We start from the raw sequence: 56,681 nt of genomic DNA, 5'->3' as shown, positions 1-56,681 counted from the left end.
ATTCTCTGCTCTGGCTCTGGCCGCAGTTCTGGCTACCGGTTGCAGCAGCGTATCCAAAGAAACCGAAGCTCGTCTGACTGCGACTGAAGACGCAGCAGCTCGCGCTCAAGCTCGTGCTGACGAAGCCTACCGTAAGGCTGACGACGCAATGGCAGCCGCTCAGAAGGCTCAGCAGACCGCTGACGAAGCCAACGAGCGCGCCCTGCGTATGCTGGACAAAGCCAGCCGCAAGTAATAATCCTCACGGATTGTTAAGAAGCCGACCCACTTGTGGGTCGGCTTTTTTATTGCCTTTGAAACCGGCAAACGCGGTCAGCAGGTACGAAAAGGCCTGCACTAAGGGCAGGCCTGGGTACGCCGAAATTACCTTACTGCAGTTCGGGCGGAATGCTCGTCACCATCGGTGCGGCCCCCTGGTTTTCCACCGGCACGGCAATTTCTACCGGCATACCATCTTCTGCAGCCACCACGTCACGCACCATGTCCCAGTTCATGCGTAGGTTATTGGCCAGGTCTTCGCGCTTGAGCAAGGCATTGATAACTGCGGTGTGTTTGTCGACAACCGACGGGTTACCCTGGTCATCCAGCGGCGTGTGCGCCTCAAGATAGACCTTGCCAGCGCTGATACCGAACTTGTAAGGCTCGTTGATGATGCGCACCGGAGTCCCCACCGGCACCATCTTCGACAGTTCAAGCACGTTGTTGTTGAACATGCGGAAGCAACCGTGACTGGTGCGCATGCCAATGCCGAACTTCTTGTTCGAACCATGGATCAGGTAGCCTGGTACGCCCAAGGTGAACTTGAACGGCCCCAGCGGGTTGTCCGGGCCAGCCGGCACCACAGTCGGCAGGATGTCACCGTCCTCGGCGTGCTCTTTGCGAATCGAAGCGGGCGGCGTCCAGGTCGGGTTGGGCGTCTTGGCGGTGATCCGGGTGTTGGCGATCGGCGACCCCCACCCCTCGCGACCAATGCCCAGCGGGAAGGTGTACACCACGCTCTCCCCCTTGGGGAAGTAGTACATGCGGTACTCGGCCAGGTTGATGACGATGCCTTCGCGCGGGCCCGGCGGCAGGACGAAACGGGTCGGCAGGATGATCTCGGTGCCGGCGCCCGGCAGCCAAGGGTCCACGCCGGGGTTGGCGGCAATCATTTCCAGGTAGCCGAGGTCGTTCGCGGTGCCGATATCGGCGAACGTGTCCTCGTACTTTGCCTTGATCACATGCACTTGGCCGACGATGTCTTCACCGGGCGGTGGCAGTGGCAGCTCCAGCGCAGCAGCGGGGCCCGCTACCAACAGGGCGGCCAGGGACAGGCTACGGGTGACGGCAGGAAAGCGCGGCAACATCCGGTAAATCCTTCGAAAGGTGGGTCAAGAGGGTCGATTGTACACCCGTGCCGATGCAAGCGGGAGGCATTGGCACGTTGCAAGCGTTTCAGATGATGAAAGGTGCTTTTCGTTCAGCTGCCGTGCAGCTCTGGCCACACCGGACGCATGCCACGTCGCTGGGCATCGAGGATGGCACGGCACAGCTCACACAGGCGACCATCGCGGTAGATCGATCGCGGCACCCCCGACCAACGCGGCTGGGCTGGCAGCAGGCCGCCACACAAAGTACGGTCGACCGGCACGCCCAGCTCGAGCTGACGGGCCACGAGGTGGACGCGGCTTTCCTGGCAGGCGAACAGGTCGAGCTGCTCGTCGGGCTCGATCAGTTGATAGGCATACAGGGACCAGGCAGGGCGCGGCATTTGGAGCACTCGAAACGGGGGGCGCAACATTAGCCCAAAGGCGGCCCCGTTTAAAGCTTCACAGCAAGGGTTTTATCGCTGGCCAGGCATTTTCCAGCAGGCGCTGCTGAGCCCCCTGGGCCGGATGGATGCCATCAGCCTGCATCAGTTCAGGCACTCCCCCTACCCCTTCGAGGAAAAACGGCACCAAAGGAACCTGTTTGTCCGCTGCCAGCTGTTCATACACCTTGGCAAAGGCGGTGGTGTAACGCACACCATAATTGGGCGGCAGGCGCATGCCCAATAGCAGCACCTTGGCCCCTGCCTGACGCGAATGCTCGATCATCGAGGCAAGATTTTGTTGCAATTGTGCAGGCGACTGCCCGCGCAGGCCATCGTTGCCGCCCAGCTCCAGCACCACCAGGCTCGGTTTATGTGCTGCAAGCAGCGCCGGCAGCCGCGCCTGGCCACCTGCGCTGGTGTCACCACTGATCGAAGCATTGACCACTTTGTCGTCAAAACCTTCGTCCCTGAGGCGGGCCTGCAAGAGAGACACCCAGCCCTGACGGCTATCCAGGCCAAAACCGGCGCTGATACTATCGCCAACAACCAGCAGTGTTCCTGCCGCTGCGCTCTGGGCCAGGCAATACAGGGCCAGACCGGCACTCAACCACCACACTCGCATCGGATTCTCCATGAGCCCCAGCATTCTCGTTGCGCAGAACCTTAGCAAAGTGGTCCCCAGCGCGGAAGGTGACCTTACCATCCTCCACGCACTGTCTCTCGACCTGGCCCAAGGCGACAGCCTGGCCATCGTCGGCGCCTCGGGCTCTGGCAAGTCGACCCTACTCGGTTTGCTCGCCGGCCTCGACCGGCCCAGCGCTGGCAGCGTCATGCTCGCCGGCCACGACCTGGGGCCACTGGATGAAGACCAGCGTGCCCGTGTGCGCGCCGAACATGTGGGTTTCGTGTTCCAGTCGTTCCAGCTGCTCGACAGCCTCAATGCACTGGAAAACGTCATGCTGCCACTGGAACTGGACGGCCGCCGCGATGCCCGCGAACAGGCCCGCACTTTGCTGGAGCGGGTCGGTCTGGGCAAGCGCCTGAGCCACACACCTCGGCAGCTCTCGGGCGGCGAGCAGCAGCGCGTGGCAATCGCCCGCGCCTTCGCCGCGCAGCCTGCGGTGCTGTTCGCCGATGAGCCCACCGGTAACCTCGACAGCCACACCGGCGAGCGCATCAGCGATCTGTTGTTCGAGCTGAACAAGGAGCGCGGCACTACCCTGGTGCTGGTCACCCATGACGAACGCCTGGCCCGCCGCTGCCGGCGCCAGATCCGCCTGGACGCGGGCCGCCTTGTGGCGCCGATGGAGGTCTGGTGAGTCATATGCCGCTGTCCCGTCTGTGTGGCCTGGCACTGCGCCAGTTGCTGCGCGATGTTCGCGCCAGTGAAGTGCGCGTGCTGTTCTTTGCCCTGTTGGTGGCGGTAGCCGCCAGCACCGCCATCGGCTATTTCGGCGCCCGCCTCAACGGCGCCATGCAGCTGCGCGCCAGCGAGTTCCTGGGCGCCGATCTGGTACTGCAGGGCAGCGCCCCGGCCCGCGAGCAACAACTCGATGCCGGCAAGGCACTGGGCTTGCGCCACGCACACGTGGTCGAGTTCACCAGCGTGGTCGGCGGCGACAATGGCATCCAGCTGTCCAGCGTAAAGGCCGCCGACGGCGCCTACCCGTTGCGCGGGCAAGTACGCAGCGCTCTGGCACCCTATGCCGAAGAAACACCCGGCGGCGGCCCTGCCCCTGGCGAAGTGTGGGTCGAACCGCGCCTGTTGGCGGCACTGGGGCTGGCGATCGGCGACAGCATCGACGTGGGCATGAAAACCCTGCGCATGAGCCGCGTGCTTACCTATGAACCGGACCGCGCCAACAACTTCTACAGCCTTACCCCACGCGTGATGATGAACCTGGCCGACCTGGAAGCCACCGGCGTGATCCAGCCGGGCAGCCGGGTCACCTACCGTGACCTGTGGCGCGGCGATGCCGAGGCGCTGGCGCAGTACCGTCAGGCCGTGGAAAAAGACCTGGCCGCCAACCAGCGCCTGCGTGACACCCGCGATGGCAACCAACAGATCGGCGGCGCGCTGGGCAAAGCCGAACGCTACCTGAACATGGCCAGCCTGGTAGCTGTGCTGCTGGCAGGCGTGGCCGTGGCACTGTCGGCCAGTCGCTATGCTGCACGCCGACTGGACGCCAGCGCCCTGCTGCGCTGCCTGGGCCTGTCGCGCCACCAGGCATTGGGCTTGTATTGCTTGCAACTGACCATGCTCGGCCTGGTCGCTGCCCTGGCCGGCGCCTTGCTCGGCTGGCTGGCTCAGCTGGGCCTGTTCCGCCTGCTGCACGGCTTGCTGCCGAGCGTGGTGCCCGCTGGCGGCATCGTTCCCGCGCTGGCAGGTATCGGTACCGGGCTGGTGGCACTGGCTGGCTTTGCCCTGCCGCCGATTGCGGCGCTGGGCCAGGTGCCGCCACTGCGCGTGCTGCGCCGTGACCTGCTGCCGATACCTGCGAGCAGTTGGCTGGTGTACGGCGCCGCCCTGCTCGCCCTGGGCCTGATCATGTGGCGCCTGAGCCTCGATCTGCTGCTCACCTTCGCCCTGCTCGGTGGCGGCCTGGTCGCCGCACTTCTGCTCGGCGGCCTGCTGTTGCTCGGTTTACGCAGCCTGCGCCAGCTGCTGGCCGGTGCGCCACTCACCTGGCGTCTGGGGCTGGGCCAGCTATTGCGCCACCCCATGGCGGCAGCAGGCCAGGCCCTGGCATTCGGCCTGATACTGTTGGCCATGGCCTTGGTCGCCCTGCTGCGCGCAGAGCTGCTCGATACCTGGCAAGCACAGCTACCCAAGGATGCGCCTAACCACTTCGCCCTGAACATCCTGCCAGATGACCGTGAGCCGTTCATTCAACACCTGCACCAGGTCAATGCCGCTTCAGCGCCGCTGTACCCGGTAACGCCCGGGCGCCTGGTGCAAATCAATGAAAAACCGGTACAGCAGGTGGTCAGCAAGGACTCGGCAGGCGAGCGCGCCGTGCAGCGCGACCTCAGCCTGACCTGGGCCGCCGAGTTGCCCGAAGGCAACGTGCTGACCGCCGGCAACTGGTGGCAAGCCTTGCCAGCCGACAACGACATCCCCGGGGTTTCAGTGGAGGCGGAGCTGGCCAGCAGCCTGAAACTGCAGATGGGCGACCTGCTGACGTTCGATATTGGCGGCCAGCAGCGCCAGGCCCGCGTGAGCAGCCTGCGCAACGTGCATTGGGACAGCTTCCAGCCGAACTTCTACATGATATTCCAGCCTGGCACGCTGCAGGGGCTGCCGACCACTTACCTGACCAGCTTCTACCTGGCACCGGGGCATGACCTGGATGTCGTCGCGCTGTCACGGGCGTTTCCGGCGGTGACCATCCTGCAGGTGGATGCCTTGCTCGACCAGCTGCGCAGCATTCTCGCCCAGGTAACCCTGGCGGTGGAGTATGTGTTGCTGTTCGTGCTGGCCGCCGGGCTGGCAGTGCTGTTCGCCGGCTTGCAGGCCACGCTGGACGAGCGTATTCGCCAAGGCGCACTGTTGCGCGCACTGGGCGCGGCGCGGCCGTTGCTGGTCAAGGCCCGGCGAATCGAGTTCGGCCTGCTGGGTGCGGCCAGCGGGCTATTGGCGGCCGTGGGCTGCGAACTGATTACCTGGGTGCTGTACCGCTATGCCTTCGATTTGCAGTGGACCCCCCACCCGTGGCTGCTGGTGTTGCCGCTGACGGGGGCACTGCTGGTGGGTGGTGCTGGGGTGCTGGGAACACGGCGGGCGTTGAATGCCAGCCCGCTGGCGGTGTTGCGCGAGGCTTGAGGCCTGGCTGTCAGCGCTTCTGCCGGGACAGCACATGCCTCAAGCTGACGCAAGACGGGCCAGTCAGTCCGTCGAGACGCCCTGGCCGTAACGGATGCTGCTCACATACCAGGTCGCTTCACCGGTAGGTGTATGCACCACCACCTCATCACCCTCCTCCTTCTTCAGCAAGGCACGGGCCATGGGCGAATCGATCGAGATGTAATCGTTGCGCCCGTAGATCTCGTCGTAGCCGACAATGCGAAACTTCATGGTCTCGCCCTCGTCGTTCTCGATCTCAACCCAGGCACCGAAAAACACTTTGCCTTCCTGCTCGGGCGAGTACGCCACCACTTTCACATCTTCAAGCCGCTTGCGCAGGTATCGCACCCTGCGGTCGATTTCGCGCAGCAGCTTCTTGTTGTACTGGTAGTCCGCGTTCTCGCTGCGGTCACCCAACGAAGCCGCCCAGGCAACCTTTTGGGTGATTTCCGGACGATACACCCGCCACAGGTGGTCCAGCTCTTTCTTCAGCGCCTCATGGCCTTCTGTGGTGATGATATTGGTGCTCAATAGCGCATTCCTCAGCGGCGGGTAATCAGGCCTTGACGCGCGATGCGGGTGAGATGGCCGATGACTTCGGCGGCTTCGTCCGGTGCCGGCGCCTGGATCACAGCCAGGTCGAAACGGTCATTGCCATACTGCGCGAGGTGACAGTCGCTATCGGCGAACTGGATCAGAAAGGCACGCGCCTGTCCCTTGCGCCGTGACAGGCCTTCAAGATGACGCAAAAGGGTGGGCTGATGCCGGCCGCCGAGCAGGATGCGCGGTGTGCGGGACGCCTGGTTGGCAGGCAAAGGGCTCAAACAGACACTGGTACGTGGGCAACTCATGGAGCTTCTCTCCGCCTCGCGAATCCCGCTGGGCAGCGGTGGGAGGCGTCACCGAACCAGCGCTTTAGCGGTATTTCGGACGGCCCGGAGGTGGGGCTTTCCTGCGCCCCGCAAGTAGCTGTTTAAATCGGCGCAGGCGGTATGCTAGAGCGATGAGCCCCAAGTTGCAAGCGACAAGCCGCAAGCAAGAACAAGCCGAGTATTGGCCCGCGCTTGCCTGCGTCTCGTAGCTCAGAGCGTGCAGCTGGTTACCGGGCGATCAGGCGGTCGAGCGAGAAGCGGCCAGCGCCTTCGATCATGACTGCAACGGTGCCGGCCAACAGCGCCAGGGCGAACTCATAGCCGTTGTTGGACATGAACAGGCCGTTGCCGATGTGCACCGAAACGATGGCCACTATCAAGGTCACCGTCAGCGCCAGGGCCGCCGGGCGAGCCAGCAGGCCGACCACCAAGGCCAGGCCGCCGAAGAATTCGGCACTACCGGACAATAGGGCCATCAGGTAACCCGGCGCCAGGCCGATGCTTTCCATCCATTGGCCGGTGCCTTCCAGGCCGTAGCCACCGAACAGGCCGAAGAGTTTTTGCGCACCATGAGCCATGAAGATGATGCCGACCAGGATGCGGATAACGCTCAAGCCAGCGCCAGCACGTGTAGAGAACAGAGCGTTGAGGGTAGTGTTGTTCATGTCGAAGCGTCCTTGAAGTGAAGCAGTTGTGTGGGTATGGGCGCCATCATAATCAATTCTCTTGATATGAAAATCGCAAAAAACCCAACATAACAATCGATAAAATCGATGCTTAACGCTTCGCTACACGCTCCAGTGCCGCGCGTTCGCGGTTGAACGCCAGGTAGTACTTGTTGATGCTGTTGACGAAATTGACCGGTCCCATCCCCACTTGCTCCATGGCGATGCGTTCGGTCTGGAAAAACCACTGGTTGCCGTTGAGCCCCCGCCGTCGAGCCTCTGCACGCATGGCCTGAACCCGCTCGGGGCCGAGGTTGTAGGCTGCCAGCACAAAGGCCATGCGCTCACGCTCGTTGATCTTGGTACTGGCAAAAAACTTGCGCCGGATAAGCGCCAGGTAACGGGCACTGGCCAGGACATTGCCATCTACCGTCGCAGTATTGCTCACCCCCACCCGCTGGGCCGCCGAAGGGGTAATCTGCATCAGACCATGGGCACCGCCAGTACCGCGTGCAGCCGGGTTGAGCGTCGACTCCTTGAAGGCCAATGCAGCCAGGTTGAGCCAGTCGATCTGTTGCGCCTGGCCATGCTTCTGCAACACCGCCCGCACCGATGCCAAGCGCTGGCGGTCCTTGCTGGCCAACGGGTTGTGTACCCGGTACTGGCGGCGGTAGATGCGCTCGAATGCGGCATCCTGGTTATCTGGCGCGCGGTAACCTTGCAGAAAGTGATCGACTGCGGCCAGCAATTGCGGCGCTTCACGCCCTACATACCAGCGCATGGCTTGCGGCGCCCCCAGGCGCACCCGGCTGTCCAGGCGCAGGCGCGGCATAACCCGGGCCCAACGCCGGGCAATGGGCTGCTCGACCACGGTCAGGTGGTAGATGCCTGCCTGTACCATCTCCAGCACATCCTCCACCGCCAGCGTCGAATCGACCCACTCCACTTTGATCGGCGGCCGCTTGCGCAGTGCCAGTTGCTGGTTGACCTGCTGGATCAGCGGCCCGGCGGCACTGGCACTGGTCAGGGCCACGGTACGCCCTGACAGCTGTTCGATCTTGCTGAAACTTCGCTCGCCTTTGCGCCCGACCAGCATCAGCGGCACCTGGTCGAGTATCGGCGCACTGCCGCGGACACCGCTCACCGTAGTGGGGTCAAGCAGCTCGCCTGGCGCGGCCAGGTCACCCTCACCGCGGGCCAGGGCGCCCAGCAACTGTTCCTTGGCCCGCGGGATGAGCTTTAGCTGGATCTGCTGGTCGTCGGCGGTACGAGCATTGAGGAAATGCTCCAGGGCACGCAGGCGATAATACTCGATGCCGACTGGCTCGCCCTTGACCTCACCAGAGCTGTTGCGGCTCTGGTTGACCAGCACTCGCAGTACTTTGCTGGTGCGAATCTGCGCCAGGTCACGCACCTTGGCAGGCGGTATGTTTTGCTGCGGCCCCGGCGAGCGCGCCTGGGCGGGACCGGCAAAGGCCAACCCCAGCGTCAGCAGAAAAATGAGCCAGCATCGCTGCATGCGAAAACGTGTCCGTGGTCGGTGAGCGGCATCCATGGGTTGCACCGCCAAGTGATAAACGACGGTAAAAGACCACGGCAACAGCATGAAGTTCTTGGTTTTTTCAGAAAAACGCGGTTTTTGCTATGCTGGCCGCCCCGCGGCACGAGATAGCACCATGCAACTGATCGATATCGGCGTCAACCTGACCAACAGCAGTTTCCACGACCAACAGGCCGCAATCGTCGAGCGCGCACTGGAGGCCGGCGTTACGCAAATGCTGCTGACAGGCACCAGCCTGGCGGTCAGCGAACAAGCGCTGGAGCTGTGCCAACAACTGGATGCCAGCGGCGCGCACCTGTTCGCCACGGCCGGCGTGCACCCTCATGATGCCAAGGCCTGGGATGCCGACAGCGAGCGCCAGCTGCGACTGTTGCTGAGCGAACCGCGCGTACGCGCGGTAGGCGAATGCGGCCTGGATTTCAACCGCGACTTTTCCCCTCGCCCGCTGCAGGAAAAAGCCCTGGAAGCCCAGCTGACACTGGCTGCGCAGCTGCGCCTGCCAGTGTTCCTGCACGAGCGCGATGCCAGCGAGCGCTTGCTGGCGATTCTCAAGGACTACCGCGACCACCTGACCGGCGCGGTGGTGCACTGCTTCACCGGTGAGCGCGAGGCGCTGTTCGCCTACCTGGACCTGGACCTGCACATCGGCATTACCGGCTGGATCTGCGACGAACGCCGCGGCACTCACCTGCACCCGCTGGTGGGCAACATCCCTGAAGGCCGGCTGATGCTGGAAAGCGACGCGCCCTACCTGCTGCCGCGCAGCTTGCGGCCCAAGCCCAAGAGCGGGCGCAACGAGCCGGCGTTCTTGCCGGAGGTACTGCGCGAGGTGGCCTTGCATCGCGGTGAATCAGCCGAGCACACGGCGGCGCATACCACGGCAACGGCGCGCGATTTTTTCCAGCTCCCCTGAGTCTCGCGTGTTGTTGCGGGGCGGGTGAACACAGTTGATATGCATCAACACATGTCCAGGTGGATGTGGGCACAATGATGGCACCTTGCCAATATTGTTTCCGCTCAACTCAGAGAAGACCTGCCCATGGGTGCCTGGCTTAGCAATGTTTCCCTGAAGTACAAATTCTGGGCCGTCAACGCAGTGGCCTTTGTCACCACCTTGCTGCTGGTGCTGTACGCCGTGCACCTGGAGCAACGCGCACGTGCCGAGGCGGCTCAGGGCCTGGCGGTCGCACAAGCCCAGTTGCTGGCCGCCTGGCCAGCCGGGCAAGCACTGCCACGCCCGGCCAACGTCATCAGTTGGTCAACCGGGCAAACGCCAACCTACGCCGGGGAGGCGCTCGATGCCCTGCGCAACGCCCAAGGCTGGGTAGCATTGCCGAGCGCCTGGATCCTCGGTGAAAACCCGCTGCGTGGCGCACAGGTATTGCGCAATGGCGACCAGCAGTTGGCTGTGCTGGCCCAGTCACCCAGCCTGCGCCAGGTCTTCTTCGATCGCTTCAGCAATTACGCGGTGTGTGTGCTGATCCTGATGCTGGCCATGCTCGGCGCCTCGCAACTGCTGATCCGCTTCCTGCTCAGCCAGCTCAACACCCTCAAGGACGTGATGCTGCACGTGGAAAAAACCGGCGACCTGTCGGCCCGCGTACCGCTCGCCAGTGGCGACGAGGTCGGCCAGATGGCCGGGGCCTTCAACGCCATGCAGTCCACCTATCACCGCGTGGTCAGCACCGTCGCCCACAGCGCAGCACAGCTGGACTCGGGCGCTGCACGCCTGGCCGCCAGCATGAGCGACGTACGCCATGGCATGCTCGGCCAGCAGAGTGAAACCGACCAGGCCGCCACTGCCATCAACGAAATGTCGGCGACCGTGCACCACATTGCCCAGCACGCCGGTGCCACCCGCGATTTGTCACAAACCGCCGACACCTTGGCCGGCAGCGGCCAAGCGGTGGTCAGCCGAGTGCAGGATTCGATTTCCGGGCTTTCCAGCGGCGTGCAACAAACTGCCGAGATGATTCGACAGCTAGCCGAGGACAGCCAGAAGATCAACGGTGTAGTCAGTGTGATCCACAGTATTGCCGAACAGACCAACTTGCTGGCGCTTAATGCTGCCATCGAAGCCGCGCGCGCCGGCGACCTGGGCCGCGGCTTTGCCGTGGTCGCCGATGAAGTGCGCAACCTGGCCAAACGCGTGCAAACCTCCACGGATGAAATCACCACCATGGTTTCGGCCCTGCAGTCGGGCACCCGCGACGCGGTGGAGTTCATGCAGGAAAGTTCGTACAAGGCCGACGACTGCGTACGTCAGGCGCAGGAAGCCGGTGAGGCGCTGGCGGAAATTACCGGTGCCGTGGCGCAGATGCGCGAAAGCAATACCCAGATCGCTGTAGCGGCCGAGCAGCAAAGCCAGGTAGCCGAGGAAATGAACCGCGCGGTGGTCAGCATCCGCGATGTCACCGAGCGGACCGTGCAGCAGACGGTCGGTTCGGCGACCACCAGCAGCGAACTGGCGACCCTGGCCGGCGAACTGAACAAGGCCATTGGCCAGCTCAAGCTATAGTCACCATAGCCAGGTTCGATTGGCCCCCGCTTGGGGGCCGCACTAAGCTTTGGGCATGACCGAGAGGAAATCCCCATGAGCAAACGCCTGCCCAATCTTCCCGCCTGGCAATGGCGCGGCTACCACCACAATCACCGCCACCCGGCCAACCTGGTGTTGCACCTGATCGCTGTGCCGTTGTTCATTCTGGGGACACTGCTGGTGCTGTCCGGTCTGTTTGGTTTCGACCTCGGCCAGATCGCGGTGGGTGTGATTGCCTTGGTCGCAGCGTTGGGCCTGCAGCGCCAAGGCCACCGCCTTGAAGCCCAGCAGCCCGAACCGTTCGCCAACCGCCAGGATGCCGTGCAGCGCTTACTGACCGAGCAGTTCATCACCTTTCCGCGCTTTGTGGTGAGCGGGGCCTGGTGGAGGGCCTGGCGGGAGCGGCACAAGCACCGGCACTGAGCCAGCTGCCGGAGCGCTGCTTGTGAGCAGCCTTGCAAGGGTCAGGCAAAAACGGTGACGGTCTGCCGGCTCAACGCCAACAACTCGCCCTGCGCCGTCCACAACGCCGCAGCAGCATGCCCATAGCCATCCCGCGCATGCTCGGTCTCCACACAGTACTGGCACCAATCCAGGGTCGACAGCTTCGCCGTTGGCTGGATGAACTCGATGGTCCAGGTCAACGTACTGCCCGCAGCGGGCTGCTTGAGAAACGGCATGAGGCTGGGCGGCCAGGCATCGACCAACGCCAACAGGTGCGCCTCGTTCACCTGTTCTTCCACCACATCCCGCAAGCGCACCCAGCCGCCCATCTTGCGCGACTGATTGCCACTGAACGGCAGCCCACCTACTGCCCAGCGCAGGGCCACGTGCCGCATGAACTCCGGGGTAACGCCTTTGATGTAGGGCAACTCCGGGGCCGCCTCATCGAGCGCAGGCATATCGATGGCCGGTAACGCCGGCACTTCGACCACCGAAGGGCGGCCCGCACCGAAATTGCCCTGCACCAAAGTCACCACCTGGCCATCCTGAACAGCGCGGCCCAGCAACGTGCTAACCGCCTTGCCTTCGCGCAAAACCTCCACCTCGAAGCGGATGGGCACATCCGCCGCCGCGGGTGCCACGAAGCTAATGGCCAATGAGCGTACCGGGCGGTTGTCGCTGATCTTGAGGCGCATGGTTTCATAGACCATGGCCGCCATCAGCCCGCCAAAGGCAGCACGCCCCTGGGCCCAGCTGGGCGGAATGCTGACGGAATCCGGGTTGGCCCGCACGGCGTCGAGCAGTTGGTTGAAAGTCATTGGCCGGCTCCTGCCTGCAAAGAAAAAGGTCCGCTCATCCTAGCCAGCAAACGCCGGGCAATCAGCCCGCATATCGGTCATTTTCCGTGATAACGCCGCGCCAGCGCCTCTTGCAGGGCGTCCAGCGTCACATCCGACTGGCGCTCCGCCCCATGCAGCTCCTGCTCCCAATCAGCCTTGCAGGGGAGCAGGTCGGCATGGTCGCGCGCTTGCAGCAGCCATTGCAGGCGGTCGTGCCAATCACCCAGGCTGCCCTGTGCCTTTTTCAGCAGACGTTGCAGTTTCTTCCCAGCGTGATCGAGTTGCGGGTAGGCCTCATCGCCATAGCGTGCACGCTTGATCAGCAAACGCAGGCGGTGGCGATCGTGAGCAGGGTCCTGCAACGCTTTGTGCAACTTGCGCCACTGCTTGACCAAGCGCTTGTCTATACGTTTGCTTAGCGACTTGACCAGCCCCTCCCGGCCCGCCGCCCGCAGGAACAATGGAAAGGCGTCGAGAATCGCCAATACCCTGGCCAGCTGTGGGCTGGCAGCGACACTGGCGAAGGTCCTGTCACGCCCCTCCAGACGCCGCTGCCCGGCTGCTGTGTGACCGCGCCCGATCAGCTCGGCCGCCAGCACCTCGCGATCACGCAGCGGCGTGGTAAGGGTCCCCAGCGAACGTGCAGCATCCTCCAGCTGTTCCACGCCAGGCAGCCCACGCAGCGGCCTCAGCAGACTGCGCAGGCGCCGCAAGGTGGTACGCAAGTCGTGCAAGGCCTCACTGTCGGTATTGGCAGCCAGGCGTTCACGACAGGCCAGCAAGCGCACCTGCAAGGTCAGTATCTGGGCAACGACATGGTCGAGCATGGCAGACATACGATGCTCCCTGTTCAGCGCCCGGCGCGAGATTCACGAATGTAGAACCGCGCCTTTTCGGCTTTGCGGGTACAGCTTTCGTAGCCTTCGAACTGCTGCTGGGTCTTGGCCCCGGTCAGCAATGACAAGGCCTTGGAATAACTTACGGCACCGGCGAAGCCTTCGGCCTTGGCCAGGTCCAGCTCCTTCCAGGCGGCATCCAGCTGGGTCGCGCAGCTGTCACGGTAGGCCGTCTTGCCCGCGCAGCCAGCAAGGGCCAGGGCAATCAGTGGAAGGCAAATCCAGGCTTTCATCAGTAATACCTCTATGGAAAAACGGTGGCTGTTCGACGCTCCGACAGCTGGAAAGTGCCATGCCCAGCCGGCTTTGCCTGGCCAGTTTTATTACAGTAGCTCAGCACGATCTACATTGAAGCACAGGCAGCGATGGGTGCATTGTAGGACCATGATGGCACTGGCCGGGGAATGTTCATGAGTAAACGTGTGGCACTGGTACTGGGATCGGGCGGAGCCCGAGGGTATGCGCACATCGGCGTGATCGAGGAAATCGAGCGCCGCGGCTACGACATAGCCTGCGTCGCGGGGTGTTCCATGGGCGCGGTGATTGGCGGTATCTATGCCGCCGGCAAGCTCGACGACTATCGCAACTGGATCGAAAGCCTCGACTACCTCGATGTGCTGCGCCTGGTCGACGTCAGCTTTCGCCTCGGTGCGATTCGCGGCGACAAGGTGTTCGGGCAGATCCGCAAGATCGTCGGCGAGATAAACATCGAGCAACTGCGCATACCCTACACCGCAGTGGCCGCCGACCTTACCAACCAGCAGGAAATCTGGTTCCAGGAAGGTTGCCTGCATCAGGCCATGCGCGCCTCGGCGGCCATTCCCAGCCTGTTCACGCCGGTGATGCAAGGCAACCGCATGCTGGTCGACGGTGGCATCCTCAACCCGCTGCCAATCGTGCCGGTGGTGTCCAGCCATTGCGACCTGATCATCGCGGTAAACCTAAACGCCACCAACCAGAAGCAGTACCAGTTGCCGGTGATCGAGCGCCCGGCGGCGTTCAAGATGCGCTTTGACGCCTTGTTGAGCTCGCTGGGTTCACGCTTGCCATTCCGGCGCAAACCGGCGGAAGAGCTGATCCGCATCGAAAAGGAGATCGTCGCCGAGGGGCTGGCACCGCCAAGCCCGTGGCTTGCCGACAGCGCCGACCCGGAAAGCCAGCAACCGGCAGCGGCCCCGGAGCGCGAGGGCGCGCCGAAGTCTGCCACCGGTTCTTTCATCATCGACAACGTGGGGCCGGCCTCACTCCTGGACTTGATCAACCAGAGCTTCGAGGTCATGCAGACTTCACTGGCCCAGTACAAGATTGCCGGCTATCCACCGGATGTGCTGATCAACGTGCCCAAGCGGGTGTGCCGGTTTTTCGAGTTCTACAAGGCGCCGGAGCTCATCGCCCTGGGGCGAGAGATTGCACGCGATACGCTGGACAGTTATGAAGGGGTGAAGCGGTAGCACCTGGTTGGCGCCACCCCTGAAGGCGCTGTGACCTTCGACAATGACCGTGCTCGCGGCTGGCGAAAACGAAACAGGCCGCACGAGGCGGCCTGTTTCTTCATGCAGCGAACACCTTAGTAACGGGTGATGTCTGCATTGGCTTCCAGCTGCTTGCGGTAAGCGGCAAAGTCCTGCTGGCCAGCACGTGACGCGAGGTAGCGGCGAATCTGCTGCTTCTCTTCGTCGGTGGCGGCAGCGCCTTCGTTCACGCCCTTGAGCTGCAACACCACCAGGCTACCGTCACGCAGCACGACGCTGCCATACACTGGCTTGTCCTTGGCTTGCGGCTTGCCCAGACGGAACAGTGCCTGCAGTTCGGCCGGGTCAATACCGTCCTCACCACGGGTGACGGCTTCATAGGCTTTCCAGCCTTGGCCTTCGTGCACGCTGCCTGCTGCGATGGAACCGTCACGCAGGCCGGCAATCAGCTTGTCTGCCTTGGCCTCGAGTTCGGCAGTCGCCTTCTCTTTGGCCAGGTGCTCCCTGATATTCTTGGCCACAGCGTCCAGCGGCAGTTGCTCTGGCTTGCGGTGTTCCTTGACGCGCAGCACCACGGTGGTCTCAGGGTCGAGCTCGATGGCGGTGCTGTTGGCACCCTCATCCAGCACTTCTTCAGAGAACGCAGCCTGCACCACCGCACGGTTGGCGGTAATGCCTTCACCGCCCTCGCGGCCGAAGGCGGCGGAGGTGTGCACCTTGAGGTTCAGGTCCTGGGCCGGCTGGGCCAGGTCGGAAGCCTCGTAGGCAGCATCCTGCAGTTGCTTGCTGGCGTCGACATAACGCTGCTCGACCAGCGGCATCTTCAGATCGCGGGTCAGTTTGTCCTTCAGGCTGGCGAAGCTCGGTACCTCTGGCGCCTGGACGCCCAGCAGCTTGATCAGATGGTAGCCAAACTCGGTGCGCACCGGTGCAGATACCTGCCCATCCTGCAGCTTGTACAGCGCCTCTTCGAAGGCCGGGTCGTATACGCCCGGGCCGGCAAAGCCAAGGTCACCACCGGTGTTGGCGGAGCCTGGGTCCTGAGAGAACTCCTTGGCCAAAGCGGCAAAGTCCTCACCCTTGGCCAGACGCTGCTCGATCTCTTCGGCGCGGGCCTTGGCCTGGGCGTCGGTGACCTTGTCGTTGACCTCGATGAGGATGTGCGCGGCATGGCGCTGCTCGGCCAGGTTGGCGATTTCCTTCTCGTACTGGGCCTTGAGCTCTTCGTCGGTCACTTTGACCTGATCGAAGAACGCCGACTTCTTCAGCTCGATGTAGTCGATCACTACCTGGTCAGGCGACATGAACTCCTTGGCGTGCTGGTCGTAGTGCGCCTTGACCTCTTCGTCGCTGACCTGGACTGCGGCCGGATCGGCCTTGAACGTCAGGGAGGCGAAGTCGCGGGTCTGCTTCTCCAGGCGAGCGAAGGCATCGACCTGTTGATCGGTGACGAAGCTGCTGCCGGCCAGGCCGGTGCGCAGTTGGCCGATGAGCATTTCCTCGCCGAGCATCTCGCGGAACTGCATGCGACCGTAGCCCATCTGGCGGATCACCTGGTCGAAACGCTCAGCGCTGAACTTGCCGTCCACCTGGAACTCAGGGGTCTGCAGGATCACCTGATCCAGCGCGGCCTCGGAGAATGCGAACTTGGCATCCTCAGCACCTTGCAGCAGCAGCTTGCGGCTGATCAGCCCCTTGAGTGCCTCCTCACGCAGCAACTTGTCATCCAGCAGCGCCGGGTCGAAATCCTTGCCCAACTGTTGCATCAGTTGACGGCGCTGCATGTCGGCCGCCTGGCTCAGTTCGTTCTGGCTGATGGTCTGGCCGTTCACCTTGGCGGCGTCCTGGCTATGAGTGGCGGCCTGGAAAATGGCTTCGAAACCGGTCAATGCCATCAACACGACGATAAGGCCGATGATGGTCTTGGCAATCCAACCTTGTGAATTGTCCCTGATATTTTGCAGCATGCGTCCCCCAGAAACGGCTGTACCACTGCGTCGACAACCGCGGAGCGTGGGTAGAATCCTGATAAAAGAAAGGCGCATCCGAGGATGCGCCTTTTCTTAGCAAACGTGTCAGGCGGGAACGTTTGCGCCCCGCCATCACCGTGCTCGGACCAGGCCAGGCCGGGTCCGGCTGAAAGACGACTTAGTTGACGGCGTCTTTCAGGCCTTTGCCGGCCTTGAAACCTGGAACCTTGGCGGCTTCGATCTTGATTGCCTTGCCGGTTTGCGGGTTGCGGCCAGTACGCTCGGCGCGCTCCTTGACCGAGAAGGTACCAAAGCCAACCAGTACCACATCGTCACCTTGCTTCAGGGCGCCGGTGACGGATTCGATGACTGCGTCCAGCGCACGGCCGGCTACAGCTTTCGGGATGTCTGCAGATGCGGCGATAGCGTCAATCAGTTCCGACTTGTTCACTCTAAGTCCCCTTATTTCTCTATTGAGTTTGTTTCTAAGTATGTAATGAAAAGCTTATGAAACGTGTGCTGGGAGGCATGGCGACAATAACGTGCCGCTTTATAGCAAGGCGCCGAAAATACTGTCAAGGAAAGCCCCCCAGCCAAAAACTACTAATGCGTGCTGATTCTTTCCTTAGCATCGCCGTCGCGCTTCTCGTCTTTCGCGACAATCTCCGGAGCCACATCTGGCAAGGGCTCCGGGGCGTATTGCAGCGCAATTTGCAGGACTTCGTCAATCCATTTGACCGGTTTGATCTGAAGATCCTGTTTGATATTTTCAGGAATCTCCTTGAGATCGCGAACATTTTCCTCGGGAATGATCACCGTCTTGATCCCGCCACGGTGTGCCGCCAGCAGTTTTTCCTTCAGCCCGCCAATGGCCAATACCTGGCCACGCAAGGTGATTTCGCCGGTCATGGCCACATCGGCACGTACCGGAATCTGCGTCAGCGCCGACACCAGTGCGGTGCACATTCCGATACCGGCACTCGGGCCGTCCTTCGGCGTGGCGCCTTCAGGCATGTGGATGTGCACGTCATGCTTCTCGTGGAAGTCGGCGGCAATCCCCAGGCTGCGGGCGCGGCTGCGCACCACGGTCTGCGCGGCGGTAATCGACTCGACCATGACATCGCCCAGCGAGCCGGTCTTGATCAACTGGCCCTTGCCGGGGATGACCACGGCCTCGATGGTCAGCAACTCGCCGCCCACCTGGGTCCAGGCCAGGCCGGTTACCTGGCCGATCTGGTCCTGCTGCTCGGCCAGGCCATAGCGGAACTTGCGCACGCCCAGCAGGTGCTCCAGCTGCTCGCTGGCCACCTTGACCTTGACCTGCTTCTGCCCGGTATGTTCCTTGACCACCTTGCGGCAGACCTTGGCAATTTGCCGCTCCAGACCCCGCACACCGGCTTCACGGGTGTAGTAGCGGATGATGTCGCGAATCGCCGAGACGTCGACTTCCAGCTCTTCTTTCTTCAAGCCGTTGGCCTTGACCTGCTTGGGCACCAGGTACTTGACCGCGATGTTGATCTTTTCGTCCTCGGTGTAGCCAGGCAGACGGATGACTTCCATCCGGTCCAGCAGCGCCGGCGGGATGTTCATCGAGTTCGAGGTGCACAGGAACATCACGTCCGAGAGGTCGTAGTCGACCTCCAGGTAGTGGTCGTTGAAGTTGTGGTTCTGCTCAGGGTCGAGCACTTCCAGCAGTGCCGAGGCTGGGTCGCCGCGCATGTCGCTGCCCATCTTGTCGATTTCGTCGAGCAGGAACAACGGGTTGCGCACACCCACCTTGGTCATCTTCTGGATCAGGCGACCCGGCATGGAGCCGATGTAGGTACGGCGGTGGCCACGGATCTCGGCCTCGTCACGCACGCCACCCAGGGCCATGCGCACGAACTTGCGGTTGGTGGCGGCAGCGATCGACTCGGCCAGCGAGGTCTTGCCGACGCCGGGTGGCCCGACCAGGCACAGCACCGGACCGCGGATCTTCTTGACGCGCTTCTGCACGGCAAGGTACTCGAGGATGCGTTCCTTGACCTCTTCCAGGCCATAGTGGTCGGCATCGAGGATTTCCTCGGCCTTGGCCAGGTCCAGACGCACCTTGCTCTGAGCCTTCCACGGCACCTGCACCAACCAGTCGAGGTACGAGCGCACCACGGTAGCTTCGGCCGACATCGGAGACATTTGCTTGAGCTTGTTCAGCTCCGCCTGAGCCTTGGCCAAGGCATCCTTAGGGAGACCTGCGGCTTCGATGCGCTTTTTCAGCTCTTCGACTTCATTGTGGCCTTCGTCACCATCGCCAAGTTCTTTCTGAATGGCCTTCATCTGCTCATTCAGGTAGTACTCGCGCTGGCTGCGCTCCATCTGCTTCTTGACCCGGCCGCGAATGCGCTTTTCGACCTGCAGGAGGTCGATTTCGGCATCCAGCAGTGCCAGCACGTGCTCGACACGGGTAGTCAAGTCGACGATTTCAAGAATTTCCTGCTTCTGCTCGATCTTCAGGGCCATGTGCGCGGCCATGGTGTCGACCAGGCGCCCTGGCTCGTCGATGCTGTTCAGCGAAGAAAGCACTTCGGCAGGCACCTTCTTGCCCAGCTGAACGTACTGTTCGAACTGCGACAGCAGCGTGCGCACGAACACTTCCGACTCGCGCTCGGCAGTGTCGGTTTCGTCGATCAGGGAGACTTCGGCACGGATGTGCCCATCAACTTCGGAGAAGCGCTCGACCGCACCACGCTGCTCGCCTTCGACCAGCACCTTGACGGTGCCATCAGGCAGCTTCAGCAGTTGCAGCACGGTGGCAACGGTACCGACGCGGTACAGGGCGTCCTCGCCCGGATCGTCGTCGGCTGGATTCTTCTGGGCCAGCAGAAGGATCTGCTTTTCGCCCGTCATCGCCGCCTCGAGGGCTTCGATGGACTTTTCGCGCCCCACGAACAGCGGGATAACCATGTGCGGGTAAACAACGACATCGCGCAATGGCAAAAGAGGCAAGTCGAGGGTGGTCTTCATGATTTCGCCTCTACAGCGGCCTTATGGCCGGAAACCGGTGGAAATGATGCTTGGACCTAATGTGGGGGCACGCTTGGGAAATTACAAGCGCTTGTACAGGAAAAGCAGAAAGGGGCCCGTAGGCCCCCTCTTGCTTGCAACCGAGAACCGGCCATTGCCTGAATCAGGCGTCTGGCGCGGCCTTGGCTTGCGGTTCGCTGTTTTCGTAGATCATCAGCGGCTGCGAGGTGCCCTCGATGACGCTCTCGTCGATAACCACCTTGCTGACATCCTTTTTCGAAGGAATCTCATACATGGTATCGAGCAGCACGCCTTCGAGGATCGAGCGCAGGCCACGAGCGCCAGTCTTGCGCTCCAGGGCCTTGCGTGCAACGGCCTTGAGCGCATCGCTGCGGAACTCGAGGTCGACGCTTTCCATCTCGAACAGCTTGGCATACTGCTTGGTCAGGGCATTCTTCGGCTCGGTGAGGATCTGCATCAACGCAGCCTCATCCAGCTCGTCAAGGGTAGCCAGTACCGGCAGACGGCCGACGAATTCCGGAATCAGGCCAAACTTGACCAGATCGTCCGGCTCGACCTCACGCAGGGACTCGCCAACCTTCTTGCCCTCTTCCTTGCTGCGCACTTCGGCACCAAAACCGATGCCACCTTTGGTGGAACGGTTCTGGATGACCTTTTCCAGGCCCGAGAACGCACCACCGCAGATGAACAGGATGTTGCGGGTATCAACCTGCAGGAATTCCTGTTGCGGGTGCTTGCGGCCGCCCTGCGGCGGAACCGAGGCCACGGTGCCCTCGATCAGTTTCAGCAGCGCCTGCTGCACGCCCTCACCGGAAACATCACGGGTAATGGACGGGTTGTCGGACTTGCGCGAAATCTTGTCAATTTCGTCGATGTAGACAATGCCCATCTGGGCCTTTTCCACGTCGTAGTCGCACTTCTGCAACAGCTTCTGGATGATGTTCTCGACGTCCTCACCCACATAACCGGCTTCGGTCAGGGTGGTGGCGTCAGCAATGGTGAACGGTACGTTCAACAGGCGTGCCAGGGTTTCGGCGAGCAGGGTCTTGCCCGAGCCGGTCGGCCCGATAAGCAGGATGTTGCTCTTGCCCAGTTCGACTTCGTCACCCTTCTTGTCACGCTGGTTCAGGCGCTTGTAGTGGTTGTACACCGCTACGGCCAGCACCTTCTTTGCGCGCTCCTGACCAATGACGTACTGGTCAAGGATGCCGCTGATTTCTTTCGGCGAAGGCAATTTGTGCGCGCTGCTCTCGGCCTGGGCTTCCTGCACCTCCTCTCGGATGATGTCGTTGCACAGGTCGACGCACTCGTCGCAGATAAATACCGAGGGCCCGGCAATCAGTTTGCGCACTTCGTGCTGGCTTTTGCCGCAGAAGGAGCAATAAAGCAATTTGCCGCTGTCCTCGCCGTTACGGGTGTCAGTCATTCGATCGATCCAATCCGGTAGGCTTGCAACACAAGATGAAGGCAATTGCGGGCTTTTTCAAGTCCGCAGGTAGGCGCTTTCGACGCCCACCTGCTCTGCCCCCCGGTTCAGGAGGCCAGTTGCCGCTTGTCGTAGACCGAGTCGATCAGGCCGTACTCGGCTGCGCGCGAGGCGCTCATGAAGTTGTCACGCTCGGTGTCACGCTTGATGGTCTCGAGGTCCTGGCCGGTGTGATAGGCCAGCAGCTCGTTCAGACGAGCCTTGATATTGAGAATTTCCTGGGCGTGGATCTCGATATCGGTGGCCTGACCCTGGAAGCCGCCCAGCGGCTGGTGGATCATCACGCGCGAGTTAGGCAGGCAATGACGCTTGCCCTTGGCACCTGCCGCCAGCAGGAAGGCACCCATGCTGCAGGCCTGGCCGATGCAGATGGTCGAAACGTCCGGCTTGATGAACTGCATGGTGTCGTAGATCGACATGCCGGCGGTGACGGAACCGCCCGGCGAGTTGATGTACAGATGGATATCCTTGTCCGGGTTTTCCGCCTCAAGGAACAGCAGTTGCGCAACGACGAGGTTGGCCATGTAGTCCTCTACCGGGCCAACCAGGAAAATCACACGCTCCTTCAACAGGCGCGAGTAGATGTCGTAAGCGCGTTCGCCACGGGCGGACTGCTCGATAACCATCGGGACCAGGCCGCCTGCGGCCTGGATGTCAGAGCTCTGCTGAATATAAGAATTGCGGGACATGTCCTGCGCTCACTCCCAAATAGTCATGGCTTGAATACGCACAAGCCAGCTCGAAGGCTGGCTTGTGGAGGTTTCCTACGAGAGAAGCCCGTTACTCAGCAGCGGCAGGAGCCTCGGCTGGTTTAACGGCTTCTTCGTACGAGACCGACTTGTCGGTCACAGTCGCTTTCTGCAGAACAGTATCTACAACTTGTTCTTCCAGCACAACCGAACGCACTTCGTTCAGTTGCTGGTCGTTCTTGTAGTACCAGGCGATGACCTGCTCAGGCTCCTGATAAGCCGACGCCATTTCTTCGATCATCTCGCGAACCTTGGCGTCGTCCGGCTTCAGCTCGAACTGCTTGACCACTTCGGCCACGATCAGGCCCAGCACGACGCGGCGCTTGGCTTGCTCTTCGAACAGCTCGACTGGCAGCTGCTCAGGCTTGATGTTGCCACCAAACTGCTGAACAGCCTGCACGCGCAGACGGTTGACTTCGTTTTCCAGCAGGGCTTTTGGCACTTCGATCGGGTTGGCGGCCAGCAGACCGTCCATGACCTGGTTCTTGACCTTGGTCTTGATCGCCTGACGCAGCTCACGCTCCATGTTCTTGCGAACTTCGGCGCGGAAGCCTTCCAGCGTCGATTCCTTGATGCCGAACTGGGCGAAGAACTCTTCGTTCAGTTCTGGCAGTACAGGTGCCGAAACGCTGTTGACGGTGATGGTGAACTCAGCGGCTTTGCCAGCCAGGTCCAGGTTCTGGTAGTCCTCTGGGAAGGTCACGTTGACAACGCGCTCTTCGCCAGCTTTGGCGCCTACCAGACCTTCTTCGAAGCCCGGGATCATGCGGCCGGAGCCCAGCACCAGCAGGGTGCCCTTGGCCGAACCACCGGCAAACGCTTCACCGTCGACCTTGCCGACGAAGTCGATGTTGACCTGGTCGTCGTTCTGCGCAGCGCGCTCGACGGCCTCGAAGCGGGTGTTCTGCTTGCGCAGCACTTCCAGCATGTTGTCCAGGTCACTGTCAGCCACTTCGGCGCTCAGGCGCTCGACCTTGATCGACTCGAGGCCCGCAACAGTGAACTCAGGGAACACTTCGAAGATGGCGACGAACTCCAGATCCTTGCCCTTTTCGAAGGACTTGGGCTCTACAGCCGGGGCGCCAGCCGGGTTCAGCTTCTGCTCGACGATGGCTTCGTAGAAGGAGGCCTGGACCAGGTCACCGAAAGCCTCTTGACGGGCGTCCGCCTCGAAACGCTGACGGATCACGGTCATCGGTACTTTACCAGGACGGAAGCCCGCAATCTTGGCGCGCTTGGCAGTCTGCTGCAGACGCTTGTTGACTTCGTTCTCGACGCGCTCGGCCGGAACGGCGATGGTCATGCGGCGCTCGAGAGCGGAAGTGTTTTCAACAGAAACTTGCATGGATATTCCTCGTTGCACAGACGTTAGCCGGCGTTAGCCCGACTCCAGAATCAAGGGCAAACATTCTAGTGAGTCACGCAGCAGAAGTCACCCCACACGGGACGACTGAAAACAACGCCGGTCGATTAACTTTCAAGGCCCGCACGGCACAGCGCCAGGCCTGCTTCCAACAGGGGCTGCGCGGCGCCGGGGGCGGCCTGCAGCCGAAATACTTTGTCAAACAACTACCCGCAACGCATTTGCCTCCTTTATTGAGGATCAATGTCGTTGAACTGGCAGTATTCCTCCCATTCCAGCCCCAACGCCTCGGCCACTTCACGGTGCGTTTCCAGGCGCATGGCCTGCAGCTGCTCCGGGGACTCGGCAATCAATTGCAGCGCCAGCTCCCAAGGCTCAATACCCTGCTCCTCGGCGGCATCCTCGAACGCCCACTCGACTTGCTGGGCCTGCTCACGCGCATCCAGCTCGCGGATCTCCTCGAGCAACTGCGGATTGGCTTCGGCAAAGCGCTGCAGCGCCAGGGCCTGACGGGCTTCTTTTGCAATCATCGTGGTGTCCTTTGCCGGCCAAACGGGCCGGTGTTTCAACCGGCTGAAATCTAACAGCTTTTATTGGGGTGCCACCAGTGGATTACAAGGGGCAGGAGGTGTTTTGGCTGGGGCGCGGCTCATCACCGCTACGCAGACCCAAAACAAAAAGGCGCCCGATCTCACGATCAAGGCGCCTTTCAGGAATATGGGGTGGACGATGGGAATCGAACCCACGACAACTGGAATCACAATCCAGCGCTCTACCAACTGAGCTACGCCCACCATATTGCGGTCTTGCGGTACAACCTTACAGAAGCATGGTGCGGACGAAGAGACTCGAACTCTTACAGCTTGCGCCGCTGGAACCTAAATCCAGTGTGTCTACCAATTTCACCACGTCCGCGTAACGCTTAAAACAAAGGCGCCAGATGCTATCGAGGCGCCCTTGAAAAATATGGGGTGGACGATGGGAATCGAACCCACGACAACTGGAATCACAATCCAGCGCTCTACCAACTGAGCTACGCCCACCATATTGCATTACAGCCTACTTGCTTGCCAAAGCTGCCTAATGGCGCACCCGGCAGGACTCGAACCTGCGACCATCCGCTTAGAAGGCGGATGCTCTATCCAGCTGAGCTACGGGCGCTTAAGCTTGAAGCCTAACCGAACGAGACGCTAACAAGGAACTGTTAAACCACTCATTCTGCCCGACTTAGCCAACCAGTGCTAGGCTGTGCCCGACAAGTGCGGCGAATCTTATAGTCGACCCCGAAAGTCGTCAACACCTTTTTCGAAAAAATTTAAATTATTTAAGGGGTTAGAGGATTTGCCCGACCACCCGCCTTTGCCCTTGGCCCATGTCGTGCGAGAATGCACGTTCTTTATTGTTCCTTCTCGATGGTTAATCACGCGTCTATGACTGCACACCTAATCGATGGCAAGGCTATCGCCGCCAGCCTGCGCCAGCAGATCGCTCAACGTGTCGTGGAGCGTCGCCAGCAAGGCCTGCGTACGCCGGGCCTGGCAGTGATCCTGGTCGGCACCGACCCCGCCTCCCAAGTCTATGTCTCGCACAAGCGCAAGGACTGCGAAGAGGTCGGCTTCATTTCGCAGGCTTTCGACCTGCCCAGCGAGACCACGCAACAAGCCCTGACCGAGCTGATCGACCGTCTCAATGACGACCCGGCCGTCGACGGCATCCTGCTGCAACTGCCGCTGCCGGCACACCTGGACGCCTCTTTGCTGCTCGAGCGCATTCGCCCGGACAAGGATGTGGACGGCTTCCATCCGTACAACATCGGCCGCCTGGCCCAGCGTATTCCACTGCTGCGCCCGTGCACACCGAAAGGCATCATGACCCTGCTGGAAAGCACCGGCCAGGACCTGTACGGCATGAACGCGGTGATCGTCGGCGCGTCCAACATCGTTGGCCGCCCGATGGCCATGGAACTGCTGCTGGCCGGCTGCACCGTGACCGTCTGCCACCGCTTCACCAAGGACCTGGCCGGCCACGTCGGGCGTGCCGACCTGGTGGTCGTGGCTGCCGGCAAGCCGGGCCTGGTCAAGGGTGAGTGGGTCAAGGAAGGCGCCATCGTCATCGACGTGGGCATCAACCGCCAGGAAGACGGCAAGCTGGTCGGCGACGTGGTCTACGAGACTGCCCTGCCCCGCGCCGGCTGGATCACACCGGTGCCGGGCGGCGTCGGGCCGATGACCCGGGCGTGCCTGCTGGAGAACACGCTGTATGCGGCAGAAGAGCTGCACAAGTAATACCGCGTGATGCGAAAACGGCACCTTTGCAGGTGCCGTTTTTTTTGCCCGTGACTAATGGACTCTTCGCGAGCGAGCGGTTGCACGGCCCGCGCGGTCGGTGAAACCACCCCGGCGTTCAGCCGATCACTTCCTGGCCGCCTCCCAGGACTTCAGCAGTTCGTTGTAGCTGACTGTCTCGCCCATGGGCTTTTCGTTGGCCAGCTTGGCTTTCGGCGCACCCGGCTGGTCGAACCAGTACTGGGCGTCCTTCTCCGGATTCAACTTGGGTGCACACGTCGCCTGGGCATTGGAGCGTTGCAGGCGCTCCATCATGCGGTCCTGGTCGCGGGCCAGCCCATCCAGGGCTTCCTGCGGGGTCTTTTCGCCACTGGCGACTTCGGCGATATGGCTCCACCACAGCTGTGCCAGCCGCGGGTAGTCCGGTACGTTGGTGCCGGTCGGCGTCCACTGCACCCGTGCAGGGCTGCGATAGAACTCCACTAGCCCACCGAGCTTGGGCGCCAACTCGGTCATGGCCTGGGAGTTGATGTCCGACTCACGAATCGGCGTCAGGCCGACGATGGTCTTTTTCAGCGATACGGTCTTTGAGGTGACGAACTGGGCGTACAGCCACGCCGCCAAGCGTTGCTTCTCGGGGGTGGACTTGAAGAAGGTCCACGAGCCAGTGTCCTGGTAGCCGAGTTTCATACCCTCTTCCCAGTAAGGCCCCTTCGGTGAAGGCGCCATGCGCCACTTCGGCGTGCCGTCGGCATTCACAACGGGCAAGCCGGGCTTCGTCATGTCGGCGGTGAACGCGGTGTACCAGAATATCTGCTGGGCAATGTTGCCTTGCGCCGGCACAGGGCCGGCTTCGGAGAATGTCATGCCCTGCGCTTCCTTGGGCGCGTAGGCACGCATCCAGTCCACGTATTTCTGCGTGGCATAGACAGCGGCCGGCCCATTGGTATCGCCGCCGCGGGTCACGCTGGAACCCACCGGATGGCAGTCCTCCACGCGAATGCCCCATTCATCGACCGGCAAACCATTGGGCAGGCCCTTGTCGCCGCCGCCGGCCATCGAGAACCAGGCATCGGTGAAGCGCCAGCCCAGTGACGGGTCTTTCTTTCCGTAGTCCATGTGCCCGTAGACGCGCTTGCCGTCGATCTCCTTGACGTCTTCGGTGAAGAACTTGGCAATGTCCTCGTACGCCGACCAGTTCACTGGCACCCCCAGTTCATAGCCGTACTTCTCTTTGAACCTGGCCTTTAACTCCGGCCGTTCGAACCAGTCGGCGCGGAACCAGTACAGGTTGGCGAACTGCTGGTCGGGCAGTTGGTAGACCTTGCCATCGGGCGCGGTGGTGAAGGAAATACCGATGAAGTCCTTCAGGTCGAGGGTCGGCGAAGTATAGGCTTTGCCCTCGTTGGCCATCAGGTCGGTGATCGATTCCACTTTGCCGTAGCGAAAATGCGTACCGATGAGGTCGGAGTCGTTGACCCAGCCGTCATAGATGTTCTTGTCCGACTGCATCTGCGTCTGCAGTTTTTCCACCACGTCGCCTTCCTGCAGCAGGTCGTGGGTCAGCTGGATGCCGGTGATCTCACTGAAAGCCTTGGCCAGCACCTTGGATTCGTATTCATGGGTGGTGATGGTTTCCGACACAACGTTGATCTTCATCCCGCGAAACGGCTTGGCTGCCTTGATGAACCACTGCAATTCGGCCAACTGCTGTTCGGGGGTAAGGGTCGAAGGCTTGAACTCGCTGCCGATCCATTTCTTTGCCGCCTCTTCGTACTGGTCGGCCCAGGCTGTGCCTTGCACGCTGGCCAGTACCAGCAACGCGGCCAGGGTCAAATGTCGCCTGTTGTGTTTGTTGTCGAACATTGTGATCTCCCGTTTCAGTTATCCCACAGGGCCGCTCGCTCAGCCCCAGCGCAACACCACCGCCAGCCACGCCAGCGACAGCAGCGAGGCCACCCACAATGGCCAGTCGCTGACACCGACCACCAGCAGGTGCAGGTAGGCGCTGGCCAGCAGGCCGATGAACAAACGGTCACCACGGCTGGTGACCAGCGGCAAAAAGCCCCGTCGCTCTACGCAGGGGCGACGCAGTTCAAGCAGGGTCATGCCCAGCAGCAACAGGCCCACAGCGGCGAAGAACAGCGCTGTCGGCAGTGTCCAGGCCATCCACTCCATGCGTTGCCCTCCTCACACCCGGCCCAGGGCGAAGCCCTTGGCCACATGATTGCGCACGAACCAGATCACCAGCATGCCCGGCAAGATGGTCAGCACCCCCGCCGCCGCCAGCACACCCCAGTCGATGCCCGATGCCGACACTGTGCGGGTCATCACCGCGGCAATCGGCTTGGCATTCACCGAGGTCAGGGTGCGCGCCAGCAGCAGTTCGACCCAAGAGAACATGAAACAGAAAAACGCCGTGACGCCGATGCCGGAGCCAATCAGCGGTATGAAGATCTTCACGAAGAAGCGCGGAAAACTGTAGCCGTCAATGTAGGCGGTTTCGTCGATTTCCCTCGGTACGCCCGACATGAAACCCTCCAGGATCCACACCGCCAGCGGCACGTTGAACAGGCAATGGGCCAGCGCCACGGCAATGTGGGTATCGAACAGCCCGATCGACGAGTACAACTGGAAGAACGGCAGCAGGAACACCGCCGGTGGCGCCATGCGGTTGGTCAGCAGCCAGAAGAACAGGTGGCGGTCGCCAAGAAAGCGGTAGCGCGAGAAGGCATAGGCCGCGGGCAACGCCACGAGCAGTGAAATCAGCGTGTTCAGGCACACGTAGTACAGCGAGTTGATGTAGCCGCTGTACCAGCTGGCGTCGGTGAAGATCACTCGGTAGTTGTCGAGCGTGAACGCCTGCGGCCACAGGGTCAGGCCGCCAAGGATCTCGGCGTTGCTCTTGAACGACATGTTCAGCAACCAGTAGATCGGCACCAGCAGGAAGAAGAAGTACAGCAGCAGGGCCATTGATTTGCGTGTGCTCATGGCCTAGTCCTTGTCGGCATGGGTCATGGCTGTGTAGAACAGCCACGACACCAGCAGGATGATCAGGAAGTACACCAGTGAAAACGCTGCCGCCGGCCCCAGGTCGAACTGCCCTACGGCCATACGCGTGAGGGTCTGGCTGAGGAACGTGGTCGCGTTGCCTGGCCCGCCGCCGGTCAGCACGAACGGCTCGGTGTAGATCATGAAACTGTCCATGAAGCGCAGCATCAACGCGATCACCAGCACGTTCTTGAGCTTGGGCAGCTGGATATGGCGAAACACCGCCCAGCCCGAGGCCCGATCGATGCGCGCGGCCTGGTAGTACACGTCGGGGATCGCACGCAGCCCCGAATAGCACAGCAAAGCCACCAACGAAGTCCAGTGCCACACATCCATCACCAGCACGGTGAGCCAGGCGTCGAACGGGTCACCGGCGTAGTTGTAGCTGACCCCTAGCTTGGCCAGGGAAGCGCCGAGCAGGCCGATATCGGCACGGCCGAAAATCTGCCAGATAGTGCCGACCACGTTCCACGGGATCAGCAACGGGATAGCCATGACGATCAGGCACACCGAGGCCATGCGGCCTTTGGTTGGCATGGCCAGAGCGATGCCTATACCCAATGGAATTTCGATCAGCAGGACGCAGGCCGAGTAAATGAACTGGCGCAGCAATGCATCGTGCAGCGCCGGGTCGCGCAGTACCTGGCGGTACCAGTCGGCACCGACGAAGTAGCGGCTGGACTGGTCGAAGATGTCCTGCACCGAGTAGTTGACCACCGTCATCATCGGCACCACCGCGCTGAACGCGACCAGCAGGAACACCGGCAGCACCAGCCACCAGGCCTTGTTGTTCGGCACCTTGTTGTTCATGGCCCGGTCTCCAGCAGCACATCGTCGACATACAGCATCAGCCACTGCGCCGGCAGGCTGACCCAGGCCTGGTCCACAGGCAACGGGCGGTCCTCGCCCAGCCTCGCCTTGAGCGCGACACCGCCCAGTTCGAGGGTGACGATGCGATAGGTACCCAGGTCTTCGACGTCCAGCACCCGCGCCGGGTAGGCCCCCTCGAACGGGCTGTCCCACAGCTGCACGAACTCCGGGCGAATGCCCACCTGCAGCCGCCCGCCCGCCAGTGAGGCCAGGCGCTCGCACAGGCCATCGGGCAGCACCAGCTGGACATCGCCGAACACCACCGCGCCCGCCTCGGCACGCACGTCGATCAAGTTCATGCCCGGGCTACCGATGAAATAACCAACGAATGTATGCCGCGGTCGCTCGAACAGCTCGCGCGGGGTGCCGAACTGGACGATGCGTCCGCCGTGCATCACCGCGATCTTGTCGGCGAAGGTGGAGGCCTCCAACTGGTCGTGGGTGACGTAGATCATGGTGATGTTGAACTGCTCATGAATCTGCTTCAGCTTGCGCCGCAGCTTCCACTTCAGATGCGGGTCGATCACCGTCAGCGGCTCGTCGAACAGGATCGCCGACACGTCATCGCGCACCAGGCCACGCCCCATGGAGACTTTCTGCTTTTCATCGGCGGTGAGGTTGCGTGCTTTCTTGCGCAACACGGCAGTCAGCTCGAGCACTTCGGCAATTTCTTCCACCCGGGCACGCACCCGGGCTTCATCGAGCCCCTGGTTGCGCAAGGGGAAGGCCAGGTTGTCGAACACTGTCATGGTGTCGTACACCACCGGGAACTGGAACACCTGGGCGATATTGCGCGCCTGCGGGGACAGCTGGTTGACCGGCTTGCCGTCGAACAGCACCTCGCCATGAGACGGCGTCAGCAGCCCGGAAATGATATTGAGCAAGGTCGACTTGCCGCAGCCCGACGGCCCGAGCAACGCATAGGCACCGCCCTGCTCCCACACATGTTCGAGTGCGTGCAGGGCATAGTCTGCCTCGCTGGCGGGCTGGCGGCTGTAACTGTGCGCCAGCTGGCGCAGGCGGATTTCGGCCATCACCCTCTCCTCGCCTGGCGCAGCCCCGGAGCCTGCACCAACACCCCGGCGCTGTCGAAAACGAACAGCTTGTGCGTGGGGATGAACACGCGTATCGGCGTGTCCACCTGGTACTCGTGCACCCCGGGAAGGTGCAGCACCATGCGCCAGTATTCGTTGCGCACATGCAGAAATGTTTCTGACCCACTGATCTCGGCCAACTCCACCAGTACCGCCAGCTCCAGGTCATCGTCGTGGGCCGGCACCAGCGCGATATGACTGGGGCGCACGCCGAAGCGGTAGTCACCCTCGGCCAGCGGCTCCAGGTCGGCATTGCGGGCAAAGTGCACGGTCTGGGCCAGGCTCACCTCGTTACCCGTGATACGGCCAGACACCAGGTTGATCGGCGGCTCGGAAAACAGCTCGGCAGCCAGCACGCTGCTGGGGCGCTGATAGACCTCGGCGGTGGGCCCGCTCTGCACGATACGGCCTTCGTGCACAAGGGTGGTGGTGCCGCCCAGCGCCAGCGCCTCGTTGGGCTCGGTGGTGGCGTACACAGCAATGCAATGGCGCGCCGCGAACAGCTCGCGCAGCTCCTGGCGCAGGCCTTCGCGCAACTTGTAGTCGAGGTTGACCAATGGCTCGTCGAAGAGGATCAACGAGGCATCCTTGACCAATGCCCTGGCCATCGCCGTGCGTTGCTGCTGGCCACCGGAGAGCTCCAGTGGCAGGCGTTGCAGGTAGGTTTCGATGCGCAGCATCTCGGCAGTTTCCTGCACCCGCCGTCGGATCTGGTCCTCGGCCATGCGCGCCTGGCGCAGCGGTGAGGCGATGTTTTCGTACACGCTCAAGGTCGGGTAATTGATGAATTGCTGATACACCATCGACACATTGCGCTGGCGTACCGGCACACCGGTGACGTCCTGGCCATCCATCAGCACCCGCCCTCGGTCCGGGCGGTCCAGCCCGGCCATCAGGCGCATCAGGCTGGTCTTGCCGGCCAGGGTGCGACCCAGCAGCACATTGAACGAGCCGGGCTCGAAACGCAGTGACGCATCGACGATCCACGGCTGGTTGTCGACGCTACGGCTGACCTGCTCCAGCACCAGGGACATGGCGTGGCCTTTTTGTGATTGTTGTCTGCCGGGTACAGCCAGTTCCGTGCCATTCCTTGCCCGATGCTCTGGTTCGGGGCCTGGGTGGCAGCGCTGGCAAATCGCGGGCTCGCACGTGAACACAATCACTGCACAACTGGACACTGGCCAGTTTGACAATGAACAGCCGTGAACAACACTGAACGGCGGTCGACCCATGACAACAATCACACAGGACAGGCCCATGGCCGCATCCACTTCGACCCACACCCAACTGATCCAGGCGTCCTGGGACCGCTGCCGCGCCCACGGCCTGCAGCCGCAGCATGCGCCAGACTTTGACTGCCTGTCCCGCGCCGAGCTCAGTGCCCTGCTGGAGCGGCGCCAAAACCTGCTGCGCCTGACCCGCGAGGAAGTGCTACCGCACTATGCGCACCTCTTGGGTAACGCCAGCTACCTGGTGATGCTGGCCGATGCCAGTGGCTGCCTGCTCGACAGCTGGGGCTCGCGGCGTTTCATCGAACCGCGCCAGCACCATGGTTTCAGCGCCGGCGCCCATTGGCACGAACGTGGCGTCGGTACCAACGCCCTGGGCACCACACTGATTTGCGCCGAAGCGGTTCACGTCGGCCAGGACGAACACTTCCTGCGCCAGAACCGCTACATGTCCAGCGCCGCCGCCCCCCTGTTCGACGCCGCACGGCAGCTGGTCGGGGCGCTCGACGTAGCCAGCGACGGCTACCTGCCGGCCAGCCAGACGCTTGGGCTGGTGCGCATGATGGGCCAGAGCCTGGAGAACCGCCTGATCCTCGCCGAACATGCTGACCAGCATGCACAACTGATCTTCAACAGCGCCTCCGACAACCTCGACAGCCCTTGGGCCGGCTTGCTGGTGTTCGATGAACGCGGGCAGGTGTTGGCCGCCAATCACCGGGCCGATAGCCTGCTCGGTGTAAACCCGCTGGAGCAAAACATCGAGCAACTGTTCCAGTTACCCCTGCAACAGCTGCTCAGCCATCCCCGACAACAGCCCTTCGCTCTGCAGGCCACCGGGCGCAACCGCTTTCACTGCCAGTGGCACCCCCCACGCGAAACCACTCGCCGCCCCGAAGCCGGCAGTGCCGAGCCGCGCCTGGAAAAAGCCTTGATACAAGCCGGCCTGCTATTGGAAAAGGACATCCCGGTGTTGGTCGAGGGCGAAACAGGCGTAGGCAAAGAAGTGTTCGTCGGCACCCTGCACCGGGCCAGCAGCCGCGCCAGGCAGCCGCTGGTCGCCGTAAACTGTGCGGCGATCCCGGCCGAACTGGTGGAGTCGGAACTGTTCGGCTATGACAAAGGCGCGTTCACCGGCGCCCACCACAAGGGCAACCCGGGGCTGATCCGCAAGGCCGACCACGGCATCCTGTTTCTGGATGAGATTGGCGACATGCCACTGCCCACCCAGGCCCGCCTGCTGCGCGTACTGCAGTCGCGCAGCATCCAGCCGCTGGGCAGTGGCGAACCGGTGCCGGTGGATATCCGCGTGGTGTCGGCGAGCAATCGCAACCTGGCCGAAGAAGTGCGCGCCGGGCGCTTTCGCCAGGACCTGTACTACCGCATCGCCGGCCTGACGCTGGTGCTGCCCCCCCTGCGCGAACGCGCTGACCGGCGCCAGCTGATTGAGCAGGTGCATGCCCGCTACCGCGAGCCCGGGCAACCTGCGCGGCTGCCCCCGGCCATTATCGACCTGTTCGATCAACACCCCTGGCCGGGCAACCTGCGCGAACTGGTGAGCGTGCTACAGGTCGCGTTGGCCCTGGCGGCCAACGGGCCGGTCGGCGTCGAACACCTTCCTGCGGGTTTTCTGGCCGAGTCGAAAACACCGGTGCCGATAGCGACTGAAGAGACGGACCTGCAGAGCCTGGTCGAGCAAGCCAATGGCAACCTGTCGGCGGTGGCCCGCCGACTGGGTATCAGCCGCACCACACTGTACAAGCGGTTGCGTGGGCGATGAATCGATTGGCCCTGAAGCGCCGCACAGCAGGTTTTCGAAGCCACCCCTGATCGACAAGCAGCTGGCGCCCCCCCGTGCAGGTCAAGACCACGGCCCGCTGATGACCTTCAAGGGTCACGCCACTGCACTGGCTGCCGGTAGGCCTGTGCCCAGGCTTGCACGTCACTGGCGGGCATCGGCCGGGCAATGCAGTAACCCTGCGCCAGCTCGCAGCCCAGGCCCATCAGTACCCGGCCGTGCTCGACACTCTCCAGCCCCTCGGCAATCACCTCGCGGCCAAACGTCCGGGCCAGGCCGATCACTGCCTCCGTCAGCGCCAGGTCGTCCTGGTCATGAAGGATGTCACGCACGAACGACTGGTCGATCTTGATCGTCTGGGTCGGCAAGCGTTTCAGGTAACTCAAGGACGAATAACCGGTGCCGAAATCGTCCAGCGAGAAACGCACACCCAGCGCACGGCAGGCATCCAGGCAACGGCTGACATGCTGCAGGTTGTCGATGGCCACCGACTCGACGATTTCCAGGTCCAGCAGCGCCGGGTCCACCGCCGGGTACGCTGCCAGCAGTTGCTGCAGGCGCTCGGCAAAGTCACTGCGCTGCAAATGCCGCGCGGCAATATTCACGCTCAGCGACCAGGGCTGCCCTTGGCGCTGCCAGGCCTGCAACTGGCTCAACGCCTGCCCGATCACCCACTCGCCGATTTCGACGATCAGGTCGGTCTGCTCTACCCAGGGCAGGAAATCGCCAGGCGGCACCACACCACGGCCTGGCCGCTGCCAGCGCAATAAACCCTCAAAGCCCAGTACCTTGCCACTGCGCAGGTTGACCTTGGGCTGGTAGTAAAGGCACAGCTCACCGTTGCGCAGCGCCCGGCGCACGCGTGCCACGGTCTGGTGGGTGGCCTTGAGCTCCTGCTCCTGCGTCACGTCGAACAGATGGTAACGGTTGCGCCCGCGCTGCTTGGCCACATACATGGCCTGATCGGCGTGGCGCACCAGGGTGTCGGCATCTTCGTCATCCTGCGGGTACAGGGTCACGCCGATACTGGCGCTGAGCGACAGCGTATGCTCACGCACCACATAGGGCGCCGCCAAGGCACGCAATACCCGCTGCAGGGCTGCATGCAACTGACACTCATCGTCGACGTCGCGCAGGATCAGCACGAACTCGTCGCCCGACAGCCGGGCCACGGCATCACCACCGCGCAGGATGCTCTTCAAGCGCTGCGCCACTTCCACCAGCAGCAGGTCACCCACGGCATGCCCGTAGCCGTCGTTGACCGCCTTGAAACCATCCAGGTCGAGCATGCACACCGCCAGCGAGATGCCTTCGCGGCGCGAGTAGGCCAGGGCCTGGTTCAGCAAATCAGACAGGTAGGCGCGGTTGGGCAGGCCGGTGAGCACATCGTGCCCCACCCGCCACTGCAAGGTATGCAGCAGCTGGCGCTTCTCGGTGACGTCAAAGCGTATCGACACATACTTGCGCACCTGGCCTGTCAGCGGATCGACCAGTGGCACCATGGTGCTGTCGACCCAGTACAACGAACCGTCCTTGGACCGGTTGCAGATTTCGCCCTTCCACACCCGCCCGGCGACCAACGCCCGCCACATGCCGACAAAGAACATCGGTTCATGCAGCCCGGAATTGAGGATGCGGTGGTTGGCCCCCAGCAGTTCCTCACGGCTGTAGCCCGAGATGCTGCAGAACTGCTGATTGACGTAGGTGATGTTCCCACGCAGGTCGGTTTCCGAAAAGATCGCGGCCGCGTCCACGGCCGCGCGATAGTTATCATCCATAAAGCATCCTGCCTTAGCGGTTGAAGCGCTCCACCAGGGCGCGCAATCCGGCGCACACGTGTTCCAGTTCGGTACCGCGCGAGGCGGCGGCGTTGGCGCTATGGGCGCTGTGCTGGGCAATACCGGCTACGCCGTTGATCTGCCGCGAAACGTCTTCTGCCACCGCCGACTGCTGCTGCGAGGCGGTGGCCATCTGCTGGCTCATGTCGCTGATGCGCTGTACCGCGTCACGAATGCCATGCAGCGCCTGCCGGGCTTCCTGCACCTGGGCAACGCCCTGCTCGGCACCGTCGATGCCTCGGCTGGCGATCGCCACGGCTTCCGCGGCGCCACTGCGCAGGGCATCAATGATGGCCTGGATGTGCAGGGTGGACTGGCGGGTCTTGTCGGCCAGTGCCCGCACCTCGTCGGCGACCACGGCAAAGCCCCGGCCCTGCTCGCCCGCACGGGCAGCCTCGATGGCGGCGTTAAGGGCCAGCAGGTTGGTTTGCTCGGCAATGCCGCGGATCATCCCCGCGGCCTCGGCGATGGCGCCGGTCTGACCCGCCAGGTGGCTGACCGCCTGGTTGATCTGCGTCACGGTGCTGGCCAGGTTACGAATGGCCGCACCGCTGGCATCGGCCACCTGGCTACCTTGCTCGGCCAGCAGGTGCGCCGTGTGTGCCTCGGCGGCGGTCAACTGCACGTGGTTGGCCACTTCGCCAATGGAGGCGGCCATCTGGTTCATTGCAGTGGCGCTCAGGTCGGTTTCGGCACGCTGCTCCAGCAATGCCGCCTCGGTGCTGCGCGACAACTGCCCGGCATCGCGAGCGGCCACGGCCATTTGCCCGGCCAGATCGCTTAGCCGGGTCAAGGCGGTTTTCAGGCGTGCCTCTTCGCTGATCAGCATCAGTTGCAACTGCCCGGCAGCACCCGACAGGTCGCTGTAGGTCAAGGCCGCAATCGGGTCGGCGAAGGCACCTTCGGCACCCTGCACAATCTGCTGCAGCTGCCGCCCGAGGGCATTGCGCGCCCACAGGCCGCAGGCCACGAACAGCCCCAGGGTCAGCCCCTGCCCCACCAGGCCAGGCCACAGCTGGTTGGCCCCCACCGCCAGCAGCCCACCGGCCAGTGGCAAGGCCAAGGCCTGCGCCAGCAAGCTCAGCCGGCGCGGCGCCGACAATGCCGCCTGGCCGTTGCGCAGCCGCGCATACAGGGCTTCGGCACGGGCTACTTGCTCGCGCGTAGGGCATACGCGCACCGACTCGTAACCCACTACCCGCCCACCTTCGAGGATGGGCGTGACGTAGGCATTGACCCAGTAGTAGTCGCCGTTACGGCAGCGGTTCTTGACGATACCCATCCAGCTCTTGCCGGCTTTCAGGTAGCGCCACATCAACTCGTACACCGCCGGCGGCATATCCGGGTGGCGCACCAGGTTGTGCGGGCTGCCGATCAGTTCGGCCTCGCTGTAGCCACTGATGGCGGCAAACTCTGGGTTGCAGTAGGTGATCAGGCTGGCGGTATCGGTAGCAGAAATAAGCCGCTGATGGGGGGGAAAACGTTGCTCGACCGGGGTTACCGGCAAGTTGAGGCGCACGATGAGACTCCATTCAATGACAAGCCGGCACCCAGTTCATCGACGGCCTTCGGAACCGATTCATGAGGATCCGTTCCAATGGGCAAAAGCGCTTCCTGCCGTTGCGGCACGAGGCCGAACGGTACAAGGAAGGTGACGATGACTGACCGGTCAAGCCATGAATTCTACGAAATTCATCACATAAATAAAACAAAGGTGATCGATCATGGCGTTGCGCCACATTGATAGATATCGTTAAGTTCTTGATTCTAAATGGGAATTAAGCGATGACGAGATCAGCTTTGGGTATCGCCCTGCGCCGCTACCGCAAGCTGGCGGGCCTGACCCAGGCACAACTGGCCGAACGGACCGGCTTCGACCCCAAGACCATCAGCCGTTTCGAAACCAGCACCTACACCCCCAGCATCGATGCAATCATGGCGTTTGCCCAGGTGCTGGGCGTCAAGCCCAAGGACTTCTTCGCTGAACCGGACGACGAAGAGGAGCAGCGCGCCTACCTGTTCGGTGTCATCCACAACGCCCCGCCCAAAGATCTTGGCAAGCTGATTGCAGCGGTGGACCAGGCACTGGCCAAGCCCTGAGCTATTTCACGCGCCCCCTTTCACGGCACGCACCGAACTAGAGCATGGCAGGCCGGATTGCCCCACAACTGGTCAGACCGGTAAGGCCAAAAATCCTTGCAATCAGGGATTTTTCGCGCTTTTATGGCCTCGCGCTGAACAAACCGGTAAGACCACAATAATTAAGTCCTGCGCTCTTTCGCCCCGTGCGGCTACCGAAGCAAGGACACCGATCAGAGACTCCTCCCATGCTCAAATGGTGCTCGCGTTCGATTTTCCTGCAAGTCGTACTCGGCCTTGCCCTCGGCATCGCCTGCGGTCTGAGCTTCCCCGACCTCTCCCTGCAACTCAAACCCCTCGGCGACGGCTTCATCAAGCTGATCAAGATGCTCATCGGCCTGATCGTGTTCTGCGTGGTGGTCAGCGGCATTTCGGGTGCGGGCGACCTGAAAAAGGTCGGGCGCATCGGCCTGAAGTCGGTGATCTACTTCGAAGTGCTGACTACCCTGGCGCTGGTGATCGGCCTGGTGTTCGCCTTCACCAGTGGCATTGGCAGCGGTGCCAACATTCACCTGGATCAACTGTCCGCCGCCGATGCCAACGGCTTGGCCGAGCGCGGCCAGCACATCCATGGCGCCACGGCATTCTTCATGGACCTGATCCCCACCTCGGTGATCGGTGCCTTCGCCGACAACAACATTCTTCAGGTGCTGCTGTTCTCGGTGCTGTTCGGCAGCGCGCTGAACCTGGTGGGTGACTCGGCCGCCGGCATTTCGCGACTGATCAACGAACTGAGCCATGTGATCTTCCGCATCATGGGCATGATCGTGCGCCTGGCGCCGATCGGCGTGTTCGGTGCCATCGCCTTCACCACCAGCAAGTACGGCCTGGCGTCGCTGCAGCACCTGGGCGGGCTGGTGGCGCTGTTCTACCTCACCTGTGCCGGGTTCGTGCTGATCGTGCTGGGCACCGTCATGCGCCTGTCGGGCCTGAAACTGCTGCCGTTGATCAAGTACCTGCGCGAAGAGCTGACCATCGTCCTGGGCACCGCCTCTTCCGACGCCGTACTGCCACAGATCATGCGCAAGCTTGAGCACCTGGGCATCGGCAGTTCCACGGTCGGCCTGGTGATCCCTACCGGCTACTCGTTCAACCTCGATGGTTTTTCCATCTACCTCACCCTGGCAATCGTGTTCATCGCCAACGCCACCGGCACGCCACTGGAAATGACCGACCTGCTGACCATCCTGCTGGTGTCGCTGGTGACTTCCAAGGGGGCTCACGGCATCCCAGGCTCGGCACTGGTGATTCTTGCCGCCACCCTGACTGCGGTACCGGCGATTCCCGTGGTAGGCCTGGTACTGGTGCTGGCGGTGGACTGGTTCATGGGTATCGGCCGGGCGTTGACCAACCTGATCGGCAACTGCGTGGCCACCGTGGCCATTGCCCGTTGGGAGAAGGACATTGACCTGGAACGTGCGCAGAACGTGCTCGACGGCAAGCCTGGCTTTGCCCCCACGCCACGCAAGCAACCCAACGCCCATCAACAGGAATTCTGAGCGAATGTGGCCGGCATGACGCCGGCCCTTCCAGGAGCGAACCGTGATCAGCTCATCAACCGTCGTCAACTCAGTGGTGGAAAAACTCCGCCAGGCCCTGGCCCGCGGCCAATGGCGCACCGGCGACATGCTGCCAGGCCAGCGCGAACTGGCCGAACAACTGGGCATCAGCCGCCCCAGCCTGCGCGAAGCGGTAACCGTGCTGGAAACACTGGGCCTGGTGCGCTCGTTACCCGGCAAGGGCGTGTTGGTGCTCGATGCCGATGCCCAGCCGTCGGGCGTGGAAACCAGTGCTGCGGCGAGCCTGGCCGACGTGCTGGAACTGCGCTACACACTCGAACCGTTCATCGTCGGCCTGGTGGCGCAGTCGGCCAACAGCCAGGACATCGGCCAGTTGCGCCTGACCCTGATGGACATGCGCGAAGCGTTGGAGGCCGATGACAGCGAGGCCGGGGTCAAAGCCTACATTGCCTTCCATGAGGCGCTGTTCGCCCTGACCACCAACCCGATTTTCCAGAGCGTGGTGCAGCAGACCGGCAATGCCCTGAAGCAAAGCGCCGACATGCTGCGCAACTCGCCCGAGCACCTGGCCGCGCGGCTGAAGGAAAACGAAGCGGTGGTGCGCGCCATTCGCGAACGCAGCAGCGCCCAGGCCAGTGCCCAGATGCGTCAGCACATCGTGGCCGAAGGGCTGCGCATGGGCATCGCGCTGAATATCCCGGACGAACATCCGCATCCATGACCTCAGGAGAGTGCCCATGAACGCCGTCCCCCACTTGCCTACCCTGCTCGCGGCCGGCGAAACCCGCCTGTCGGCCGAGCAGATTTATCCGCGGCTGTTCGACGCCATTCTCGAACAGCGCCTGCCGCCGGGCAGTCTGTTGCCCGAACAGGCGCTGGGCCATGCCTTTGGTGTCAGCCGCACGGTGATCCGCCGTGTGCTCGGGCGCCTGTCCGACCAGCAGGTGGTGGTACAGCGCCCCAGCCACACCGCGCATCTGGCTGCGCCTGACCCGGTCCAGGCACGTCAGGTGCTCAGTGCCCGGCGTCTGGCCGAAACCACGCTGATCACCCTGGCTGCGCAACGCGCCCGGCCGGCGCAGGTACGCCAGTTACGGCAACTGGTAGAGCGCGAGCGCCAGCACCATGAGCGTGGCGAACGCTGCGCGGCGATCCGCCTAGGCGGCGAGTTCCATCTGAAACTGGCGCAGGTGGCGGCCAATGCACCACTGGCGCGATTTCTCAATGGGCTGGTGCCGATGACCTCGCTGATCATCGCTCGCTACGAATCGCCGTGCTGCGATCACTGCGCGTGGGAAGAGCATGCGGCAATCATCGATGCCGTGGAGCAAGGTGATGCCGAAGCGGCGCTGGGGTTGATGCACAGGCACCTTGACCGTCTGGAAGAAAAGCTCGACCTGGAATAACCCGACCAAACGGACGCGATCGCTCCCCCAGGCCGCGCTCACACAACCATTTGCATCTGTGCTGAGCGGGCGATGGGCTGCACAGCAGCCCCAATAACCCCACCCTATACTTCGAGAACCCCCCCAGCCTCTACCAGGGAGGCGGTCGCGTGAGTTCTCGAGTCCTCCTGTTGCTCTGCCTTCTGCTGGCCCTCGGCGGTTGTGCCAGCAAGCGCCCCCCTGCCCCGCCGCCGCCCGCAATACTCACCCCCGCGGCCTGGCAACGCATCGACCAGGAACTGATCGATGCCTCGGTCGGTGCCGCCGGCTCGGCCAACGACTATGCCCGGCGCTCCATGCGGGTGTGGAAGGAGCAAGTGCAGCAACGCACCGAAAGCGACTTCATCCCCTGGTTCACGGGTTACTGGACCCAGCAGTGGCTGACCCTCAAGGTGGCCTGGTACAAGCTCGACAGTGGTGAGGGTCGGGAACCGGCAGAAAAACGCCTGGCCCTGTACCTGCAGGAGCAGTATCACGCGCGGGTGATTGAGCCGGTAGCCGAGCAGATCAACCCAGAGGGCATCCGCGACCGCGCCTGCGAACTGTACCTGCAACTGCTCGGCCAGCAACTGCCGGCGATCATCAGCCGGTACAACGCGCCGCCCGAGCAGTTCAGCCAGCGCCTCAACCGTATCCCCGCCATCGCCCTGGGGCCACCGGATGCGCGCAATGCCAGCCTGTATCAGCTGCTGCGGGCCAAGTCACTGGACCAACAACCGGCCTGGCAAGCCATGCGCCAGCACTTGCATCAGCAGGCCAGCAAAGGCCCTGGCAGGACCGATGTCGGGCTCAACTCGGTGGCCACCCAGGCCAGCGAAAAGCTTGGCGCCACCCTGGCCCCACGCGGTATCGCCAGTGCCGTGGCATCGGCAGTGGGCAAGGTGGCAGGGGCGATGATTTCGATTGCTGCAGCCGGTTACGGGATGATGACCCATGACCGTGATCACCCGCAGATGGTCGAACAGCTGCGGGTGATCCTGAACGTGGCGTTGAACCAGGAATGGCAGGAGTTGATGGAGAACCGCCAGAGCGGGGCCATGGCGGGGGTCTATTACCTGTCGGGGCAGGTTGAGGACAGCTTGCTGGCCAGTGCGCCGCGGCCGGTGGAGCAGCAGGTCGAGCAGCAGCAGGCGCCTTTGATCATTCGCCTGCCACCTTAGTGGCGGCCTGTGCCGGCGTTTTCGCAGCGCAAGGCTGTATCAAGCTGTGGCAAGGGCAGAGCTTGGCAAGCCAAACACACGATCAAACGCCCAGTTGTAGGCAAAGGTGTAGCACGGCACCAGGATGATGAACGCCATATCCACCAGCAGCGCCTCCAGCAATGTCATGTCCAGCCACCAGGCAATCAGCGGAATCAAGTAAACCACTAGGGTCAACTGGAAGCCGATGGCATGCACCATCCGCCGCGCCACGCTGCGCCCACGCTTGGCCTGGCGGCTCTCCCAGTACTCGAACAGGGTGTTGTAGATCAGGTTCCAGAGCATGGCGATGGTGGTGATCATCACCGCCAGCGGCCCGGTATGCGACGCCTGCGTATCTGACAGGTAGGCCAGCCCGAGGGTCGACATGCACAGCCCGATCAGTTCATAGAAAGTCACGTAGACCAACTTGCGTTTCAATCCCTGCACCCGGGGTTACCTCCAAAGACAAAAAGCGATGAGGGCGATCATGATTCAACGCACTTGACAGAAAAAGTCAGCAGCTGTCAGATCAACTGACAGGAGGCTGCCATGAACTTTTCCAGCGACAACATCCAGCTGTTTCTGGCCGTGCTCGACCACGGTTCGTTTTCTGCCGCCGCGCGCGCCCTCAAGCGGGTGCCTTCAGCCGTGAGCATGGCCATTGGCAACCTTGAAGCAGAACTTGGCTACAGCCTGTTCGAACGTGGCCCGCGTGAAGTTCGCCCAACCGCACAGGCCTTGGCCCTGGAGCCACACGCCAGGCTGATTGCCGAACAACTGGGGCTGCTGCAGGTTCATGCCCTGGAGCTGTCCCAAGGGCTGGAGAGCAGCCTGACCCTGGCGGTGGTACCCGACATCGATCACCGCCCGCTGCTGGCGGCCATCGCCAACCTAGGTAAGCGCCACCCCTTGCTGGACATTGCCCTGCTCAGCGCTCCACAGGAAGAAGCCCTGCACTTGCTGGACAGCGGCCGTGCCGACCTCTGCGTAGCCTTTGCCGGCCTGCAGGTCGATGCCCGCCGCGGCTTCCAGCACATCGGCATGGAGTCGCTGGTAGCCACCCTGTCGCCGGCCCACCCGGCCCTGCGTGAGGGGCGTATCCACGACCTCGAGGACCTGACCCAGGTGCGTCAGATTCTGGTGCGCAGCCGCGACCTGCCTCTGGCGGACCCTCGCCCACTGATCGGCGCCACACACTGGTCCACCGACAGTTTCGATCTGGCTTTGCAAATGGTGGAAGCTGGCTTGGGCTGGGGCGATCTGCCGTTGTCGCGGGTCGCCCCGCTGCTGGCCAGCGGGCGTCTGGTGCGCCTGGCATTCCGCAATACACGCAACGAATTGCAACTGCCCGTGCATATACTGTGGCGCAAACAACAGCCGCTGCAGCAGGCTGCACGCCTGCTGATCGAGCAGTTGGCTGACCCGTGACTGCCGTCCGTCGAAACGTCTGTAAGAATTTTCCCTAAGCACTTCAATCTTTTACCCCTCAAGCCGATATCTCGGTCGATAGGCCCCGCATCGCGTCATGAGCGCGCTGCGCCCTCCCCTCATTGGCTCAAGGTCTCGAAACATGAACCTGAAATTTCGCCACAAGATCCTGCTCAGCGCCTGCGGCGTCGTGGTTTTGGCATTTGCCCTGTTCACGCTCTACAACGACTACCTGCAACGCAATACCATCCGCCAGAATATCGAAGCCTCGGTGCAGCAGTCCGGTGCACTGACCGCCAGCAGTGTGCAGAACTGGATGAGCGGGCGCATTCTGGTGCTGGAGAACCTGGCCCAGGACATCGGCCAGCAAGGCGCCGGCGACACCCTGGCAGGGCTGATCGAGCAGCCGTCCTACACGCGTAATTTCCTGTTCACCTACCTGGGCCAGGCCAACGGCGAATTCACCCAGCGCCCGGATGCCCAGATGCCCGCCGGTTACGACCCGCGCCAGCGCCCTTGGTATGGCGCCGCCGCCAACGCCGGGCAGACCGTGCTGACCGCCCCGTACCAGGGGGCAGTCGGTGGCCTGATGGTGACCATCGCCACGCCGGTGAAGAGCAAGCGCAATGGCGAACTGATCGGTGTGGTCGGCGGTGACGTTACCCTCGACACCCTCGTCGAGATCATCAACTCGGTCGACTTCGGCGGCATCGGTCACGCCTTCCTGGCCGACGCCAATGGCCAGGTGATCGTCAGCCCCAATAAAGACCAGGTGATGAAGAACCTCAAGGACATCTACCCAGGCAGCAACCTGCGGGTTGCCGCCGGCATGCAGGATGTCACCCTCGACGGCCAGGATCGCATCATCTCGTTCGCCCCGGTGGCCGGCCTGCCTTCGGCGCAGTGGTACATCGGGCTGTCGATCGACAGGGACAAGGCCTATGCCGCGCTCAGCCAGTTCCGCACCTCGGCGATCATTGCCATGCTGATTGCCGTGGCAGCCATCGCCGGCCTGCTCGGCCTGCTGATTCCGGTGCTGATGAGCCCGCTGACCACCATGGGCCGCGCCATGCGCGACATCGCCGAGGGTGAAGGTGACCTTACCCGCCGCCTGGCCGTGCAGAACAAGGACGAGTTCGGCGAACTGGCTACCTCGTTCAACCGCTTTGTCGAACGTATCCATGCCTCGATCAGCGAAGTGTCCTCGGCCACCCGCCTGGTGCATGACCTTTCGGAGAAAGTGGTCAGCGCGTCCAATGCGTCGATCATCGGGTCTGAAGAACAGAGCATGCGCACCAACAGCGTCGCTGCGGCCATCAACGAACTGGGCGCCGCCACCCAGGAAATCGCCCGCAACGCCGCGGATGCTTCACAACATGCCAGCGGTGCCAGCGAACAGGCGCACGGTGGCCGTGAAGTGGTTGAAGAAGCCATCAGCGCCATGACTGCCCTGTCGCAACGGATCAGCGAGTCGTGCGCGCAGATCGAAACGCTCAACGCCAGCACCGACGAAATCGGCAAGATCCTCGACGTGATCAAGGGCATTTCTCAGCAGACCAACCTGCTGGCACTGAACGCCGCCATCGAAGCGGCCCGTGCCGGTGAAGCCGGCCGTGGCTTTGCCGTGGTGGCCGACGAGGTGCGCAACCTGGCGCACCGTACCCAGGAGTCGGCGGAAGAAATCCACCGCATGATCACCAGCCTGCAGGTGGGCTCGCGCGAAGCGGTGCACACCATGAACACCAGCCAGGTTTCCAGCGAGCAGACCGTGCAGGTGGCCAACCAGGCCGGCGAACGCCTGGCCAGCGTGACCCAGCGCATTGGCGAAATCGATGGCATGAACCAGTCGGTGGCGACAGCGACCGAAGAACAGACCGCCGTGGTCGAGAGCCTCAACCTGGACATCACCCAGATCAACGCCCTGAACCAGCAGGGGGTGGAGAACCTCAACGAGACCCTGCGTCATTGCGACCAGCTGGCCCAGCAGGCTGGGCGTTTGAAGCAGTTGGTGGGCAGCTTCCGGATTTAAACGCCGGGTACAGGCGGCAACAGCCTATGCCTGTTGTCGCCTGTACCAAGCCCTTATGCAGCCACCGCCTTCGCAGCCCTGCCCCGCCGTACCCAGGCCAGCAATACCGCCGTCATCAGCACAAAGCCCAGGTAACCGAAGAACGGGTACACCTCACCCACCAGGCTGATGAACCCCACCAGGCTACAGCCGAGCGCCACCACCCCGGTCACCACCGAGCCCCAGCGGAACTTCGTCGTGCCCGCCGGCAACAGCCGCGAGAGGAAGGAAAACAGCGTGCCCACCGCGGTGTTGACGATCATGCCGAAGATGATCAGGCACATCACCAGCCCCAGCAGTGGTGACACTTCGTTGGCAATCGACAGCATCGGCATCGGCTGGTCGGCCACACTGTCCAGGCGCGACAGCAGCCCGGCACTCATCACCAGCATCAGGCCACCTAGCGCCGCACCACCGAGCAGGCCTCCCCACACCGCGGCTTTCTCACCCTTGGCCGAACCGCCCAGAATGGCCAGGATCGGCGCACCCGCGACGATGTTATACGACACATACAAGAACGCACCCAGCAGCCAATGGCGGGTGCCGGCCTGTTGCTGGCTGGCCACCTGATCGAGCGCAGCAAAGCTCTGCTCGCGGGTGATCACGGCATACAGCGCTATCGCCGAAGCCACCAGGATCAGCAAGGGTGTGATGGCGCCAATTGCAAGCATCATCTTGCGCACGTCCAGGCACACGATACCGACCACCACCAGCGTCACCAGCACGCTGCCGGTCAGGGCCGGGATGCCGAACTGCTGCTCCAGCAAGGCACCACCGCCGGCCAGCATGACCACGGTGACGGCGAACATGAAAAAGGTGATCAACCAGTCGACGAACATGCCCAGGTGACGGCCGCAGATGGCCAAAATCACATCCTTGTGCGAGGTGGCCTGCTGACGATTGCCCAGCCCCGCCAGCGCCATGCCGAGGAAGGTGAACAAGGCGGCGCTGACCAACGCGCCAGCCAAGCCCCACACGCCGAAATCGACAAAGAACAACAACAGTTCCCGCCCTGAAGCGAACCCCGCCCCCACGATCACGCCGACAAATGCGCCGGCGATCTTCAGCTGCTCTTGCATGTGAACCTCTGGATTTATTGTTGTTTTGTCATCGCCGTCGCATACCGGTCGTAGGGGCGGCCTTGCAGCCCATCGCGACACAAGGTCGCCTCTACACGGGCTCTTTGCCCGGTCAGGCGTCGCCGACGAACGCCTGCACTTCGATCTCCACATCCACGCCCAGGGCCAACGCCGAAGCCACGGTGGAACGCACCGGTAGCGCCGCGCCGAAGAACGCCTTGTACACCTCGTTGAAGCCGGCGAAATGGCGCATGTCCGACAGCCAGACCGTGACCTTCACCACCTGGTCGAAACGCGCGCCACAGGCCGCCAGGCTTTCGGCAATACGCTCGCAGGCAGCACGGGTCTGGGTCTGGATATCACCGCGCACCACTTCGCCGCCGGCGCTCATCGGCACCTGCCCGGAGAGGAACAGAAAGCCACCGGCCTTTACCGCGCGGGAAAACGGGAACGGCAAGCTGCTGGGGAAACGCTGAATGTCATTGCTCATGGGATGCTCCTTTCAGGGTTGCTGGAAACGGGCCGGGGACAGGCGCTCGTGCGCCACGCCCTGGCTGACAAGGCTGGCACACAACGGCTGGCCCAGTAGCACGTCGGCGGCCAGGCGCGAGGCGCCCGCTGCCGACTGGATGCCATAGCCCCCCTGGGCCGCCAGCCAGAAAAACGCGGGGGCATGCGCATCGAAACCGATCACCAGGTCGCCGTCGGCAACGAACGAACGCAACCCGGCCCAGGTGTGGCTCGGGCGGCGGATCGCCAGGGTGGTCATGGCTTCAATGTTGTAAATACCCAAGGCCACGTCGAACTCCTCGGGCGCGGCATCCTGGGGCTCAACCGGGTCGGCATTGGCTGGCGACCCCAACAGTTGGCCGGCATCAGGCTTGAAGTAGAAGCTTTCATCGACACCAATCACCGCAGGCCAGCGAGTAAAGTCCTGCTCTGCCGGACCAGGGAAGGTGAAGGCGCTACGACGGCACGGTTGCAAACCGATGCGCGCCACCCCGCACTGCTCGGCCACACGGTCCGCCCAGGCACCTGCAGCATTGACCAGACATCGGGCCTGCAGGCGGCTGCCATCAGCCAACTCCACCTGCCACACGTCGTCCAGGTACCAGGCCTGGATCAGCTCGGCGTTGCAGCGCAGTTCACCGCCGGCAGTGCGATAACCACGCAAGAAGCCTTGGTGCAAGGCATGTACGTCAAGGTCCATCGCACCTGGCTCAAGCACCGCGCCGGCCAGGGTTTCGCCACGCAGGCTGGGTATCAGTGCCAAGGCCGCGTCCCGGTCCAGCAGGGTGACTTCTGTGCCATTGGCCAGGTTCTGCGCGTAAGTCTGCTCAAGCAGTTCCCGCTGCTCCAGGCTGGCGACATACAGACAGCCTCGCGGCTCCAGCAGCGGGTGCTCGCAGAAGCCCTGCGGTGGCGCTTCGTAGAAGGCCCGGCTGGCGCGGGTCAGTGCCTGGATCTGTGGGGTGCCGTAAGCCTCCATGAACATGGCCGCCGAACGCCCGGTGGAATGGTAGCCAGGCTGCGATTCACGCTCGACCAGCAGCACACGCTGCTGGCCGGCCAGGCGGTAGCCCAGCGAGGCGCCGGCGATGCCAGCACCGATGATCAGGGTGTCGTAGGTCGGGGTCATGCACGCTCCTGCCAGGCAATTATCATTTATGAGAATTCTAATATATGAGAATTTAGAAATGCGCAAGGGTCCAAGGTAAGATGCCCGACCACCGCCGCATGCCGAGATCCCTGAATGCCCGCAGCTCTACCCCAGCTTGACCGTGCCGTCGTCGGCCAGCGCCTGCGCCAGGTGCGCAAGGCGCGCCAGATGACCCTCAAGCAACTGTCCGAAGCCAGTGGCGTGCCGCTGTCCACGTTGTCGAAGATGGAACTGGCGCAGGTGTCGGTCAGCTATGAAAAACTGGCCGCTGCTGCGCGGGCGCTGAATGTCGATATTGCCCAGCTGTTCCGCGCCAGCGGCACGGTCAGCGCCCCGGTGCCGGTGACCGTGGTGGTCGACTCACTGCCCGCAGCGGCGGGTTATTCGACCGGCACCTACGACTATTATCCGATTGCCGGGGATTTCCCCGCACGACGCATGACACCTGCCTATGCCCGCATCATTGCCCGGGAACGCGGCCAGTTCGACGATTTTATCCGCCACCCCGGGCAAGAGTTCGCGCTGGTGCTGAGCGGGCGCGTGCGCATCGAGTTCGAGACCGGAGAAGCGGTCAGCATCGGGCCGCAGGAGACTGCGTATTTCGACAGCCAGGTGGGGCACATCTACCTGTCGGAAAGCGATGACGGTGGTGATGCCCATGTCATGGTAGTGATGACCGATCGTTGATCCGCTGCGCCTGCCAAGGCAAGCCTGGTTATAACCTAATAACGAACAAGTCTATTTGGCTATAAAAAAATCTATATGCTGACTGGCATCCGATAACGGGCAAAGTTGGGCAGTCGAGTAGCGTATGGATGTAGGTTCTTTCGGTTTCACCATTGCTGGCCTGGTCGTGGGCTTCATCGTCGGTATGACCGGCGTCGGTGGCGGCTCGCTGATGACCCCGATCCTTTTGTGGTTTGGCATCCACCCGGCGACCGCTGTCGGCACCGACCTGCTGTATGCAGCGATCACCAAGGCCAGTGGCGTCTGGGTGCATGCGCGCAACAAGAACATCGACTGGAAGATCACCGGCCTGCTCAGCCTGGGCAGCGTGCCCGCAGCGGCGCTGACCCTGTGGTTCCTCAGCACCCTGCACGCCGATACCTCGGCGCTCAACGCCATCATCAAGCAAGGCCTGGCGGTGGTGCTGATCCTGACCGCGCTGGCCATCCTGTTCAAATCGCGCCTGCAGGCCTTCGCCAGCCGCCATGCCGGTGATCACTATCACCTCAGCGACCGCAGCCTGAACATCCTCACAGTGCTGACCGGCGTGGTGCTTGGAATAATGGTCACCCTCACCTCCATCGGTGCTGGCGCCCTGGGTACGGTGGCGCTGTTCCTGCTGTACCCGTTTCTGGTCACCCGTCGCCTGGTCGGTACTGAAATTGCCCACGCCGTGCCACTGACCTTGGTAGCAGGCCTGGGCCACGCGGGCATGGGCAACATGGATTGGTCGCTGTTGGGCTACCTGCTGCTGGGCTCGCTGCCAGGCATCTACCTGGGTAGCCACCTCACCGGGCGGATCTCCGACCGCGTGCTGCGCCCTTGCCTGGCAACGATGCTGCTGCTGATCGGTTACAAGCTGGCGTTCTGAGCCTTAGCACAGGCGCAACCGCCACTGCCCGGTAAAACTCAGTTGCAGACGTGACAGCGGCAGCACGTCGATTCGCTGCCCGGCACTCATCGGACACCCAAGCACCTGTACCAGCATGGCGCGCATGACCATCGGGTGGGTCACCGCCAGCCAGTCACCCGGCCTGTCGAAGGCCGCCAGCCAGGCGGCCAGGCGCTGGCATAGCGCAGCGAACGACTCGCCACCATGCACGGCACTGGCCGGATCCTGCAGCCATTCAGCCAAGGCCTGCGGTTGCTCGGCTTGTAGCTGCTTCAACGACACACCTTGCCAGCGCCCAAGGTCGCAATCGGCCAAACCTGGCTCGATCTGTACTGCCCCCGTTAACCACGCTGCCGTCTCGCAAGCCCGCCGCTCTGGCGCACTCAGCAGTTGCACGCCTGAACGGTCGGCGTCTGACTGACGGGCTAGCGGCAGGATGCCGTCATCCGTATGGTGCAGGCGCCCGTTCTTCTGGGCTTGGGTCAGGGCATGGCAGATCAGGGTCAGGCGGATGGCTTTCACCAGGCATTTCTCGCAGCGGGCTGGGGTGCATGGTTTAGCACGCTGCGAGACGTTTGGCTGCAACAATGTCGTCGGCCATTCGCGAGCCGATTGAACCGCGATTGGGCCGCAGGGCGGCCCTTGGGATCAGAAGTTGATATTCAGCGCAGCAAATACCGCCCTGCCCGGCTGGTTATACGTGTTTGCCCCCGAGCTGCTGGCGTTGCCGCCGCGCAGGATCTGCTTGTCGAAGACGTTGTTCACGCCTACCCGCACGTCGTAGTTGGCATTGAACTTGTACCCGGCACTCACGTCCACCAGGCCATAGGCCTCGACGTCCTGCTGGGCGGTCTTGTCGTAGTCCTGCTGGGTGCGGTAGTCGTAGGTCGGCGATTTCTGCTTGCCGAAGTATGTACCCGCCAGCTGGAATGACAGTTGCTCGGTGGCGCGCCAGTCGAGGCTGGTGTTGACGGTGTATTCCGGGATCACCGACAGCGGCTCGCCCGTTTCGCGATTATCGTTGTCGAGCATCCAGGTCAGGTTGGTGTTCCAGTCCAGGGTCGGGGCCAACTCGATGAAGAAGTTGCCTTCGACACCTTCCACCCGCGCCTTGCCAGCGTTGTCCCACTGCGTCACGCGGCTGCCGGCACCAATGGTGTAAAGCACATCGGTATCACCGATGATCTTGTTCTTGTAGTCGTTGCGGAAGTAGGTGGCACTGGTGCGCCAGGTACCACGGTCGTACAGCAGGCCGATTTCCTTGTTGACGCTGATCTCGGGCTTGAGGTCGGCGTTGCCCTGCAGGTAGCAGCCACCATTGTTGGTCTGTTGCACGCTGCAGCCATTACCGCGGCTGTACAGCAGGTAGTTGGGGTTGGACTGGTACAGGTTCGGAACCTTGTAGGCACGGGCGATGCCGCCTTTTACCGACAGCGCTTCGGTGAGCTTGTGCGACAGGTTCAGGCTGGGGCTGAAGTTGTCACCGAAGGTTTCGTGGTGGTCGAAACGCAGGCCCGGCGTAAGGGTGGTGTCGCCAACGATGATGTTGTCTTCGACAAACAGCGCATAGCTGCGTGCGGTCATCTTCGAGCTGCTGCGATCGAAGCCGACAAGGCCGTCATTGTTGGTGGGGTCGGAGCTTTGCGGGCGCAACGAACCTTGGTCGTTGAGGGTTTCGTACAGGTACTCGCCGCCCAAGGTAAGCACATGGTCTGTGCTGCCCATGGCGAACGGCAGGTTCACCTCACTGCTCAGGCGTGTGTTGCGCAAACGTGACATAGCCCCACCTTCGTTGCTTGGGGCACCTTCGGTGCGGCCAGCCAAGCCCTCGTTAAGCCGCCAGTTGCGTACGTATTCATAGGCCAGCGTGGTCTTGCTGGTACCCCAGGTGAAATCACCGAGGTGGGTCAGGTCATAAGTACTGCGCTGCATCACGTTGGTTTCGTGGCCGTAGAGGCTGGAGACGAAGTCAACGTCTCCGCCGCCGTTGCTGTTCATGGTGTCGCCGGCAAAAATGTTGCCCTGACGGCTGTAGCCGGCACTGGCTTCCAAGCGGTGCTCGTCGTTCAGTTTCCAGCTCAGCAGGCCGTTGATGTCCTTGTTGCGAACGCCTTCCCGCCCCGCTACCAGGGCGCTGGTGGCATGCCCGGCGTTGATGTCCAGATCGTCGGCGTCAGTCTTTGCCAGGCCGCCGTACAGGCGGAAACCCAGGTTATCGGTCAGGCCGCCACCGAGGTTGAAGTTGGCTCGGCGGCTGGCGCCCTCTGCGCTGTCTTCCGGCAGCTGCGTGTACAGGCTGACGCTGCCTTTCAACTCGTCGGAAGGACGCTTGGTGATGATGTTGACCACCCCGCCCATGGCGCCGGAGCCATAGCGTGCGGCGGCCGGGCCACGCAAGATCTCGATGCGCTCGACCGCTTCGGCCGGCACCCAGTTGGTTTCACCCCGAGTATCACGGTCACCGTTCCAGCCATAGCGCACGGCGTTGCGCGCGCTGGATGGCTTGCCGTCGATGAGGATCAAGGTGTTTTCCGGGCCCATGCCGCGCAGGTCGATCTGCCGGTTGTTTCCGCGTGCCCCACTGGCACTGTTGCCTGTCAGGTTAACCCCGGGCTCGCGGCGGATGATGTCGGACAGGTCATTGGCCGGCGGGTGGCGCTTGATGTCTTCGGCCGTGATGATCGACGTGCCCAGGGCCTGTCGCGCCTCGCGCTCGGCGGTGATCAGGGTGTCCTGGATCACCAGAGCGTTGTCGGCGACGGGCACTTCCAGGACCTCACCCGCACGCCGCTCCTCGGACTCTGCTGCGGTCGCCAGCATGGACGGCGACGCCAGCGCAACGAACGCCAGGGCCAGGCTGTTGGGTGAAGTTCTGCACTGCATGGGTACATCTCCTGCGATTCATGAGCGAAAAGGCACATCCCTGTCGGAAACCGGGAGCCCTCGCCCACCGGCCCCGCACTCAGTTTGGCGGCCAACAGGGGTGGTAAATATAGAGAATCGCAAATGCGAGTAAATCTTATTTACGAAGTTTACATGTTTGTTACTGAACTTTGCTGAACCGTGATCTTTGCCACAGCGAAGCTTGTGAGCCACGCCGGACTGCCCCCCTAAATTTGATAAGCCTTCGCGGTCGCCTGTAGGAGCGGGTTTACCCGCGAAACGGGCGAAGACACTCTCTGACGGAATAACCACCCCTGCATTTATGGAAAGTTTCGTCATCTCCACAGGCTGTTGCTGCTATCCACCTATCCAGTTTGCATCCTGTGTGCAGGCATCTACAGTTTCGACGTACAACGCTGCGGAGAGACCAGATGCGTGGCGATGACAACAGCTGCGCGAACACTGCCAAAAGCCCGCCGAAGATGCCCCGCAGTATCTGGGCGCTGGGCTTCGTGTCGATGTTGATGGACATTTCCTCGGAGATGATCCACGCCCTACTGCCCCTGTACATGGTCAGTGTGCTCGGCGCTTCGGTGATAGCGGTGGGGCTTATCGAAGGAATCGCCGAGTCGACCGCATCGTTCACCAAGGTGTTCTCTGGTGCCCTCAGCGACCGACTGGGTAAACGCAAGCTGCTGACAGTCCTCGGCTACGGCCTCAGTGCGCTGATGAAGCCGGTATTTCCCATGGCTCCCGGACTTGAGTGGCTGACTGCGGCACGCTTCGTCGACCGCGTCGGCAAGGGTATTCGGGGGGCCCCACGCGATGCGCTGGTGGCCGATGTTACGCCGGTCGAGCTGCGCGGCGCGGCGTTCGGCCTGCGTCAGGCGCTCGATACCGTAGGCGCTATCCTCGGGCCATTGCTGGCGATCGTATTGATGTGGTTGACAGCGAGCCATTTCCAGACCGTGTTCTGGGTAGCTGTTATCCCGGCGTTCGTGGCGGTGTATATCCTGATTGCCTTCGTTCACGAACCTGCGGCCCCAGCGATGGGGCGTCCGGTGCGCTCACCGTTGGCACTGCACGAGCTGCGGCGCCTCGGGCCGGTCTATTGGCGCCTGATCGGTCTGGCCACGTTGTTCACCCTCGCCCGTTTCAGCGAGGCGTTCTTGCTGCTGCGGGCTCAGAACATAGGCCTGACACCGCTATGGGCGCCGGCGGTACTGGTATTGATGGCGATGGCCTACTCACTGTCGGCCTACCCTGCCGGCGTGTTGTCGGACCGAGTGGGGCGCCGTGGCGTGCTGATGGCCGGGCTAGGCCTGCTGATCACTGCCGACTTGCTGCTGGCCCTTTTGCCAGGATGGGTCGGGCTTGCCTTCGGGGTAACGGCCTGGGGCCTGCACCTGGGCTTCAGCCAGGGCATCTTCTCTGCCATGATCGCCGACAGCGCCCCCGCCAACTTGCGCGGTACCGCCTTCGGCCTGTTCAACCTGCTGACCGGTGCGGCGCTGCTGATAGCCAGCGTGGTTGCCGGATTGCTGTGGGAGCGTGCAGGGTTCCAGGCAACCTTCCTGGTTGGTGCGGGCTTTGCCGTCACCACCCTTGCAGGACTGACGCTGCTGCGCTGAACCTGGCTAGCCTGGCGGTTCACGGCTGCGGCGTACGCAGGTTGAACAGTTCCATCCTGTAACCCGGACGCCCCGCCGCAGAGGCCGAACGTCTGGACAGGGAGCGCCGCCTGCCGGTGAAAGCGTTCGAGTAAGGATGTCGCCAATGCACGCAGTGAAGGGGCCAAGCTAATCGCGATGCCGGATGGCGATCTCACCCACAAGCCGAACTAAGCCAGCGCAGCCTCCTGCTCCAGCAACGACCAACCGCCATGCCCATCCACCTCAAGCCGGTGGGTATGGAACGCCGCCAGCGTGCTACGGTGGCCGACACTGACCAGCAATGCACTCGGCATCTCCGAACGCAACAACGCATACAGGGCATGCTCGAGCCCTTCATCCATCGCCGAGGTGGACTCGTCGAGGAACACCACCTGTGGCCTGTTGAACAGCACCCGGGCGAACGCCAGGCGCTGCTGCTCGCCCACCGAGAGGATGTGTGACCAGTCACAGCTGACGTCCAGACGCTCGGCGAGATGGGCCAGGTTGACCTGGCGCAATGCCTGCTGCATGAGCAGTTCATCCTTGGGGTTGCTGGCTGCCGGGTAGGCAATGACGGTACGCAAGTCACCCAGCGGCAGGTACGGCCGTTGCGACAAGAACAGTGCCTGATGGCCCGTTGGCCGCCTGACCTTGCCTTCGGCATACGGCCAAAGGCCCGCCAGGGCACGCAGCAGCGTGGTTTTACCACTGCCCGATGGCCCTTTGATCAACAACGCCTGACCGGCGTGCAAGCTCAGGTCCAGGTCGGCGATAAGGGCATGTCCGTCCGGGCGTAGCACCTGCAACCCCGCGATCTGCAGCGCATGCGCCTGGTCTTCGGTGGTGACGCGCGGCAACGCACTTGCCTGCTGGTTGGCATCGAGAAAGCCGGTGAGACGATCAAGGGTCGCGCGGTACTGCGCGAACGCATCGTACGACTCACGGAAGAACGACAGAGAATCCTGCACCTGCCCAAAGGCCTGGGAAGTTTGCATGACGTCGCCCAGCTTGATCGCCCCACTGAAGAAGCGCGGCGCCTGAAGAATGAACGGAAACACAACAGCAACCTGACTGACACCCAAGTTGAAGCCACTGAACTTCAGGTTCCGGTACACCAATGCCCAGACATTCACGATCAAGGCAGCAAAACGGCCGAGCAACGTGCCCCGCTCGACTTGCGCACCTTGGTAGAAGGCAATGTTCTCGGCGTTCTCACGCAGGCGCATCAACGCGTAACGGAAGTTGGCGGTAAGTTTCTCGTTGAGGAAGTTAAGCCGGATCAGTGGGCGCCCGAGGCGGAAGGCGACCCAGGTGGCGATGATGACATACAGGTAAACGGCAAATACCATCGCCCGAGGGATCTCCACGCCGGCCACCGTCAACGGTGCTGACAGCCCCCAGAGGATGCCGGTGAACGCCACCAGTGAAACCAGCGCACTGACTGCGCCCAAGGCAAGGCTGACTGAGTTGGTGACGAAAGCGTTAACGTCCAGTTCGATACGCTGGTCAGGGTTGTCCACTGGCTCGGCAAGGAACTGGCCACGGTAATAGGCATCGCCCTGCATCCAGTCGTGGGTCAGGCGCTCGGTCAGCCAGACCCGCCACTTGATACTGAATGCCTGGCTGACATAGAAGGTGAACAGCGAGCGCAGCACATGGATGGTGGCCAGCACCGCGAAGACGCCGAGCAGGTACCAGAACGCCGTCTGGTCGAGGCCCTGCAAGGCGCTGTAGAAGCCGTTGTACCAAAACGAAAACAGCACGTTCAGGCGAACCGAAAACAGCGTCAGGACCAGCAGCAGGGCAAACACCAGCAACGGCCGCCAACTGCGCCTGAAACTGAAATAGGGCCCCGCAAGCTGCCAGAACTGGCTGCCCCAGCGTGTAAAACGCACGGCCAGAGTTGCGGCTGCAGTGAAGCTGACAAGGGTGATGAACGAGGCGATTGCCAGCCAGCTTAGGCTCTCTTGCAGGGCCTGATGCCAGTTCATTTCCATGGTAAGTATCCGTGGTGAGTATTTCCGCGAGCGTAGCATTACGCTGTCATTCGTCAGGTATAAATGACGCACATTTCATGATTTGTAGGAGCGGGTTTACCCGCGAATGGGCCGGGCCTGCGGGCCAATTTCCACCTGCCGTTCACCGTTGCCGCCGCCACCGTATTCGCGGGTAAACCCGCTCCTACACAGATTGGTGGTAGACACACATCGGTGGTTGGACACAGGCCGCCGTAGGAGCGGGTTTACCCGCGAACACCGGCGAAGCCGGTGCCATCTCCGCTCTCGAGCATGTCCAGTTTTTTGCCCACAAAGACAAAACCCCTACCTGCATGT

51 protein-coding genes, 4 tRNA genes and 2 pseudogenes (1 of these 57 running past the window's edge) are annotated in these 56,681 nt (G+C 62.4%); 20 read left to right on the top strand and 37 right to left on the bottom strand.

Going from position 1 to position 56,681, the window contains the following annotated elements; genetic code table 11:
- Positions 1-235, top strand: partial view of an Lpp/OprI family alanine-zipper lipoprotein gene (locus tag V7787_RS14210; protein ID WP_003250288.1) — the 3' portion only. Its footprint begins 17 nt before the window's first position; 235 of the gene's 252 nt are visible here — the last part of the coding sequence; its start codon lies beyond the left edge, outside the window; its stop codon occupies positions 233-235.
- A 133-nt stretch (positions 236-368) separates the two neighbouring features.
- Here the strand turns inward: V7787_RS14210 and V7787_RS14205 are convergent, their stop codons facing one another.
- The 3 genes from V7787_RS14205 to V7787_RS14195 form a co-directional block, all read right to left on the bottom strand.
- Positions 369-1,346: a L,D-transpeptidase family protein gene (locus V7787_RS14205; RefSeq protein ID WP_020192894.1), complete on the bottom strand. Its 978-nt coding sequence runs from the start codon at positions 1,344-1,346 to the stop codon at positions 369-371.
- A 113-nt stretch (positions 1,347-1,459) separates the two neighbouring features.
- Entirely contained in the window at positions 1,460-1,750 is a 291-nt protein-coding gene (locus V7787_RS14200; protein WP_014591666.1) for a hypothetical protein, read from the bottom strand.
- Between the two features lie 58 nt (positions 1,751-1,808).
- Positions 1,809-2,414: an arylesterase gene (locus V7787_RS14195; RefSeq protein ID WP_020192893.1), complete on the bottom strand. Its 606-nt coding sequence runs from the start codon at positions 2,412-2,414 to the stop codon at positions 1,809-1,811.
- 10 nt (positions 2,415-2,424) lie between these two features.
- Between V7787_RS14195 and V7787_RS14190 the strand changes: the two genes are divergently transcribed.
- Both V7787_RS14190 and V7787_RS14185 read left to right on the top strand, forming a co-directional pair.
- Complete coding sequence (locus V7787_RS14190) at positions 2,425-3,111, top strand: ABC transporter ATP-binding protein (protein WP_020192892.1); 687 nt, start codon at positions 2,425-2,427, stop codon at positions 3,109-3,111.
- Entirely contained in the window at positions 3,108-5,615 is a 2,508-nt protein-coding gene (locus V7787_RS14185; protein ID WP_336088548.1) for an ABC transporter permease, read from the top strand. Before V7787_RS14190 ends, V7787_RS14185 begins: the two co-directional genes overlap by 4 nt.
- A 63-nt stretch (positions 5,616-5,678) precedes the next feature.
- On the opposite strand, the gene greB is transcribed toward V7787_RS14185, so the two are convergent.
- From greB to V7787_RS14165, 4 genes are all read right to left on the bottom strand, one after another.
- Positions 5,679-6,167, bottom strand: coding sequence for a transcription elongation factor GreB (greB, locus tag V7787_RS14180; RefSeq protein ID WP_010953283.1), 489 nt, complete (start codon positions 6,165-6,167; stop codon positions 5,679-5,681).
- An 11-nt stretch (positions 6,168-6,178) separates the two neighbouring features.
- Complete coding sequence (locus V7787_RS14175) at positions 6,179-6,487, bottom strand: hypothetical protein (RefSeq protein WP_064493426.1); 309 nt, start codon at positions 6,485-6,487, stop codon at positions 6,179-6,181.
- Positions 6,488-6,735: 248 nt separating this feature from the next.
- The gene (locus V7787_RS14170; protein WP_010953281.1) at positions 6,736-7,173 is read right to left on the bottom strand and encodes a DoxX family protein; all 438 of its coding nucleotides are present in this window, start codon (positions 7,171-7,173) and stop codon (positions 6,736-6,738) included.
- Between the two features lie 112 nt (positions 7,174-7,285).
- Positions 7,286-8,692 (bottom strand): transglycosylase SLT domain-containing protein, encoded by a 1,407-nt coding sequence (locus tag V7787_RS14165; protein WP_104887340.1) that lies wholly within the window; start codon positions 8,690-8,692, stop codon positions 7,286-7,288.
- 157 nt (positions 8,693-8,849) lie between these two features.
- Between V7787_RS14165 and V7787_RS14160 the strand changes: the two genes are divergently transcribed.
- The 3 genes from V7787_RS14160 (at position 8,850) to V7787_RS14150 (ending at position 11,696) form a co-directional block, all read left to right on the top strand.
- A complete protein-coding gene (locus V7787_RS14160; RefSeq protein ID WP_064493427.1) occupies positions 8,850-9,647 on the top strand; it encodes a TatD family hydrolase in 798 nt (265 codons plus the stop codon).
- A 126-nt stretch (positions 9,648-9,773) separates the two neighbouring features.
- Positions 9,774-11,252 carry a methyl-accepting chemotaxis protein gene (locus V7787_RS14155; RefSeq protein WP_064493428.1) on the top strand — a complete coding sequence of 493 codons (1,479 nt, stop codon included), beginning with the start codon at positions 9,774-9,776 and terminating at the stop codon, positions 11,250-11,252.
- 75 nt (positions 11,253-11,327) lie between these two features.
- Complete coding sequence (locus tag V7787_RS14150; protein WP_004576795.1) at positions 11,328-11,696, top strand: Mpo1-like protein; 369 nt, start codon at positions 11,328-11,330, stop codon at positions 11,694-11,696.
- 41 nt (positions 11,697-11,737) lie between these two features.
- Here V7787_RS14150 and V7787_RS14145 read toward each other — a convergent pair whose 3' ends face one another.
- From V7787_RS14145 to V7787_RS14135, 3 genes are all read right to left on the bottom strand, one after another.
- Positions 11,738-12,535 (bottom strand): acyl-CoA thioesterase domain-containing protein, encoded by a 798-nt coding sequence (locus tag V7787_RS14145; RefSeq protein ID WP_198747898.1) that lies wholly within the window; start codon positions 12,533-12,535, stop codon positions 11,738-11,740.
- Positions 12,536-12,612: 77 nt separating this feature from the next.
- Positions 12,613-13,392 (bottom strand): CHAD domain-containing protein, encoded by a 780-nt coding sequence (locus V7787_RS14140; RefSeq protein WP_336088547.1) that lies wholly within the window; start codon positions 13,390-13,392, stop codon positions 12,613-12,615.
- Between the two features lie 14 nt (positions 13,393-13,406).
- Positions 13,407-13,685 (bottom strand): lipoprotein, encoded by a 279-nt coding sequence (locus V7787_RS14135; RefSeq protein ID WP_003250254.1) that lies wholly within the window; start codon positions 13,683-13,685, stop codon positions 13,407-13,409.
- A gap of 177 nt (positions 13,686-13,862) precedes the next feature.
- Here V7787_RS14135 and V7787_RS14130 point away from each other — a divergent pair, with 177 nt between their 5' ends.
- Entirely contained in the window at positions 13,863-14,903 is a 1,041-nt protein-coding gene (locus tag V7787_RS14130; RefSeq protein WP_026031953.1) for a patatin-like phospholipase family protein, read from the top strand.
- A 116-nt stretch (positions 14,904-15,019) separates the two neighbouring features.
- On the opposite strand, the gene V7787_RS14125 is transcribed toward V7787_RS14130, so the two are convergent.
- The 11 genes from V7787_RS14125 to V7787_RS14075 form a co-directional block, all read right to left on the bottom strand.
- Entirely contained in the window at positions 15,020-16,891 is a 1,872-nt protein-coding gene (locus tag V7787_RS14125) for a SurA N-terminal domain-containing protein (RefSeq protein ID WP_336088546.1), read from the bottom strand.
- A 181-nt stretch (positions 16,892-17,072) separates the two neighbouring features.
- Positions 17,073-17,345 carry a nucleoid-associated protein HU-beta gene (hupB, locus tag V7787_RS14120; protein ID WP_003250246.1) on the bottom strand — a complete coding sequence of 91 codons (273 nt, stop codon included), beginning with the start codon at positions 17,343-17,345 and terminating at the stop codon, positions 17,073-17,075.
- Positions 17,346-17,497: 152 nt separating this feature from the next.
- Positions 17,498-19,894: an endopeptidase La gene (lon, locus tag V7787_RS14115; RefSeq protein ID WP_014591679.1), complete on the bottom strand. Its 2,397-nt coding sequence runs from the start codon at positions 19,892-19,894 to the stop codon at positions 17,498-17,500.
- A 163-nt stretch (positions 19,895-20,057) separates the two neighbouring features.
- Positions 20,058-21,341 (bottom strand): ATP-dependent Clp protease ATP-binding subunit ClpX, encoded by a 1,284-nt coding sequence (gene clpX, locus V7787_RS14110; RefSeq protein ID WP_003250242.1) that lies wholly within the window; start codon positions 21,339-21,341, stop codon positions 20,058-20,060.
- 107 nt (positions 21,342-21,448) lie between these two features.
- Positions 21,449-22,090 carry an ATP-dependent Clp endopeptidase proteolytic subunit ClpP gene (gene clpP / locus V7787_RS14105; RefSeq protein WP_003259400.1) on the bottom strand — a complete coding sequence of 214 codons (642 nt, stop codon included), beginning with the start codon at positions 22,088-22,090 and terminating at the stop codon, positions 21,449-21,451.
- A 91-nt stretch (positions 22,091-22,181) separates the two neighbouring features.
- Complete coding sequence (tig, locus tag V7787_RS14100; protein WP_014753846.1) at positions 22,182-23,495, bottom strand: trigger factor; 1,314 nt, start codon at positions 23,493-23,495, stop codon at positions 22,182-22,184.
- A gap of 248 nt (positions 23,496-23,743) precedes the next feature.
- Positions 23,744-24,043, bottom strand: a complete 300-nt coding sequence (locus tag V7787_RS14095; RefSeq protein ID WP_064493431.1) for a DUF6388 family protein — start codon at positions 24,041-24,043, stop codon at positions 23,744-23,746.
- Positions 24,044-24,231: 188 nt separating this feature from the next.
- Positions 24,232-24,307 (bottom strand) — tRNA-His (locus V7787_RS14090).
- Between the two features lie 36 nt (positions 24,308-24,343).
- A tRNA-Leu gene (locus tag V7787_RS14085) sits at positions 24,344-24,428 on the bottom strand.
- Positions 24,429-24,480: 52 nt separating this feature from the next.
- Positions 24,481-24,556 (bottom strand) — tRNA-His (locus V7787_RS14080).
- A gap of 41 nt (positions 24,557-24,597) precedes the next feature.
- Positions 24,598-24,674, bottom strand: a tRNA-Arg gene (locus V7787_RS14075).
- Between the two features lie 269 nt (positions 24,675-24,943).
- Here V7787_RS14075 and folD point away from each other — a divergent pair.
- Positions 24,944-25,798, top strand: a complete 855-nt coding sequence (gene folD / locus V7787_RS14070; RefSeq protein WP_003250234.1) for a bifunctional methylenetetrahydrofolate dehydrogenase/methenyltetrahydrofolate cyclohydrolase FolD — start codon at positions 24,944-24,946, stop codon at positions 25,796-25,798.
- A 126-nt stretch (positions 25,799-25,924) separates the two neighbouring features.
- Here folD and V7787_RS14065 read toward each other — a convergent pair whose 3' ends face one another.
- Genes V7787_RS14065 through V7787_RS14040 form a run of 6 tightly spaced genes read right to left on the bottom strand, consistent with a single transcriptional unit; the run spans position 25,925 to position 31,847 of the window.
- Positions 25,925-27,664: an ABC transporter substrate-binding protein gene (locus tag V7787_RS14065; RefSeq protein ID WP_198747901.1), complete on the bottom strand. Its 1,740-nt coding sequence runs from the start codon at positions 27,662-27,664 to the stop codon at positions 25,925-25,927.
- A 39-nt stretch (positions 27,665-27,703) separates the two neighbouring features.
- The gene (locus tag V7787_RS14060; RefSeq protein ID WP_003250230.1) at positions 27,704-27,976 is read right to left on the bottom strand and encodes a DUF2160 domain-containing protein; all 273 of its coding nucleotides are present in this window, start codon (positions 27,974-27,976) and stop codon (positions 27,704-27,706) included.
- A 12-nt stretch (positions 27,977-27,988) separates the two neighbouring features.
- The gene (locus V7787_RS14055) at positions 27,989-28,789 is read right to left on the bottom strand and encodes a carbohydrate ABC transporter permease (RefSeq protein ID WP_003250228.1); all 801 of its coding nucleotides are present in this window, start codon (positions 28,787-28,789) and stop codon (positions 27,989-27,991) included.
- 3 nt (positions 28,790-28,792) lie between these two features.
- The gene (locus V7787_RS14050) at positions 28,793-29,659 is read right to left on the bottom strand and encodes a carbohydrate ABC transporter permease (RefSeq protein ID WP_003250226.1); all 867 of its coding nucleotides are present in this window, start codon (positions 29,657-29,659) and stop codon (positions 28,793-28,795) included.
- Entirely contained in the window at positions 29,656-30,753 is a 1,098-nt protein-coding gene (locus V7787_RS14045) for an ABC transporter ATP-binding protein (protein WP_064493432.1), read from the bottom strand. The genes V7787_RS14050 and V7787_RS14045 overlap by 4 nt, the downstream gene beginning before the upstream one ends.
- Positions 30,753-31,847 (bottom strand): ABC transporter ATP-binding protein, encoded by a 1,095-nt coding sequence (locus V7787_RS14040; RefSeq protein ID WP_014591686.1) that lies wholly within the window; start codon positions 31,845-31,847, stop codon positions 30,753-30,755. The genes V7787_RS14045 and V7787_RS14040 overlap by 1 nt, the downstream gene beginning before the upstream one ends.
- 223 nt (positions 31,848-32,070) lie before the next feature.
- Between V7787_RS14040 and V7787_RS14035 the strand changes: the two genes are divergently transcribed.
- Complete coding sequence (locus V7787_RS14035) at positions 32,071-33,819, top strand: sigma-54-dependent Fis family transcriptional regulator (protein WP_064493433.1); 1,749 nt, start codon at positions 32,071-32,073, stop codon at positions 33,817-33,819.
- 107 nt (positions 33,820-33,926) lie between these two features.
- Here the strand turns inward: V7787_RS14035 and V7787_RS14030 are convergent, their stop codons facing one another.
- From V7787_RS14030 to V7787_RS53090, 3 genes and pseudogenes are all read right to left on the bottom strand, one after another.
- Positions 33,927-35,615 (bottom strand): putative bifunctional diguanylate cyclase/phosphodiesterase, encoded by a 1,689-nt coding sequence (locus V7787_RS14030; RefSeq protein WP_064493434.1) that lies wholly within the window; start codon positions 35,613-35,615, stop codon positions 33,927-33,929.
- Positions 35,616-35,628: 13 nt separating this feature from the next.
- Positions 35,629-36,705, bottom strand: coding sequence for a methyl-accepting chemotaxis protein (locus V7787_RS14025; protein ID WP_409322595.1), 1,077 nt, complete (start codon positions 36,703-36,705; stop codon positions 35,629-35,631).
- A 159-nt stretch (positions 36,706-36,864) separates the two neighbouring features.
- Positions 36,865-37,194, bottom strand: a pseudogene (locus V7787_RS53090) (PAS domain-containing protein); the annotation flags it as partial.
- Between the two features lie 266 nt (positions 37,195-37,460).
- Between V7787_RS53090 and V7787_RS14020 the strand changes: the two are divergent.
- From V7787_RS14020 to V7787_RS14000, 5 genes are all read left to right on the top strand, one after another.
- Complete coding sequence (locus V7787_RS14020) at positions 37,461-37,775, top strand: helix-turn-helix domain-containing protein (RefSeq protein ID WP_003250216.1); 315 nt, start codon at positions 37,461-37,463, stop codon at positions 37,773-37,775.
- A gap of 227 nt (positions 37,776-38,002) precedes the next feature.
- Positions 38,003-39,313, top strand: a complete 1,311-nt coding sequence (locus tag V7787_RS14015; RefSeq protein ID WP_012053078.1) for a C4-dicarboxylate transporter DctA — start codon at positions 38,003-38,005, stop codon at positions 39,311-39,313.
- Between the two features lie 43 nt (positions 39,314-39,356).
- Positions 39,357-40,055 (top strand): FadR/GntR family transcriptional regulator, encoded by a 699-nt coding sequence (locus V7787_RS14010; RefSeq protein WP_010953230.1) that lies wholly within the window; start codon positions 39,357-39,359, stop codon positions 40,053-40,055.
- 16 nt (positions 40,056-40,071) lie between these two features.
- Positions 40,072-40,740, top strand: coding sequence for a GntR family transcriptional regulator (locus V7787_RS14005; RefSeq protein ID WP_198747905.1), 669 nt, complete (start codon positions 40,072-40,074; stop codon positions 40,738-40,740).
- A gap of 149 nt (positions 40,741-40,889) precedes the next feature.
- Positions 40,890-41,939, top strand: coding sequence for a hypothetical protein (locus V7787_RS14000; protein WP_198747906.1), 1,050 nt, complete (start codon positions 40,890-40,892; stop codon positions 41,937-41,939).
- A gap of 39 nt (positions 41,940-41,978) precedes the next feature.
- On the opposite strand, the gene V7787_RS13995 is transcribed toward V7787_RS14000, so the two are convergent.
- Positions 41,979-42,407 carry a PACE efflux transporter gene (locus V7787_RS13995; RefSeq protein WP_198747907.1) on the bottom strand — a complete coding sequence of 143 codons (429 nt, stop codon included), beginning with the start codon at positions 42,405-42,407 and terminating at the stop codon, positions 41,979-41,981.
- Between the two features lie 102 nt (positions 42,408-42,509).
- Here V7787_RS13995 and V7787_RS13990 point away from each other — a divergent pair, with 102 nt between their 5' ends.
- From V7787_RS13990 to V7787_RS53080, 3 genes and pseudogenes are all read left to right on the top strand, one after another.
- Positions 42,510-43,388 (top strand): LysR family transcriptional regulator, encoded by an 879-nt coding sequence (locus V7787_RS13990; RefSeq protein ID WP_104887330.1) that lies wholly within the window; start codon positions 42,510-42,512, stop codon positions 43,386-43,388.
- 97 nt (positions 43,389-43,485) lie between these two features.
- Positions 43,486-44,562 (top strand): annotated as a pseudogene (gene mcpA, locus V7787_RS53085) (methyl-accepting chemotaxis protein McpA); the annotation flags it as partial.
- A gap of 114 nt (positions 44,563-44,676) precedes the next feature.
- Complete coding sequence (locus V7787_RS53080; RefSeq protein ID WP_370290711.1) at positions 44,677-45,417, top strand: methyl-accepting chemotaxis protein; 741 nt, start codon at positions 44,677-44,679, stop codon at positions 45,415-45,417.
- A 53-nt stretch (positions 45,418-45,470) separates the two neighbouring features.
- Here V7787_RS53080 and V7787_RS13980 read toward each other — a convergent pair whose 3' ends face one another.
- The 3 genes from V7787_RS13980 to V7787_RS13970 all read right to left on the bottom strand — a co-directional run bounded on the left by V7787_RS13980 (position 45,471) and on the right by V7787_RS13970 (position 48,174).
- Positions 45,471-46,535: a YkvI family membrane protein gene (locus V7787_RS13980; protein ID WP_010953224.1), complete on the bottom strand. Its 1,065-nt coding sequence runs from the start codon at positions 46,533-46,535 to the stop codon at positions 45,471-45,473.
- Positions 46,536-46,647: 112 nt separating this feature from the next.
- On the bottom strand, positions 46,648-47,025 hold the full coding sequence (locus V7787_RS13975) for a RidA family protein (RefSeq protein ID WP_010953223.1): 378 nt from the start codon (positions 47,023-47,025) through the stop codon (positions 46,648-46,650).
- A 12-nt stretch (positions 47,026-47,037) separates the two neighbouring features.
- Positions 47,038-48,174 carry an NAD(P)/FAD-dependent oxidoreductase gene (locus V7787_RS13970; RefSeq protein WP_336088545.1) on the bottom strand — a complete coding sequence of 379 codons (1,137 nt, stop codon included), beginning with the start codon at positions 48,172-48,174 and terminating at the stop codon, positions 47,038-47,040.
- Between the two features lie 114 nt (positions 48,175-48,288).
- Here V7787_RS13970 and V7787_RS13965 point away from each other — a divergent pair, with 114 nt between their 5' ends.
- Together V7787_RS13965 and V7787_RS13960 are read left to right on the top strand one after the other, a co-directional pair.
- Positions 48,289-48,882, top strand: a complete 594-nt coding sequence (locus tag V7787_RS13965) for a helix-turn-helix domain-containing protein (RefSeq protein WP_010953221.1) — start codon at positions 48,289-48,291, stop codon at positions 48,880-48,882.
- A 124-nt stretch (positions 48,883-49,006) separates the two neighbouring features.
- Complete coding sequence (locus V7787_RS13960; protein ID WP_019438690.1) at positions 49,007-49,792, top strand: sulfite exporter TauE/SafE family protein; 786 nt, start codon at positions 49,007-49,009, stop codon at positions 49,790-49,792.
- 3 nt (positions 49,793-49,795) lie between these two features.
- On the opposite strand, the gene V7787_RS13955 is transcribed toward V7787_RS13960, so the two are convergent.
- On the bottom strand, positions 49,796-50,335 hold the full coding sequence (locus tag V7787_RS13955; protein ID WP_104887328.1) for a histidine phosphatase family protein: 540 nt from the start codon (positions 50,333-50,335) through the stop codon (positions 49,796-49,798).
- Positions 50,336-50,461: 126 nt separating this feature from the next.
- Entirely contained in the window at positions 50,462-52,696 is a 2,235-nt protein-coding gene (locus V7787_RS13950) for a TonB-dependent siderophore receptor (protein ID WP_064491545.1), read from the bottom strand.
- A gap of 431 nt (positions 52,697-53,127) precedes the next feature.
- On the opposite strand from V7787_RS13950, the gene V7787_RS13945 reads away from it, so the two are divergent.
- A complete protein-coding gene (locus V7787_RS13945) occupies positions 53,128-54,327 on the top strand; it encodes an MFS transporter (protein WP_104887327.1) in 1,200 nt (399 codons plus the stop codon).
- Positions 54,328-54,536: 209 nt separating this feature from the next.
- Here V7787_RS13945 and V7787_RS13940 read toward each other — a convergent pair whose 3' ends face one another.
- Positions 54,537-56,345: an ABC transporter ATP-binding protein/permease gene (locus V7787_RS13940; RefSeq protein WP_336088544.1), complete on the bottom strand. Its 1,809-nt coding sequence runs from the start codon at positions 56,343-56,345 to the stop codon at positions 54,537-54,539.
- Between the last annotated feature and the right edge of the window lie 336 nt (positions 56,346-56,681).

The organism is Pseudomonas sp. CGJS7 (assembly GCF_036961695.1).
This window is presented reverse-complemented; position numbering and strand designations above follow the sequence as displayed.

Coding starts and splice junctions, on each gene's coding strand:
- V7787_RS14045 (WP_064493432.1), bottom strand. CDS start 30,753: ATGGCCGAAATCCGCCTGCGCCAGCTGGCGCACAGTTACAGCCGCCAG.
- V7787_RS14160 (WP_064493427.1), top strand. CDS start 8,850: ATGCAACTGATCGATATCGGCGTCAACCTGACCAACAGCAGTTTCCAC.
- V7787_RS14175 (WP_064493426.1), bottom strand. CDS start 6,487: ATGAGTTGCCCACGTACCAGTGTCTGTTTGAGCCCTTTGCCTGCCAAC.
- V7787_RS14015 (WP_012053078.1), top strand. CDS start 38,003: ATGCTCAAATGGTGCTCGCGTTCGATTTTCCTGCAAGTCGTACTCGGC.
- clpP (WP_003259400.1), bottom strand. CDS start 22,090: ATGTCCCGCAATTCTTATATTCAGCAGAGCTCTGACATCCAGGCCGCA.
- V7787_RS13950 (WP_064491545.1), bottom strand. CDS start 52,696: ATGCAGTGCAGAACTTCACCCAACAGCCTGGCCCTGGCGTTCGTTGCG.
- V7787_RS14145 (WP_198747898.1), bottom strand. CDS start 12,535: ATGACTTTCAACCAACTGCTCGACGCCGTGCGGGCCAACCCGGATTCC.
- V7787_RS14005 (WP_198747905.1), top strand. CDS start 40,072: ATGAACGCCGTCCCCCACTTGCCTACCCTGCTCGCGGCCGGCGAAACC.
- V7787_RS14095 (WP_064493431.1), bottom strand. CDS start 24,043: ATGATTGCAAAAGAAGCCCGTCAGGCCCTGGCGCTGCAGCGCTTTGCC.
- V7787_RS14065 (WP_198747901.1), bottom strand. CDS start 27,664: ATGTTCGACAACAAACACAACAGGCGACATTTGACCCTGGCCGCGTTG.
- V7787_RS14195 (WP_020192893.1), bottom strand. CDS start 2,414: ATGCGAGTGTGGTGGTTGAGTGCCGGTCTGGCCCTGTATTGCCTGGCC.
- V7787_RS14035 (WP_064493433.1), top strand. CDS start 32,071: ATGGCCGCATCCACTTCGACCCACACCCAACTGATCCAGGCGTCCTGG.
- V7787_RS14150 (WP_004576795.1), top strand. CDS start 11,328: ATGAGCAAACGCCTGCCCAATCTTCCCGCCTGGCAATGGCGCGGCTAC.
- V7787_RS14140 (WP_336088547.1), bottom strand. CDS start 13,392: ATGTCTGCCATGCTCGACCATGTCGTTGCCCAGATACTGACCTTGCAG.
- V7787_RS14055 (WP_003250228.1), bottom strand. CDS start 28,789: ATGAGCACACGCAAATCAATGGCCCTGCTGCTGTACTTCTTCTTCCTG.
- V7787_RS14050 (WP_003250226.1), bottom strand. CDS start 29,659: ATGAACAACAAGGTGCCGAACAACAAGGCCTGGTGGCTGGTGCTGCCG.
- V7787_RS14155 (WP_064493428.1), top strand. CDS start 9,774: ATGGGTGCCTGGCTTAGCAATGTTTCCCTGAAGTACAAATTCTGGGCC.
- V7787_RS13970 (WP_336088545.1), bottom strand. CDS start 48,174: ATGACCCCGACCTACGACACCCTGATCATCGGTGCTGGCATCGCCGGC.
- V7787_RS13975 (WP_010953223.1), bottom strand. CDS start 47,025: ATGAGCAATGACATTCAGCGTTTCCCCAGCAGCTTGCCGTTCCCGTTT.
- clpX (WP_003250242.1), bottom strand. CDS start 21,341: ATGACTGACACCCGTAACGGCGAGGACAGCGGCAAATTGCTTTATTGC.
- V7787_RS14030 (WP_064493434.1), bottom strand. CDS start 35,615: ATGGATGATAACTATCGCGCGGCCGTGGACGCGGCCGCGATCTTTTCG.
- V7787_RS13945 (WP_104887327.1), top strand. CDS start 53,128: ATGCGTGGCGATGACAACAGCTGCGCGAACACTGCCAAAAGCCCGCCG.
- V7787_RS14200 (WP_014591666.1), bottom strand. CDS start 1,750: ATGCCGCGCCCTGCCTGGTCCCTGTATGCCTATCAACTGATCGAGCCC.
- V7787_RS13940 (WP_336088544.1), bottom strand. CDS start 56,345: ATGGAAATGAACTGGCATCAGGCCCTGCAAGAGAGCCTAAGCTGGCTG.
- V7787_RS13960 (WP_019438690.1), top strand. CDS start 49,007: ATGGATGTAGGTTCTTTCGGTTTCACCATTGCTGGCCTGGTCGTGGGC.
- V7787_RS14205 (WP_020192894.1), bottom strand. CDS start 1,346: ATGTTGCCGCGCTTTCCTGCCGTCACCCGTAGCCTGTCCCTGGCCGCC.
- folD (WP_003250234.1), top strand. CDS start 24,944: ATGACTGCACACCTAATCGATGGCAAGGCTATCGCCGCCAGCCTGCGC.
- V7787_RS13990 (WP_104887330.1), top strand. CDS start 42,510: ATGAACTTTTCCAGCGACAACATCCAGCTGTTTCTGGCCGTGCTCGAC.
- V7787_RS14165 (WP_104887340.1), bottom strand. CDS start 8,692: ATGCAGCGATGCTGGCTCATTTTTCTGCTGACGCTGGGGTTGGCCTTT.
- tig (WP_014753846.1), bottom strand. CDS start 23,495: ATGCAAGTTTCTGTTGAAAACACTTCCGCTCTCGAGCGCCGCATGACC.
- V7787_RS14040 (WP_014591686.1), bottom strand. CDS start 31,847: ATGTCCCTGGTGCTGGAGCAGGTCAGCCGTAGCGTCGACAACCAGCCG.
- V7787_RS13965 (WP_010953221.1), top strand. CDS start 48,289: ATGCCCGCAGCTCTACCCCAGCTTGACCGTGCCGTCGTCGGCCAGCGC.
- V7787_RS14190 (WP_020192892.1), top strand. CDS start 2,425: ATGAGCCCCAGCATTCTCGTTGCGCAGAACCTTAGCAAAGTGGTCCCC.
- V7787_RS14125 (WP_336088546.1), bottom strand. CDS start 16,891: ATGCTGCAAAATATCAGGGACAATTCACAAGGTTGGATTGCCAAGACC.
- V7787_RS14135 (WP_003250254.1), bottom strand. CDS start 13,685: ATGAAAGCCTGGATTTGCCTTCCACTGATTGCCCTGGCCCTTGCTGGC.
- V7787_RS14020 (WP_003250216.1), top strand. CDS start 37,461: ATGACGAGATCAGCTTTGGGTATCGCCCTGCGCCGCTACCGCAAGCTG.
- V7787_RS14060 (WP_003250230.1), bottom strand. CDS start 27,976: ATGGAGTGGATGGCCTGGACACTGCCGACAGCGCTGTTCTTCGCCGCT.
- V7787_RS14130 (WP_026031953.1), top strand. CDS start 13,863: ATGAGTAAACGTGTGGCACTGGTACTGGGATCGGGCGGAGCCCGAGGG.
- V7787_RS53080 (WP_370290711.1), top strand. CDS start 44,677: ATGCGCACCAACAGCGTCGCTGCGGCCATCAACGAACTGGGCGCCGCC.
- V7787_RS13980 (WP_010953224.1), bottom strand. CDS start 46,535: ATGCAAGAGCAGCTGAAGATCGCCGGCGCATTTGTCGGCGTGATCGTG.
- lon (WP_014591679.1), bottom strand. CDS start 19,894: ATGAAGACCACCCTCGACTTGCCTCTTTTGCCATTGCGCGATGTCGTT.
- V7787_RS14170 (WP_010953281.1), bottom strand. CDS start 7,173: ATGAACAACACTACCCTCAACGCTCTGTTCTCTACACGTGCTGGCGCT.